54 protein-coding genes (1 of these 54 cut by a window edge) are annotated in these 56488 nt (G+C 73.1%); 13 read left to right on the top strand and 41 right to left on the bottom strand.

Annotated elements, in window-relative coordinates:
- Positions 1–6: the start of an N-acetyl-gamma-glutamyl-phosphate reductase gene (gene argC, locus BMY40_RS22250; RefSeq protein ID WP_093662424.1), read on the bottom strand. 1023 nt of this gene lie to the left of the window's left edge; only the first 6 of its 1029 coding nucleotides appear in the window; the start codon lies at positions 4–6; its stop codon lies off the left edge, out of view.
- A 233-nt stretch (positions 7–239) separates the two neighbouring features.
- On the bottom strand, positions 240–623 hold the full coding sequence (locus BMY40_RS22245) for a DUF5997 family protein (protein WP_093662422.1): 384 nt from the start codon (positions 621–623) through the stop codon (positions 240–242).
- Between the two features lie 72 nt (positions 624–695).
- Between BMY40_RS22245 and BMY40_RS22240 the strand changes: the two genes are divergently transcribed.
- Positions 696–1502, top strand: coding sequence for a LysR family transcriptional regulator substrate-binding protein (locus BMY40_RS22240; protein WP_093662420.1), 807 nt, complete (start codon positions 696–698; stop codon positions 1500–1502).
- A gap of 135 nt (positions 1503–1637) precedes the next feature.
- On the top strand, positions 1638–2387 hold the full coding sequence (locus BMY40_RS22235) for a MerR family transcriptional regulator (RefSeq protein WP_093662418.1): 750 nt from the start codon (positions 1638–1640) through the stop codon (positions 2385–2387).
- A 55-nt stretch (positions 2388–2442) separates the two neighbouring features.
- On the opposite strand, the gene BMY40_RS22230 is transcribed toward BMY40_RS22235, so the two are convergent.
- Both BMY40_RS22230 and BMY40_RS22225 read right to left on the bottom strand, forming a co-directional pair.
- Positions 2443–3015, bottom strand: a complete 573-nt coding sequence (locus BMY40_RS22230) for a histidine phosphatase family protein (RefSeq protein WP_093662416.1) — start codon at positions 3013–3015, stop codon at positions 2443–2445.
- 72 nt (positions 3016–3087) lie between these two features.
- Entirely contained in the window at positions 3088–3507 is a 420-nt protein-coding gene (locus tag BMY40_RS22225) for a GNAT family N-acetyltransferase (protein ID WP_245770247.1), read from the bottom strand.
- Between the two features lie 193 nt (positions 3508–3700).
- Here BMY40_RS22225 and BMY40_RS22220 point away from each other — a divergent pair, with 193 nt between their 5' ends.
- Positions 3701–3922 carry a DUF1918 domain-containing protein gene (locus BMY40_RS22220; RefSeq protein ID WP_093662414.1) on the top strand — a complete coding sequence of 74 codons (222 nt, stop codon included), beginning with the start codon at positions 3701–3703 and terminating at the stop codon, positions 3920–3922.
- A gap of 62 nt (positions 3923–3984) precedes the next feature.
- Here BMY40_RS22220 and BMY40_RS22215 read toward each other — a convergent pair whose 3' ends face one another.
- Positions 3985–5238, bottom strand: coding sequence for a glycoside hydrolase family 10-like protein (locus tag BMY40_RS22215; protein ID WP_093662413.1), 1254 nt, complete (start codon positions 5236–5238; stop codon positions 3985–3987).
- A gap of 230 nt (positions 5239–5468) precedes the next feature.
- Between BMY40_RS22215 and BMY40_RS22210 the strand changes: the two genes are divergently transcribed.
- Both BMY40_RS22210 and BMY40_RS22205 read left to right on the top strand, forming a co-directional pair.
- Positions 5469–8177: a cellulose binding domain-containing protein gene (locus tag BMY40_RS22210; RefSeq protein ID WP_425443154.1), complete on the top strand. Its 2709-nt coding sequence runs from the start codon at positions 5469–5471 to the stop codon at positions 8175–8177.
- A gap of 159 nt (positions 8178–8336) precedes the next feature.
- Entirely contained in the window at positions 8337–9194 is an 858-nt protein-coding gene (locus BMY40_RS22205; protein WP_093662411.1) for a 3-hydroxybutyryl-CoA dehydrogenase, read from the top strand.
- 161 nt (positions 9195–9355) lie between these two features.
- On the opposite strand, the gene pheT is transcribed toward BMY40_RS22205, so the two are convergent.
- From pheT to infC, 7 genes are all read right to left on the bottom strand, one after another.
- Positions 9356–11863: a phenylalanine--tRNA ligase subunit beta gene (gene pheT, locus BMY40_RS22200; RefSeq protein ID WP_093662409.1), complete on the bottom strand. Its 2508-nt coding sequence runs from the start codon at positions 11861–11863 to the stop codon at positions 9356–9358.
- Positions 11863–12990: a phenylalanine--tRNA ligase subunit alpha gene (gene pheS / locus BMY40_RS22195; RefSeq protein ID WP_093662407.1), complete on the bottom strand. Its 1128-nt coding sequence runs from the start codon at positions 12988–12990 to the stop codon at positions 11863–11865. The genes pheT and pheS overlap by 1 nt, the downstream gene beginning before the upstream one ends.
- Before the next feature lie 177 nt (positions 12991–13167).
- On the bottom strand, positions 13168–14328 hold the full coding sequence (locus tag BMY40_RS22190; RefSeq protein ID WP_093662405.1) for a sensor histidine kinase: 1161 nt from the start codon (positions 14326–14328) through the stop codon (positions 13168–13170).
- Positions 14329–14367: 39 nt separating this feature from the next.
- Positions 14368–15225, bottom strand: coding sequence for a TrmH family RNA methyltransferase (locus BMY40_RS22185; RefSeq protein WP_093662403.1), 858 nt, complete (start codon positions 15223–15225; stop codon positions 14368–14370).
- Positions 15226–15370: 145 nt separating this feature from the next.
- Positions 15371–15754: a 50S ribosomal protein L20 gene (gene rplT / locus BMY40_RS22180; protein ID WP_093662401.1), complete on the bottom strand. Its 384-nt coding sequence runs from the start codon at positions 15752–15754 to the stop codon at positions 15371–15373.
- Between the two features lie 137 nt (positions 15755–15891).
- The gene (rpmI, locus tag BMY40_RS22175) at positions 15892–16086 is read right to left on the bottom strand and encodes a 50S ribosomal protein L35 (RefSeq protein ID WP_093662399.1); all 195 of its coding nucleotides are present in this window, start codon (positions 16084–16086) and stop codon (positions 15892–15894) included.
- 137 nt (positions 16087–16223) lie between these two features.
- Positions 16224–16838: a translation initiation factor IF-3 gene (gene infC / locus BMY40_RS22170; protein ID WP_093662397.1), complete on the bottom strand. Its 615-nt coding sequence runs from the start codon at positions 16836–16838 to the stop codon at positions 16224–16226.
- 421 nt (positions 16839–17259) lie between these two features.
- Between infC and BMY40_RS22165 the strand changes: the two genes are divergently transcribed.
- Complete coding sequence (locus BMY40_RS22165; protein WP_177214096.1) at positions 17260–17655, top strand: DUF1844 domain-containing protein; 396 nt, start codon at positions 17260–17262, stop codon at positions 17653–17655.
- 45 nt (positions 17656–17700) lie between these two features.
- On the opposite strand, the gene BMY40_RS22160 is transcribed toward BMY40_RS22165, so the two are convergent.
- The 3 genes from BMY40_RS22160 to BMY40_RS22150 are packed head-to-tail and all read right to left on the bottom strand — an operon-like array spanning position 17701 to position 20565.
- The gene (locus tag BMY40_RS22160) at positions 17701–18486 is read right to left on the bottom strand and encodes an SseB family protein (protein ID WP_093662395.1); all 786 of its coding nucleotides are present in this window, start codon (positions 18484–18486) and stop codon (positions 17701–17703) included.
- 22 nt (positions 18487–18508) lie between these two features.
- Positions 18509–19771, bottom strand: a complete 1263-nt coding sequence (gene mycP / locus BMY40_RS22155; RefSeq protein ID WP_093662393.1) for a type VII secretion-associated serine protease mycosin — start codon at positions 19769–19771, stop codon at positions 18509–18511.
- A complete protein-coding gene (locus BMY40_RS22150; protein WP_093662391.1) occupies positions 19768–20565 on the bottom strand; it encodes a hypothetical protein in 798 nt (265 codons plus the stop codon). Before BMY40_RS22150 ends, mycP begins: the two co-directional genes overlap by 4 nt.
- 388 nt (positions 20566–20953) lie before the next feature.
- Here BMY40_RS22150 and BMY40_RS22145 point away from each other — a divergent pair, with 388 nt between their 5' ends.
- Positions 20954–22168, top strand: coding sequence for an amino acid deaminase/aldolase (locus tag BMY40_RS22145; protein WP_093662389.1), 1215 nt, complete (start codon positions 20954–20956; stop codon positions 22166–22168).
- Positions 22169–22237: 69 nt separating this feature from the next.
- Here BMY40_RS22145 and BMY40_RS22140 read toward each other — a convergent pair whose 3' ends face one another.
- From BMY40_RS22140 to BMY40_RS22130, 3 genes are all read right to left on the bottom strand, one after another.
- Complete coding sequence (locus tag BMY40_RS22140; RefSeq protein ID WP_245770254.1) at positions 22238–23206, bottom strand: DUF2510 domain-containing protein; 969 nt, start codon at positions 23204–23206, stop codon at positions 22238–22240.
- 151 nt (positions 23207–23357) lie between these two features.
- Positions 23358–24116, bottom strand: a complete 759-nt coding sequence (locus BMY40_RS22135; RefSeq protein ID WP_093662385.1) for a helical backbone metal receptor — start codon at positions 24114–24116, stop codon at positions 23358–23360.
- Positions 24113–24589 carry an OsmC family protein gene (locus BMY40_RS22130; protein WP_093662383.1) on the bottom strand — a complete coding sequence of 159 codons (477 nt, stop codon included), beginning with the start codon at positions 24587–24589 and terminating at the stop codon, positions 24113–24115. The genes BMY40_RS22135 and BMY40_RS22130 overlap by 4 nt, the downstream gene beginning before the upstream one ends.
- Before the next feature lie 110 nt (positions 24590–24699).
- Here BMY40_RS22130 and BMY40_RS22125 point away from each other — a divergent pair, with 110 nt between their 5' ends.
- A complete protein-coding gene (locus tag BMY40_RS22125) occupies positions 24700–25608 on the top strand; it encodes a 5'-3' exonuclease (RefSeq protein WP_093662381.1) in 909 nt (302 codons plus the stop codon).
- Positions 25609–25706: 98 nt separating this feature from the next.
- Entirely contained in the window at positions 25707–26570 is an 864-nt protein-coding gene (locus BMY40_RS22120) for a siderophore-interacting protein (protein WP_093662379.1), read from the top strand.
- 91 nt (positions 26571–26661) lie between these two features.
- Here the strand turns inward: BMY40_RS22120 and BMY40_RS22115 are convergent, their stop codons facing one another.
- From BMY40_RS22115 to BMY40_RS22065, 11 genes are all read right to left on the bottom strand, one after another.
- Complete coding sequence (locus BMY40_RS22115; RefSeq protein ID WP_093662377.1) at positions 26662–29469, bottom strand: DEAD/DEAH box helicase; 2808 nt, start codon at positions 29467–29469, stop codon at positions 26662–26664.
- 44 nt (positions 29470–29513) lie between these two features.
- Entirely contained in the window at positions 29514–30431 is a 918-nt protein-coding gene (locus tag BMY40_RS22110; protein WP_093662375.1) for a diacylglycerol kinase, read from the bottom strand.
- Between the two features lie 17 nt (positions 30432–30448).
- Positions 30449–31357, bottom strand: a complete 909-nt coding sequence (gene tatC / locus BMY40_RS22105) for a twin-arginine translocase subunit TatC (RefSeq protein ID WP_425443153.1) — start codon at positions 31355–31357, stop codon at positions 30449–30451.
- 136 nt (positions 31358–31493) lie between these two features.
- Entirely contained in the window at positions 31494–31775 is a 282-nt protein-coding gene (gene tatA / locus BMY40_RS22100) for a Sec-independent protein translocase subunit TatA (protein WP_093662371.1), read from the bottom strand.
- 269 nt (positions 31776–32044) lie between these two features.
- Positions 32045–32242: a hypothetical protein gene (locus tag BMY40_RS22095; RefSeq protein ID WP_093662369.1), complete on the bottom strand. Its 198-nt coding sequence runs from the start codon at positions 32240–32242 to the stop codon at positions 32045–32047.
- 73 nt (positions 32243–32315) lie between these two features.
- Complete coding sequence (locus BMY40_RS22090) at positions 32316–33278, bottom strand: helix-turn-helix transcriptional regulator (RefSeq protein ID WP_093662367.1); 963 nt, start codon at positions 33276–33278, stop codon at positions 32316–32318.
- A 100-nt stretch (positions 33279–33378) separates the two neighbouring features.
- Positions 33379–34362: a helix-turn-helix transcriptional regulator gene (locus BMY40_RS22085; protein ID WP_093662365.1), complete on the bottom strand. Its 984-nt coding sequence runs from the start codon at positions 34360–34362 to the stop codon at positions 33379–33381.
- Positions 34363–34476: 114 nt separating this feature from the next.
- On the bottom strand, positions 34477–34848 hold the full coding sequence (locus BMY40_RS22080; protein WP_093662363.1) for an FKBP-type peptidyl-prolyl cis-trans isomerase: 372 nt from the start codon (positions 34846–34848) through the stop codon (positions 34477–34479).
- Positions 34849–34927: 79 nt separating this feature from the next.
- On the bottom strand, positions 34928–35938 hold the full coding sequence (locus tag BMY40_RS22075; RefSeq protein ID WP_093662361.1) for an FKBP-type peptidyl-prolyl cis-trans isomerase: 1011 nt from the start codon (positions 35936–35938) through the stop codon (positions 34928–34930).
- A gap of 163 nt (positions 35939–36101) precedes the next feature.
- Positions 36102–37463, bottom strand: coding sequence for a Pup--protein ligase (gene pafA, locus BMY40_RS22070; RefSeq protein WP_093662359.1), 1362 nt, complete (start codon positions 37461–37463; stop codon positions 36102–36104).
- A 9-nt stretch (positions 37464–37472) separates the two neighbouring features.
- Positions 37473–38768 carry an MFS transporter gene (locus BMY40_RS22065; protein WP_093662357.1) on the bottom strand — a complete coding sequence of 432 codons (1296 nt, stop codon included), beginning with the start codon at positions 38766–38768 and terminating at the stop codon, positions 37473–37475.
- Positions 38769–38932: 164 nt separating this feature from the next.
- On the opposite strand from BMY40_RS22065, the gene BMY40_RS22060 reads away from it, so the two are divergent.
- Positions 38933–40051 carry a LacI family DNA-binding transcriptional regulator gene (locus BMY40_RS22060; RefSeq protein ID WP_245770246.1) on the top strand — a complete coding sequence of 373 codons (1119 nt, stop codon included), beginning with the start codon at positions 38933–38935 and terminating at the stop codon, positions 40049–40051.
- 53 nt (positions 40052–40104) lie between these two features.
- Here the strand turns inward: BMY40_RS22060 and prcA are convergent, their stop codons facing one another.
- The 5 genes from prcA to arc form a co-directional block, all read right to left on the bottom strand.
- Positions 40105–40875, bottom strand: a complete 771-nt coding sequence (gene prcA, locus BMY40_RS22055) for a proteasome subunit alpha (RefSeq protein ID WP_093662353.1) — start codon at positions 40873–40875, stop codon at positions 40105–40107.
- A 22-nt stretch (positions 40876–40897) separates the two neighbouring features.
- Complete coding sequence (prcB, locus tag BMY40_RS22050) at positions 40898–41743, bottom strand: proteasome subunit beta (RefSeq protein WP_093662351.1); 846 nt, start codon at positions 41741–41743, stop codon at positions 40898–40900.
- Between the two features lie 125 nt (positions 41744–41868).
- On the bottom strand, positions 41869–42087 hold the full coding sequence (locus tag BMY40_RS22045) for a ubiquitin-like protein Pup (RefSeq protein ID WP_093662349.1): 219 nt from the start codon (positions 42085–42087) through the stop codon (positions 41869–41871).
- Between the two features lie 184 nt (positions 42088–42271).
- Positions 42272–43783: a depupylase/deamidase Dop gene (dop, locus tag BMY40_RS22040; protein WP_093662347.1), complete on the bottom strand. Its 1512-nt coding sequence runs from the start codon at positions 43781–43783 to the stop codon at positions 42272–42274.
- A gap of 260 nt (positions 43784–44043) precedes the next feature.
- Positions 44044–45810: a proteasome ATPase gene (arc, locus tag BMY40_RS22035; RefSeq protein ID WP_093662587.1), complete on the bottom strand. Its 1767-nt coding sequence runs from the start codon at positions 45808–45810 to the stop codon at positions 44044–44046.
- 278 nt (positions 45811–46088) lie between these two features.
- Here arc and BMY40_RS22030 point away from each other — a divergent pair, with 278 nt between their 5' ends.
- The gene (locus tag BMY40_RS22030) at positions 46089–46400 is read left to right on the top strand and encodes a ferredoxin (RefSeq protein WP_093662345.1); all 312 of its coding nucleotides are present in this window, start codon (positions 46089–46091) and stop codon (positions 46398–46400) included.
- Between the two features lie 79 nt (positions 46401–46479).
- Here BMY40_RS22030 and BMY40_RS22025 read toward each other — a convergent pair whose 3' ends face one another.
- The 3 genes from BMY40_RS22025 to BMY40_RS22015 all read right to left on the bottom strand — a co-directional run bounded on the left by BMY40_RS22025 (position 46480) and on the right by BMY40_RS22015 (position 49603).
- The gene (locus BMY40_RS22025; protein ID WP_425443152.1) at positions 46480–47172 is read right to left on the bottom strand and encodes a hypothetical protein; all 693 of its coding nucleotides are present in this window, start codon (positions 47170–47172) and stop codon (positions 46480–46482) included.
- A gap of 209 nt (positions 47173–47381) precedes the next feature.
- A complete protein-coding gene (locus BMY40_RS22020) occupies positions 47382–48281 on the bottom strand; it encodes a tRNA (adenine-N1)-methyltransferase (RefSeq protein ID WP_093662343.1) in 900 nt (299 codons plus the stop codon).
- 92 nt (positions 48282–48373) lie between these two features.
- The gene (locus tag BMY40_RS22015; RefSeq protein WP_245770245.1) at positions 48374–49603 is read right to left on the bottom strand and encodes a site-2 protease family protein; all 1230 of its coding nucleotides are present in this window, start codon (positions 49601–49603) and stop codon (positions 48374–48376) included.
- 134 nt (positions 49604–49737) lie between these two features.
- Here BMY40_RS22015 and BMY40_RS22010 point away from each other — a divergent pair, with 134 nt between their 5' ends.
- Positions 49738–50712, top strand: a complete 975-nt coding sequence (locus tag BMY40_RS22010; RefSeq protein ID WP_245770244.1) for a RecB family exonuclease — start codon at positions 49738–49740, stop codon at positions 50710–50712.
- A 44-nt stretch (positions 50713–50756) separates the two neighbouring features.
- Entirely contained in the window at positions 50757–51428 is a 672-nt protein-coding gene (locus tag BMY40_RS22005; protein ID WP_093662337.1) for a response regulator, read from the top strand.
- Positions 51429–51531: 103 nt separating this feature from the next.
- Here the strand turns inward: BMY40_RS22005 and BMY40_RS22000 are convergent, their stop codons facing one another.
- The 4 genes from BMY40_RS22000 to BMY40_RS21985 form a co-directional block, all read right to left on the bottom strand.
- Positions 51532–53124: an ABC transporter substrate-binding protein gene (locus BMY40_RS22000; protein WP_093662335.1), complete on the bottom strand. Its 1593-nt coding sequence runs from the start codon at positions 53122–53124 to the stop codon at positions 51532–51534.
- 91 nt (positions 53125–53215) lie between these two features.
- Positions 53216–54814 (bottom strand): ABC transporter substrate-binding protein, encoded by a 1599-nt coding sequence (locus BMY40_RS21995; RefSeq protein WP_093662333.1) that lies wholly within the window; start codon positions 54812–54814, stop codon positions 53216–53218.
- A 387-nt stretch (positions 54815–55201) separates the two neighbouring features.
- Positions 55202–55876: an HAD family hydrolase gene (locus BMY40_RS21990; RefSeq protein WP_281250797.1), complete on the bottom strand. Its 675-nt coding sequence runs from the start codon at positions 55874–55876 to the stop codon at positions 55202–55204.
- A gap of 226 nt (positions 55877–56102) precedes the next feature.
- The coding region (locus BMY40_RS21985) for a vitamin B12 dependent-methionine synthase activation domain-containing protein (protein WP_281250796.1) at positions 56103–56488 on the bottom strand (386 nt) is incomplete at its 5' end.

The following is a 56488-nucleotide window of genomic DNA, read 5'->3' as shown; positions in this document are numbered from 1 at the left end:
TGCCATGGAATCCTCCTCATCGATGGCATGACTATACGCATGTCGGCAGTTTTATGCAATGGACTCGTTCGGCGGCGAGGACCGCGGGGAGCGGCCCCGGACGACGTACGGCCCGCCGACCGGTCGCAGGGACCGGTCGGCGGGCCGGGGAAGGACGCGGCCGGGGCCGCGGGTGCGGGTGCGGCGTCACACGGGCGCCGCGGGGGCGGGGGCCTGGATCGGGAGTGCGGCGGGCGGGGTCAGTCGCCCTGCTCCGCCTTCCGCTCCTTCAGGCGCGCCGCCTCCTTGCGGACCTCGGCCTGGGTGGCGCGCTCCTTCTGCAGCCACTCGGGGTTCTCCGCCTTCAGCGCCTCGATCTGCTCGGTGGTCAGGGGCTCGGTGATCCCGCCGCGCGCGAGCCCCGAGTTGGAGACGCCCAGCTTCGCCGCGACCACCGGACGGGGGTGCGGTCCGTTGCGCCGCAGCTCCCGCAGCCACTCGGGCGGGTCGGTCTGCAGCGCGTTCAGTTCCGCGCGCGAGACGACGCCCTCCCGGAACTCGGCGGGGGTGGCCTCGAGGTACACGCCCAGCTTCTTCGCCGCGGTGGCGGGCTTCATCGTCTGGGCGGTCTGCTGCGACTTCATGGGGTCCAGGGTATCGAGCGCCCACGGCTCCTCCCGCCACCCGGCTCCCCGGCCGCCCGGTAGCCTGGCTCGGTGAACGGCTCGGAAGCATCCCCCTCGTTCCGGCTCGCGTACGTCCCGGGAGTGACGCCCACCAAGTGGGTGCGGATCTGGAACGAGCGCCTGCCCGGCATCCCGCTCGACCTCGTCCAGGTGCCCGCCGCCGAGGCGTCCGGCGTGCTGCGCGACGGCGGCGCCGACGCCGGTTTCCTGCGGCTGCCCACCGACCGGACGGATCTCAGCGCGATCCCCCTCTACACCGAGACCACGGTGGTGGTGGTCCCCAAGGACCACCTCGTGACAGCGGCCGAGGAGGTGTCCGCCGAGGAACTGGCCGACGAGATCGTGCTGCACCCCCTCGACGACACCCTGGACTGGGAGCGCCCGCCGGGACGGCCCGCCTTCGAGCGCCCCGCCACGACGGCGGACGCGATCGAGCTGGTGGCGGCGGGGGTGGGGTTGCTCGTCGTACCGCAGTCGCTCGCCCGCCTGCACCACCGCAGGGACCTCACCTACCGGCCGGTCACGGGCACCCCCCAGTCGCGCGTCGCGCTGTCGTGGCGGGAGGACCGGACCACCGATCTGGTGGAGGACTTCATCGGGATCGTCCGGGGGCGGACCGTCAACAGCACCCGGGGCCGCCGCCCCGCCGCAGAGGAGCCCGTGCCGGGCAAGCAGGAGAAGCCGAAGCGCTCGGACGGGGGCGGCGCGCGGCGGAAGTCCGCGGCGGGCGGGCAGGCCGGCCGGACCGCCCGGCGCGGCTCCGGCGGCGCCAAGGGCTCCGGCGGTTCGAAGGGCTCCGGGGGCAGCAGGCGCGGCAGGCCCCGCCGCAGGTCGTAGCGTCTCCGCGGCGCCCGCACCGTCCCTCCGCGGCCACCGGAGAAGAGCCCGGGTACCGGGCTTGCGGTTGACGCTGCGTAAACCCCTAACGTCGTCTGCACCGACCGAACCACCGGGACTCGGAGGCCACAGGCGATGGAATGGTCCATTCAGGAGATCGCCCGCTCGGCCGGGACCACCAGCCGCACCCTGCGCCACTACGACGCCGTCGGGCTGCTGCGTCCCAGCCGGGTCGGGCACGGCGGAATCCGCTACTACGACGAGCACGCGCTGGTGCGGCTCCAGCGGATCCTGCTGCTGCGCGAACTCGGCCTGGGACTGGCCGCCATCTCCGAAGCGCTCGACGGGCAGCGGGACGCGGCCGCCGCGCTGCACACCCATCTGGAACTGCTCGAGCGGGAGCGGGAGCGCCTGGGCCGGCAGATCGAGTCGGTACGGAAGACGTTGACCAGGATGAAAGGAGGCGAGCCCCTGATGCCCGAGGAGGCTCTCGACGGTTTCGACCACACCAGGTACAAGGACGAGGTGATCGAACGCTGGGGCCGCGACGCCTTCGAGCGTGGCGACCGCTGGTGGCGCTCGCTGACGGAGGACGACAAGAAGTCCTTCCAGCAGCGCCAGATCGACATCACCACCGACTACGCCCGCGCCCACCGGGCCGGTCTCGCGCCGGACAGCGACGAGGTGCTCGCGATCACCCGGCGGCACTACGAGTGGGTCTGCGGCGGCTGGCAGGGCAGGCGCCCCAGCGCGGAGCAGTTCGCCGGGCTCGGGCAGATGTACGTCGACGACCCCCGCTTCACCGCCACCTACGACCAGTACGGCGAGGGCACGGCGGCCTTCGTCCGGGACGCCATGAGCGCCTACGCCGGGCGCGAGCTGTAGGCCCGGCCCCCGGGACCGGGGCCTCCGGGGCGTGCCCCGGAGGCCCCGGAGGCCGTCAGTGGTCCATGGCCAGCGTCCAGTCCCCCGCCCACCCGGCCAGGGTGATCGACGACAGCGGCCGGACGTCCACGCGCCAGTAGGTGTGCGGCGGCGCCTTCAGCGCGTACACCGCGGCCGCGCGCAGCACCGTCGGTTCGACGACCGCGGCGATCAGGGTGTCGCCCTCGCCGCCCGGCCGGGTGTCGAGCCAGTCTCCGACCCGCAGGATGAAGGAGAACAGCGACTCCCCGCCGTGCGGGGTGGCGTGGGGGTCGGCGAGCCAGGCGTCCACGGCCCGCGGCTCCCTCGCCGCGACCTCCTTGAAGGTGCGCCCGCGCCACCGGCCCATGTCGCACTCGCGCAGCGCGGGCTGGGCCAGTGGCCGCATCCCCAGCACGTCCCCGGTCTCGCGGCAGCGCATGGTCGGCGAGCAGTAGCGCAGTTCGGCGCCCGCCAGGTGCGCGTACGCCGGGATGGCCCGCTCGGCCTCCCGCCACCCGGCGGCGTCCAGGGGGCGGTCGTCCTCGAAGCGCACGTCCAGCAGGGATGAGCTGCGGGCGGCGGCGAGAAGCGTGATCCGCAGGTGCATTACCGGATGGTAGAACCGTGAACCGGATTGTTCGACGGTCGGGCACGGACTGTTTTCGGACGTATGCCCGGATCACCGGGGGACCAGCGCCATCAGCCGCCCGGGTTCCGCCGGCGGGCGGAAGCCGAACCCCTCGTAGAGGCCGTGCGCGTCCTCCGTGGCCAGCAGCACCCGCTTCGGCCCGTACGGCTCCAGCTCCGCGAGCGCGGCTCCCACCAGCGCCTTCCCCAGACCCCGGCCGCGGGCGGCGGGGGCGACGTAGACATCGCACAGCCAGGCGAAGGTGGCCCGGTCGGTGACCACCCGCGCATAGCCGAGCTGCTCGCCGGTGGCCCTGTCGTACGCCCCGAGGTTGAGCGAGCCCGCGATGGCCCGGTCCTGCTTCTCCCGGCTGCGGCCGAGCGCCCAGTAGGCGTCGGTGGACAGCCACTGGTGGACGCGGGCGGCGTCGAGGCGGGCGGGGTCGGCGGAGATCTCGTACGCGGTGCTCATGGCGGGAGAGCCTGGCAGCCGGCGCGCGGGCCGTCGACCGGTTTTGCCCCGCTCCGCCCTCCCGCCTCCCCGCCTCCCCTGCATTCTCTGTGTTCCCCGCGCTTCCGCGCTCGCGGGCGCCCGGCCCCCCTCCGCCCCTAGAATCGTGACCAAAAGGATTTTTCTTATCGATACGGACAGAAGGAGACCGCCGATGCAGGCGAACGTGGGCGACCTGCTGCTGGTCCACGGCAGGTTCGTGGGGCAGCACGAGAGGGTCGCGGAGATCATCGAGGTACTGGGGACGAACGGCGAGCCGCCGTACCGGGTCCGCTTCGAGGACGGACACGAGACCGTGATGTCGCCGGGGCCCGACTCCGTGGTGCGGCACCACGGCGAGCCCCTGCTGGAGCACGGCGAACCCCGGCGCCGCTGACGCCGGGGCCGCGTACCGGACCGAAGGAGACAGGCAGACGGGAGGCCGCCGCGGGAGACCGGCTAGCGGGGCGCCCGCACCGGACGGTCGTAGTGGTCCTCCACCACCCGGCTCATCGCCCCGATCGGGTCCGCGGCGACGTGCTTCGCCGAGAAGTAGGCGTTACCGCGGACCTCGGGGTGACGGCCGCAGAGCGTCAGATGGCGGGAGAGTTCGGCCGGGTCGTGCCAGGCCGGCCCCTGGGCCGGATCGCCCGCCTTGTAGAGCGCCTCGCCGATGTGGAGTTCGACGCCGGTGCCCCGCACCACATCGGCCCACCAGGGCACCAGCTTCGCGTAGTCGGCGGCCGCGAAGCCGATGTTCCAGTACACCTGGGGCACGATCTGGTCGACCCAGCGCTCGCGCACCCACTTGCGGGTGTCGGCGTACAGGTCGTCGTACGTCTGCACGCCCGCGCGGGTGTCGGAGCCCTCCGGGTCGGTGCCCGCGTTGCGCCACACGGCGAAGGGGCTGATGCCGAAGCGCACGTGCGGCTTGGTCCGCCTCAGGCGCAGCGCGGTCTCCCGTACCAGCCGGTCGATGTTGTCGCGCCGCCAGTCGGCCCGGTCGCCGAAGGCGCCGCCGTGGCGCTCGTACGCCTCGTCGTCGTCGAAGACCTGGCCCGCCACCGGGTACGGGTAGAAGTAGTCGTCCCAGTGCACGCCGTCGATGTCGTAGCGCTCCACCGCGTCGAACATCGCGTCCTGGACGAAGGCACGCACCTCGGGCAGCCCGGGGTTGTAGTAGAGCTTGCCGCCGTAGGGCACCACCCACTCCGGGTGGCGGCGCGCGGGGTGGGAGGCGGCCAGCCGCGCGGGGTCGGCGTGGTTGGCCACCCGGTAGGGGTTGAACCAGGCGTGCAGTTCCAGCCCGCGCCGGTGCGCCTCGCACACGGCGAAGCCCAGCGGATCCCAGCCGGGGTCCTCGCCCTGGGTGCCGGTGAGGTACTGCGCCCAGGGCTCGTACGGCGAGGGCCACAGGGCGTCCGCGGTGGGCCGCACCTGGAGGAACACCGTGTTGAGGCGGCGCTCGACCGCCGTGTCCAGATGGGCCAGCAGTTGTCTTCGCTGCTCGGCCGCGGCGAGCCCGGGCCTGGTCGGCCAGTCGATGTTGGCGACGGTCGCCACCCACACCCCGCGCAACTGCGGGCGCTGCCCGTACCGGGCGCCCCCCGACTCCCCGGCGGATGCCGTTGCCGCCCCCGGGCCGGTCAGCAGCGAGCCGGAGAGCACCCCGACCGCCGCCGCACCGAAGGTCCTCCGAGAGAAAAGCCCCATGCTGCCTCCTCCTGACGACGATTCACCCGATCATCCCGGCCGGGTAGCGGCATGGCAACTCCGCGTAACGGACTACCGGACGTCCGTCCGCGCCATATCGCCCTCTTGACACGCCCCCTTATGCGAACAGCGTTCGACAACTAGCATCCGCACATCTGGGAGCGCTCCCACTCACTGGTTCACCCCCCGCACCGCCCACGTGGGCGGATCTGCCCTGAGAGGACGTATCCGTGCCCGGAAGACGATCGGCCGGCGCCGCCCTGGCGGCGCTGGCCCTGGCCGGAGGATTGCTGACCGCCTCCGCCGACCCGGCCTCGGCCGGCCCCGAAGCCCGGGGACAGGGCGTCGAGGTCTCGGCCGACAGCTACACCTGGAAGAACGTCCGGATCGACGGTGGCGGCTTCGTGCCCGGCATCGTCTTCAACCCCTCGGAGAAGGACCTGGTCTACGCCCGCACCGACATCGGCGGCGCCTACCGCTGGGACGAGGCCGGGAAGCGGTGGACACCGCTGCTGGACTCCGTCGGCTGGGACAAGTGGGGCCACACGGGCGTCGCGTCCCTGGCCACCGACCCGGTCGACCCCGACAACGTGTACGTCGCCGTCGGCAACTACACCAACGACTGGGACCCGAACAACGGCGCCGTCATGCGCTCGTCGGACCGCGGGGCCACCTGGAGGACCGCCGAACTGCCCTTCAAGCTCGGCGGGAACATGCCGGGCCGGGGCATGGGCGAGCGGCTGGCCGTCGACCCCAACGACAACCGCGTCCTCTACCTGGGCGCCCCCAGCGGCCACGGCCTGTGGCGCAGCACCGACTCCGGCGCCACCTGGTCGGAGGTGGAGAGCTTCCCCAACCCCGGCACCTACGTGCCCGACCCGGAGAGCGACAACAGCTATCTGACGGACGAGGTCGGCGTCGTCTGGGTCACCTTCGACGAGCGCACCGGCAGCGCCGGAAACCGGACGCGGACGATCTACGTCGGCGTCGCCGACAAGGAGGAGTCGGTCTACCGCTCCACCGACGGCGGCACCACCTGGGAGGCCGTCCCCGGCCAGCCCACCGGCTACCTCCCCCACAAGGGCGTGCTGGACACCGACAGCGGCCACCTCTACATCGCGACCTCCGACACCGGCGGCCCGTACGACGGCGGGAAGGGCCAGGTGTGGCGGTACGACACCGGCAGCGGCGAGTGGACGGACGTCAGCCCGGTGCCCGAGGCCGACACCTACTTCGGCTACAGCGGGCTGACGGTCGACCGCCAGGCCCCGGGCACGCTCATGGTCACCGGCTACAGCTCCTGGTGGCCGGACACCCAGATCTTCCGCAGCACCGACAGCGGCGAGACCTGGACCCGGGCCTGGGAGTACGACGGCTACCCCAACCGCTCCGACCGCTTCACCATGGACGTCTCCTCCGTGCCCTGGCTGACCTTCGGCGGCAACCCCTCACCGCCGGAGACGGCGCCGAAGCTGGGCTGGATGACCGAGTCGCTGGAGATCGACCCGTTCGACTCCGACCGGATGATGTACGGCACCGGGGCCACGGTCTACGGCACCGAGGAGCTGACCGCCTGGGACCGGGACGAGACGTTCACCGTCAAGCCCATGGTCGAGGGGCTGGAGGAGACCGCGGTCAACGACCTGATCAGCCCGCCGTCCGGAGCCCCGCTGCTCAGCGGCCTCGGTGACATCGGCGGCTTCCGGCACACCGACCTGGAGCGGGTGCCGGAGCTGATGTACCAGTCGCCCTTCATGGGCAACGTCTCCAGCCTGGACTACGCCGAGAAGAACCCGAACACGGTGGTCCGGGTCGGCAGCAGCGACGACCAGGACACCGGGAGCGCCGGGAACATCGCCTTCTCCACCGACAACGGTGCCAACTGGTTCGCCGGCAGCAGCCGGCCGTCGGGGGTGACCGGCGGCGGTACGGTGGCCGCGGCGGCCGACGCGAGCGGTTTCGTCTGGAGCCCTCAGGGCGCCGGTGTGCACCACACCACCGGTTACGGCAGCTCCTGGTCGGCCTCGCGGGGCATCCCGGCCGGCGCGCGCGTCGAGGCGGACCGGGTGGACGCCGACACCTTCTACGGCTTCCTCGACGGCACCTTCTACGTCAGCGGCGACGGCGGCGCCACCTTCACGGCCTCCGGTGCCACCGGACTGCCCGCCGACGGCAACGTCCGCTTCAAGGCCGTGCCCGGGAAGGAGGGCCACATCTGGCTCGCGGGCGGCAGCGGCGACACCTACGGGCTGTGGCGCTCCACCGACGGCGGGGAGAGTTTCGCCCGGGTCGAGGGCGTCGAGGAGGCGGACACCATCGGCTTCGGCAAGGCCGCGCCGGGCGCGTCCCACCCGGCCCTGTACAGCAGCGCGAAGATCGGCGGGGTACGGGGGATCTACCGCTCCGACGACGCCGGGGCGAGCTGGGTGCGGATCAACGACGACGCCCACCAGTGGGGCTGGACCGGCGCGGACATCACCGGCGACCCGCGGGTGTACGGCCGGGTCTACGTCTCCACCAACGGCCGCGGCATCCTCTACGGCGACAGCCCCGGGACGACCGACCCGACGGACCCGGAAGACCCCGAGGACCCGGAAGACCCTGAGGATCCCGGCACCGCGCGGTGCGCCGTCGCCTACAAGGTCACCAACCAGTGGCAGGGCGGCTTCCAGGCCGACGTCACCGTGCGGAACACCGGCACGACGGCCCTCGACGGCTGGAAGGCGGTCTGGTCCTTCGCCGACGGCCAGCGGGTCGGCCAGATGTGGAACGCCTCCTTCACCCAGAGCGGCGCGACGGTGACGGCCTCCTCGGCCGGCTGGAACGCGCGGCTGGAGCCGGGCGCGTCGGCGTCCTTCGGCTTCACCGGCTCCTGGTCGGGCTCCAACGGCGTCCCCGCCGCCTTCGAGCTCAACGGAGCGGCCTGCGCCACGGGCTGACCGCACCGGAGCACCGTCCGGACGACCGGTCGGCCGGGGCCGCGGCGCCCCGGCCGACCGTTTCTCCGGCGCGACGCGGTAACGTCGGTCGGCGAGGCGCTGCGGCCGGAACCGTACGGGGGCGGCGTCACGGACCAGTGGATCAGCGAAAGGCACGATGTGACCGACATCGAACGCGTCGGAGTGGTGGGCTGCGGCCAGATGGGCTCGGGTATCGCCGAGGTCTGCGCACGGGCCGGCCTGGACGTCATGGTCGCCGAGACCACCGGCGAAGCCCTGGAGATAGGCCGTACCCGGCTGGTGACCTCCCTGGACAAGGCCGCCGCACGGGGCAAGATCAGCGAGGCGGAGCGCGACGCCACCCTGGAGCGCCTGTCCTTCACCACCGACCTCGGCGAGTTCGCCGACCGCGATCTGGTGATCGAGGCGGTCGTGGAGAACGAGCAGGTCAAAACCGAGATCTTCCAGATCCTCGACCAGGTGGTGACCAGCCCGGAGGCGATCCTGGCCTCCAACACCTCCTCCATCCCGCTGGTGAAGCTGGCCGTGGCGACCTCCCGCCCGGACCGGGTGATCGGCATCCACTTCTTCAACCCCGCGCCGGTGCAGCGGCTGGTGGAGCTGATCCCCGCGCTGACCACCTCCGACGACACCATCGCGCGGGCCGAGACCGCGGTCGTCAAGCTGCTGGGCAAGCACGCCATCCGCGCCCAGGACCGCTCGGGCTTCGTGGTCAACGCGCTGCTGATCCCGTACCTGCTCTCGGCGATCCGGATGTTCGAGACGGGCATCGCCAGCCGCGAGGACATCGACAACGGCATGGAGATGGGCTGCGCGCACCCCATGGGGCCGCTCAAGCTCGCCGACCTCATCGGCCTGGACACCGTCGCCTCGGTCGCGTACTCGATGTACGAGGAGTACAAGGAGCCGCTGTACGCCGCCCCGCCGCTGCTCCAGCGGATGGTCGACGCCGGCCGCCTGGGCCGCAAGACCGGCGCGGGCTTCTACACCTACTGACGCCCCGCGGCACGTCGGCCCGCCCGGTGCGACGGGCCGGCAGGCGCGGGGAACGCCGACGGCGGGGCACCCCGGGAAGGGTGCCCCGCCGTCGGCGTTCTCCGTCCCCGGCGTTCCCCGTCACCGGTACCGGGCGGGCCGGACGCGGCGGACGGGGGCCGCTACGCGCCGCGCAGCACCGCGCCGGTGCGCCCGACCGCCGCCGCCACGGCGGCCTCGCGGGCGGCCGTGGCCTCCTCGGCCGTCAGCGTGCGATCGGGTGCGCGGAAGCGCAGGGCGTAGGCCAGGGACTTCTTCCCCTCGCCGAGCTGCTCGCCGGTGAAGACGTCGAACAGCCGCAGCGACTCCAGCAGTTCGCCCGCACCCTCGCGCAGCGCCGACTCGACCTCGGCCGCCGGGACGGAGGCGTCCACCACCAGGGCGACATCCTGCGTGGCCACCGGGAAGGTGGACACGTGCGGGGCCTGCGGGGCGCCCGAGGAGGCGTGCTCCAGCAGGTCGAGGTCGATCTCCATGGCGCAGGTGCGGGCGGGCAGCTGCATCGCCTTGATCACGCGCGGGTGCAGCTCGCCGGCGTGCCCGACCAGGGTGCGCTCGCCGTCGACGCCCGCGTACAGCGCGGCGCAGCGCCCCGGGTGCCAGGGAGCGTGCCGGTCGGCCTCCAGGGCGAGTTCCACACCGGCCTCGCGGGCGACGGTGCGGGCCGCCTCGACGGCATCGGCCCAGGTCGCCGGGCGGCCCTTGCCCCACCAGCCGGCCTGCTCGCGTGCGCCGGCCAGCACGACCGCGGCCCGGCGCGGCTGCGCGGGCAGCGCGGCGGTGAGGGCGGCGAGCTCCTCGTCGGTCGGGCGGCGGTCGACCGGCAGCCGGACCGCGGCGGTCTCGCATCCGGTGGGCCGGAAGACCAGGCCGGTCTCGAAGAGCGCCAGATCGTGGGATCCGCGGCCGTCGTTGCGCCGCAGCGCGGCGAGCAGCCCCGGCAGCAGCGTGGTGCGCAGCGCCGGCTCCTCGTCGGAGAGCGGGTTGACCAGCCGTACCGTGCGGCGGCGGGGGTCGTCCGGCTCCAGGCCGAGCCGGTCGAAGGCGGCGTCCCCGACGAACGGATAGTTCGGCGCCTCGACGTACCCCGCTCCGGCCAGCGCCCGCCCGACCCTGCGGCGCAGCCGCTGCCGCTCGGTCAGACCGCGGCCCGAGGGCAGGCGCGGCAGGGTGGAGGGCAGGGCCTCGTAGCCCTCCAGCCGCATGACCTCCTCGGCCAGGTCGTTGGGGTCGGTGAGGTCGGGCCGCCACGACGGCACGGTCACGGTCAGCTCGTCGGTGCCGTAGACGTCGCAGCCCACGTCCTGCAGGCGCCGCGCCACGGTCTCGCGGCCGTAGGCCACGCCCGCGACCCGGTCCGGGTGGTCGGCGCGCATCCTGATGGTGTGCGGGCCGCTGGGCGAGACGATCTCGGTGACGCCCGCCTCGGCGGTGCCGCCCGCCAGCAGGACCAGCAGGTCCACGGTGCGCTGGGCGGCGGCGGAGGTGGCCTGCGGGTCCACCCCGCGCTCGAAGCGCCTGGACGCCTCGGAGGACAGCTTGTGGCGGCGGGCGGTGCGGGCGATGGAGACCGGGTCGAAGTGCGCGGCCTCGATCACGATCTCGCTGGTGCCCGTCGCCTCCCGGGCGTCGGCGATCTCGGTGTCGGCTCCGCCCATCACCCCGGCCAGGCCGATCGGCCCGCTGTCGTCGGTGATGACCAGGTCCTCTGGGTGCAGCTCGCGCTTGGTGCCGTCGAGGGTGGTGAGCTTCTCCCCCGGCCGGGCCCGGCGCACGCCGATCGCCCCGTTGACGCGGGAGCGGTCGTAGGCGTGCAGGGGCTGGCCGAGTTCGAGCATCACGTAGTTGGTGATGTCCACGGCCAGCGAGATCGGGCGCATGCCGGCCTTCTGCAGCCGCCGCTGGAGCCAGATCGGGGAGCGCGCGTCGGGCCGCACACCGGTGACCGTGCGGGCGGTGAAGCGGTCGCAGCCGCGCCGGTCCTCGATCTCGACCGGGTGGCCGTGCTCGTTGGGCACGGGCACGTCCAGCAGCGCCGGGTCGCGCAGCGGCAGGCCGTAGGCGGTGGCCGCCTCGCGGGCGACGCCGCGCATGGACAGGCAGTAGCCGCGGTCGGGCGTGACGGCGATGTCGAGGACCTCGTCGACCAGTTCCAGCAGCTCGATCGCGTCGGTGCCCACCTCGTGCTCGGGCGGGAGCACGATGATGCCGTCGTGGTCGTCGCTCATGCCCAGCTCGCTGGCCGAGCAGATCATGCCCTCCGACAGCCTGCCGTAGGTCTTGCGGGCGCCGATCCTGAAGTCGCCGGGCAGCACGCCGCCGGGCAGGATCACCACGACCTTGTCGCCGACGGCGAAGTTGGTGGCGCCGCAGACGATGTTCTGCGGCTCGCCGGTGCCGTTGGCGTCGCCGACGTCGACCTGGCAGTAGCGGATCGGCTTCTTGAAGCCGGTCAGCTCCTCGATCGCCAGTACCTGGCCGACGACCAGCGGCCCGGTGATCCCGGTGCCGAGCCGCTCGACGGTCTCGACCTCCAGCCCGGCCGCGATCAGCTTCGCCGCGACGTCGCGGCCGGTCTCACCGGCCGGCAGGTCGACGTACTCCCGCAGCCACGAAAGCGGGGCCCGCATCAGATCTCCATCCCGAACGGCCGGGTGAACCGGACGTCACCCTCGACCATGTCTCGCATGTCCTCGACGTTGTGGCGGAACATCAGCATCCTCTCGATGCCGAACCCGAAGGCGAAGCCGCTGTAGCGCTCCGGGTCCACACCGCAGGCGGTCAGCACCCGCGGGTTGACCATGCCGCAGCCGCCCAGCTCGATCCAGCCCTCGGACGAGCAGGTGCGGCAGGGGCGGTCGGGGTCGCCGACGGACTCGCCGCGGCAGGCGAAGCACACCATGTCCATCTCGGCGGACGGCTCGGTGAAGGGGAAGTACGACGGGCGCAGCCGGGTGCGCAGGTCCTCGCCGAACAGGGACCGGACCATGTGGTCCAGGGTGCCCTTGAGGTCGGCCATGGTCAGGCCCTCGTCCACGGCGAGCAGTTCCACCTGGTGGAAGACCGGGGTGTGGGTCGCGTCCAGCTCGTCGGTGCGGTAGACCCGGCCGGGGCAGATCACGTACACCGGCGGCTTCCGCTCCAGCAGGGAGCGGATCTGCACCGGCGAGGTGTGGGTGCGCAGCACGACGCCCGACTCCCCCTCTCCGGAGCCGTCGGGGCCCTGGACGAAGAAGGTGTCCTGCATGGTGCGGGCCGGGTGGTCCGGGGCGATGTTGAGGGCGTCGAAGTTGAACCACTCGGCCTCGGCCTCGGGCCCCTCGGCGACCTCGTAGCCCATCGCCACGAAGACGTCCTCGATCCGCTCGGACAGCGTGGTCAGCGGGTGGCGGGCGCCCGCGGGGACGCGGTCGAAGGGCAGCGTGACGTCCACCGCCTCCTCGACCAGCACGCGCTCGTCGCGCTCGGCCTCCAGCTCCTCCTGGCGCCGCTTGAGCGCCTGGCCCACCGCGCCGCGCGCCTGGCCGACGCGCCGGCCGGCCTCGGCCTTGGCGTGCGGCGGCAGGGCGCCGATCTCGCGGTTGGCCAGCGCCAGCGGCGAGCGGTCGCCGGCGTGGGCGGCCTTCACCTCGCGCAGCGCCTCCAGATCGCCGGCGGCGGCGATCGCGGCGAGGGCCGCGTCCCGTGCCCGGTCGATCTCTTCCGGTTTCAGTGCCTCGACCTCTACGGGGTCGTACGACTTGTTGGGTGCGGACATCTCTTCCCGTGCTTTTCGGTTGGCCCGTGGTTTCGGTTGGTTGCTTCGCCCCGCTTCGGCGCTTCGGCACCCCTGTGTCCCGGCGGATCCGGTTCCCGGGCCGCTCGAAGGTACCGGTTGTCGAGTCTACGGGGCGAGGAAGATCGCTACTGACCCGGAGGAGCCCGCGGGTGCCGCTCAGGCCATGAAGGCCGGGACGCCCGCGGGCAGGGTGAATCGGAACTCGGCGCCGCCCGCGGGCGAGCGGCCGACCGTGATCGCCCCGCCGTGGGCCTCGACGATGCCCTTGACGATGTACAGGCCCAGACCGGTGCCGCCGCGCTTGCTGCCGCGCCAGAAGCGGGTGAAGACGCGGCTCATCGACTCCTCGGGGATGCCGGGGCCCTCGTCGCTCACCGTGACCGCCGTTCCTTCGTCGCCCGTCTTCGTCCGTGCCGGTGCCACCTCTATGGTGACCGTCCCCTCGCCGTGGCGCACGGCGTTTTCCAGCAGGTTGCCGAGCACCTGGTCGATCTTGTCGGGGTCGGCCCACAGCGGCGGGAGCGGGGTGGCGATCCTGCGGGCGAAGCGCTCCTCGGGGCGGCCCGCGGCGATGTGGGCCCGTATGTGCCGGTCCACGGCGGCGGCCATGTCCACGGGCTGGCGGTGGATCTCCAGCCGCCCGGAGTCGATGCGCGAGATGTCCAGCAGCTCGGTGATGAGCCGGGTGACGCGGTCGGCGTCGGCGTCCACCGTCTCCAGCATCAGCCGCTTCTGGTCGTCGGTGAACCTCTCCCACTTGGCGAGCAGCGTCGCGGTGAAGCCCTTCACCGAGGTCAGCGGCGAGCGCAGTTCGTGGGCGACGGTGGCGATCAGCTCGGCGTGGCTGCGCTCGGTGCGCCGCCGGGCCTCGGTGCCGCGCAGGGAGACCACCAGGCGTTGCACGGGGCCGGTGGGGCGGGCGCGGACGTACCGGGCGGAGACCAGGACCTCCCGGCCTCCGGGGAGTAAGAGGTTGCGCTCGGGCTGGCCGGTGCGGATGGCCAGGCCCCCGTAGGGGTCGGTGACCTTCCACCAGCGGCGTCCCTCCAGGTCCTCCAGGGGCAGGACCTGCTCGACGGGGCGGCCCAGCGCGTCCTCGCGCGGCAGGGCGGTGATGCGGGCGGCCGCGGCGTTGAAGCAGACGACCCGGCCGCGGGCGTCGGCGACGACCAGTCCGTCGGGGAGGTCGTCGGGGAGCACCTCCGTGCCGTCGTCCCGCGGCGGCGCCTGCCGCGCGGGACGGGCGCGGGATGTGCGGGGCGCGCCGGGCGCGTCGGACGGCTCGCCGCCCTGTCCGCCGGACGTCCTCACGTCCACTCCCGTTCACCCCCTTCGGTCCCCGGGGCCGCCACCCTACTAGCTCGGGGTGACGCAGCGGCACCCTCCGGGTGCGCGCTGCGCACGGGCCGAGGCGTAGAGGCACACGGCCGCGGCGGTCGCGAGGTTCAGGCTCTCCGCGCGCCCGTGGATGGGTACGCGCACCACCTCGTCGGCCAGTGCGCGGGTCTCCTCGGGCAGCCCCCACGCCTCGTTGCCGAAGACCCAGGCGGTGGGGCCGCCCATGCGGCCCTCGTCCAGCTCGGTGTCCAGGTCGTGCTCGCCCGCGCCGTCGGCGGCCAGCACCCGTACGCCTGCCTCGCGCAGTCCGGCCACGGCCCGCTCGACGGGGACGCCGACGGCGACGGGCAGGTGGAAGAGGCTGCCCACGGAGGCCCGTACCGACTTGGGGTTGTACAGGTCCACCGAGGCGTCGGTGAGCACCACCGCGTCGGCTCCGGCCGCGTCCGCACAGCGCAGCACCGTCCCGGCGTTCCCGGGATCGCGCACGTTGGCGAGGACGGCGACCAGCTTCGGGCGGGCGGCCAGCACCCGGTCGAAGGGCAGGTCGAGGAAGCGGCAGATCCCGACCAGTCCCTGCGGGGTGACGGTCTGCGACAGCTCCGCGATCACCTCGTCGGTGGCGGTGCGGACGCGGGCCCCGGCGGCGCGGGCGGCGGCGACGATGTCGGCGTGCCGCTCGGCGGCCTCGGGGGTGGTGAACAGCTCGGTGAGCGTGGGCTCGCCGTCGCTGCGGTGGCCGACCGCCTCGCGTACGGCCTGGGGCCCTTCGGCGAGGAAGCGGCGCTCCTTGCCGCGGGTGTTGCGGCGGGCCAGCCGCCGGACGGCGATGACGCGCGGGGAGCGCGGGGAGGTCAGTTCCGGGGCGGCGGCCATGGCGCGGCGTTCTCGCTTCTCGGGGCTTCTCGGCGGGCGGGGAGACTGGACGGCCGGGCGGGCCGGGCGGGCCGGGCGGGCCGGGGCAAACGACCGGACCCGCGGGCTCGATGGCCCGCGGGTCCGGTGACGTCCCGTACCGTCGTCAGGCGGCCTTGGGGGCGTTGACGTCGCTCGGCAGCGCCTTCTGGGCCACCTCGACCAGCGCGGCGAACGCGTTCGGGTCGTTGACCGCGAGGTCCGCCAGGATCTTGCGGTCCACCTCGACCTCGGCGGCCTTCAGACCCTGGATGAAGCGGTTGTAGGTCATGCCGTTGGCGCGGGCGCCGGCGTTGATCCGCTGGATCCACAGCTGCCGGAAGTCGCCCTTGCGGCGCTTGCGGTCGTTGTAGTTGTAGACGAGGGAGTGGGTGACCTGCTCCTTCGCCTTGCGGTACAGGCGGGAGCGCTGACCGCGGTAACCGCTGGCCTGCTCGAGGATCGCCCGGCGCTTCTTGTGGGCGTTGACCGCCCGCTTGACGCGTGCCACGTGAATTACTCCTTGTCGCGGGGCCGGTGTGGTGGTCCGGCTGCCGTACTACGGCGCCGTCGGCCCGAAGGTTCGATGGGGTACCGGTGTCCGGTGTCCTGCGCCCGGCCGGTCACGGGGACCGGCGGGCGGCCGGCTCACTTGCCGAGAAGCTTCTTGATCTTCTTGGCGTCGGCCGGGGCCATCTCGGTCTTGCCGGCAAGGCGGCGCGTCAGCGTGGACGACTTGTGCTCGAGAAGGTGGCGGCGGCCGGCGCGCTGGCGCATCACCTTGCCGGAGCCGGTGATCTTGAAGCGCTTGCTCGCACCACTGTGCGTCTTGTTCTTCGGCATGTCGCCGTACTCTCCTCGTCGGTGGCGCCGCCCCGCCGGCCCGTGGGCCGGCGCACGGCGGCGTCAGCTGTTTCGGTTGCTGTCCGGGCCCGGGAGGGGGCCCGTGTGACCTGGCGGCCGGTTCCGCGGCCGCCGGATCATGCCTCGGCGCGCTCCTCGGCAGGGGCTGCGTTCCCCTGCTGCTGGCGCTCCGCCTTGCGGGCGGCCTGCGCCTCACGGGCCTCGGCCATCGCCTCGGTCTTCTTCTTGTGCGGACCGAGAACCATGATCATGTTCCGGCCGTCCTGCTTGGGGTTCGACTCGACGAAGCCCAGGTCCTGGACGTCCTCCGCGAGGCGCTGGAGCAGCCGGTAGCCCAGCTCGGGACGGGACTGCTCACGACCGCGGAACATGATCGTGATCTTGACCTTGTCCCCCTGCTTGAGGAACCGGACGACGTGACCCTTCTTGGTGTCGTAGTCGTGCGGATCGATCTTCGGCCGGAGCTTCATCTCCTTGATGACCGTGTGCGCCTGGTTCTTGCGCGCCTCACGGGCCTTCATGGCCGACTCGTACTTGAACTTTCCGTAGTCCATGAGCTTGCACACCGGCGGACGGGCGTTCGCCGCGACCTCGACCAGGTCGAGGTCGTACTCCTGGGCAAGCTCCAGGGCCTTGGCAAGCGGCACGATGCCGACCTGCTCGCCACTGGGACCGACGAGTCGCACCTCGGGGACGCGAATCCGGTCGTTGATGCGGGGCTCGGCGCTGATGGGGCCTCCTCGGTTGCGCCACGCGGATGCCTGGCGGACAGCCGCGCACGGTTGCGTTCGGTACGACCACCGAGCCGGAACGCGAAAACGCCCCGGACGGGACGCAGGCGGGGCTCCTCATTGACCGGGAGCACCGCCGCGATACACCGCGGGGCGCAGCCTGACCTGTGACCCGCCGGCCCGGAGGTCGGTCGGGTGGGAGCTTCGGAGCCTCCACTTGCGGGCCGGAACGCGCTCTGCGCGGATCGTCCGGGTGAACCGCCTGGGCGGCCACCCGGCGACCACATCGGTAACGTGGTCCGGCCGGTCGATATACCAGCATAGCAGGGTCGCGGAGAAGTTCCTCCCCGTCCCGTCGTACACGCGCGCGACGGGCGGGACCTAGGCTGGAGCGCACCCGACCAGCAGGAAGCGGAGAACGATGAGCGACGACAGCGGCACCCCCTCCCCCTCCCCCGGCGCCGCCGGAGAGGCCGGAGCGGCGGCCGACTTCGAGACGATGACCCGCGACATCGCGGACGTGCCCGCGGTCGAGGTGATCACCACGGTCGCGGTCCACCTGATGAGTTCGGCCGCGGTCAATCTCGGCCTGGCCGAGGGCGGCGAGGACCACAAGGACCTGGACGAGGCGCGCAAGCTGATCCAGGCACTGGCCGGGCTGGTGACCGCCGCCGCCACCGAGATCGGCTCCTACCACGCGGCTCCGCTGCGCGACGGGCTGAAGTCGCTCCAGCTCGCCTTCCGCGAGGCGTCCGCGGTGCCGGACGAGCCGGGCCAGGGCCCGGGCGAGAAGTTCACCGGCCCGGTCATCGGCTGAGGCACGCCGGTCCCGGGCCTCCGCCGCGGCCGTTCGGCCGCGGCCTCACTGCTCGGTCGGGGCCGCGCGGTTCGGTCCCGGCCTCGCGGCTCGGTCGCGGTCGTACAGCGGGCGCCCTGGCAGGGCCCCCTCCGGGGGCAGCAGGGCCAGGTCCAGACCGCGCACCAGACGCGCGCGGAGCGTCTCGTCCGCCGCGAGCGCGGCGGCCACCCGCCCGGCGGTCTCGCGCGGCGGCGCGGCCGGGTCCAGGCGCAGGGCCAGTACGCCGTCGGTGCCGCGTCCGGGGCCCAGCCGGGCGGCGCTCACCGCGGGCTCGGCGGCCAGCACCGTGCGCAGCGCCTCGGCGACGGCCGGGTCGTCCAGCGGGTCGGCGGTCCCGGTGCGGCCCTCGGCGAGGGCCAGCAGCGCGGCGCCGGTGAGCTGGTAGGTCACCGGCCCGGCGAGATCCAGCACGAGGGTGTCGGCGCCCTCCTGGGCGAGGGCCTGGAGGGCCTGGCGCAGGGGGACGGCGACCGGGCGGGCCTCCGGGCGCCAGCGGGCCAGGGTGTCGGTGGAGGTGAAGGCCGGCAGGGCCTTCCGCCCGCCCGGCGCGTTGAGCGTGGGCACCGCCATGTCACTGGTCTTCTCCCGGCGCAGGCCGTCCTCGCCGGTCTCCACCTCGCCGAGGACGGCGACCACCGGCACCAGCAGCCGGGCCCGCGCCAGGGCGGCCAGCACCTCCGGCTCGGCGGTGCGGTCCTGTGCCCAGGCGGCCAGCGCCCGGGCGAGTGCGGGGTCGGCCGAGCCGTCGTCGCCCGCGAAGCCGGGATCGGGGATGTTCTTGAGCGCCACGCCTCGAGGGTATCCGCCCGGGTCAGACGGCGTGCCCCCCGGCCCGCTCCCCGGTCCGTCCTCCGAACCGCTCCGCCGGGCGGTCGCCCCGGTACAGCAGTACGGCGCAGACCACCAGCAGCAGGCCGGCGACCGCGGCGGCGGGCGCCAGTCTGCCGCCGTACCCGCGCTCGGGGGCCGGTCCCACGCCGAAGTACTCCTTCGGATACGCCTCGGCCACCGGCTGCTGCCGCCGCGGTTCGACGTTCGCGCCCAGTTCGATGGCGGCGGCCGGGTCGACGATGCCGCTGCCCAGGTCGTCGCTGCGCCCGCCGGGCGGGGTGTTCCGGGCGGTCTGCGCGATCAGCTCCTTGACCTGCGCCGGGCTGAGGTCGGGGTGGGCGGCCCGCACCAGGGCCACGCAGCCGGAGACGAAGGCGGCGGCGGCGCTGGTCCCCCAGCCCTCGTAGTACTCGCGGTCGGGGTAGGTGATGATCACGTCGTCGCCGGGGGCGCTGACGGTGGCGTACCAGCGGCGCGTGGAGAAGGGGGCGCGCCGGCCGTTGCGGTCCACGGCGGTCACGGCGATCACGCCGGGGTAGGCGGCCGGATAGGAGGCCCGGTCGCCGTCCTCCCCGCCGTTGCCCGCGGAGGCGACCACCACCGAGCCCTTGGCCAGCGCGTAGCGGACGGCGGCGTCCTCGGCCGGGTCGGGGTGGGCGGAGGCGCTGTCGTCGCCGAGCGAGAGGTTGATGACGTCGGCGCCCTGGTCGGCGGCCCAGCGGATGCCCTCGGCCAGCGCATCGCCGCGCTCCTCCCGGGCCTTCTTGCGCTGCGGGTCGCCGTCCTCCAGCAGGACGCGCACGGGCAGGATCCGTGCCTCGGGTGCGATTCCGAGGACGCCCTCGGAGTCGCCGGGGCCGTGGCCGCGCCCGGCGATGATCCCGGCCATCGCGGTGCCGTGCCGGGCCCAGTGCTCGTCGCCCCGGCGGGCCCCGAAGCCGATGAGGTCCCTGCCCTTCAGTACCCGGCCGCGCAGGTCGGGGTGGCCGGCGTCGACTCCGGTGTCGAGCACGGCGACGGTGACGCCCTGGCCCCTGGTGGTGTTCCAGGCGTCGCGCGCGCCCACCGCGTCCAGTCCCCACTGACGGTCGCGCACCTCGTCGGCGTGCGCGGCGGGCGCGGTCAGCAGCAGGGAGGCGCAGAGCACCGCGAACGCCGACAGCGCGGAGAGCAGCGCGGTGGCGGGACGGGTGCGGCGGGCTCGCGGGGGGTTCGCGGGGGTGGGGAGGCCGGTCGTGTTCATCGGTCCTGTCCGGTTCCCTGGGCGACGATGCGGCGCAGGCCGCGCTCGATGCGGTCGGCGATGCCGCGGGCGTCGTGGCCGAGGCCCGCCTGGGCGGGTGCGGTGGTCTGGTCCTCCAGGACGGCCTCGGAGGCCGGCTGCGGGTCGCCGACGGTGCGGCCGTCGGCGAAGCCGGAGACGGTGTAGACCACCACGGGGGCGTCGGTGAGCGGCCGGATCGTCCAGCTCGCGCGCTGGGCGTCGCCGAAGCGGGCCGCGGCGGTGCCGCGCGCCGCGTACGGACGGGGCATCAGATCGGCGCGCAGTTCGAGGTCGTCCTCGTCGAACCGCTCGCGCAGGGCGCGCATGCCCTTCTCATCCGCCTCGGTGAACAGCAGCCCGACCGTGGTGACGCCGCTGCCGGTCTCGTCCGTGTACGTGGCGCGCAGCAGCCGTTCGCAGCCGGCCGGCGAGAGGGCCCGGGCCAGCAGGGGGTCGAAGGCGTCGCGGCAGTCGGCGTCGGGGGCGACCGCCACCCGGGTCCAGCGCCGGTCGGCGCGTCCCGGCCCGGCCCCCTTGCCGCGCAGGGTGCGGGGGAAGAGCGTGTCGACGGGTATCTCGTGCCACAGCGAGCGCGCCTCGGCGTAGTCGGCCGCGGGGCGCTCACCGGAGTCGCCGGTGAGCCAGGCCCCGGCGGCGGCTCCGCCCAGCAACCCGAAGCCCAGGACGAGGCAGACGGCCGCGGCGGCGGTGCGGACCGGACCGCGTACGCGCCGTTCCGGGCCCGCGGCGGCGACCGGCTCGCCCGGATACACCAGGGGTACCGCGAACCTCGGTGGCGGCGGTCCCGTCGCTATCGGTGGCGCGGCGGCCGCGGTCCGGGGGGCCCTCGGCGGCACGGCGGGCCGCGGTGGTACGACGGGTGGGAGCGGAGCCCGGACCGGGTCGGCCTCAGTGCTCACCGGCACCCCCTCGTGTTCTGTGCCGCCCCGTCGAGTCCCTTTCGGGGCAGGCCGGTTGGTATCGGGACATCACACCGCTGACCAGCGGCCGGCGGTGGTGTGCGCGTCACTCTACGGGGATCCGGCACGGTGGCGGCAACCCGCGTCCCGGCCTCCGCGCGGGGCCCGGAACCGGTGCGGAGGGCCGGGCCGCCGCCACCGGGTCTGTCCCGGGCCCGGTGGGCTCTGGCAAGCTGCCAGGGTGTTCGACACGACCGCTGATCCCGCAGCCGACCGGGCCCGCTACGACCGGGCCACCGCCCATCTCGACGCGCCGCTCGCCGTCGTCGATCTGGCGGCGTTCGACGCCAACGCCGCCGATCTGGTACGCCGCGCCGGCGGCAAGCCCGTCCGCGTGGCCAGCAAGTCCGTACGCTGCCGTGCCCTGCTGGAACGCGCGCTGGCGCGGGAGGGGTTCGCCGGGGTCATGGGCTTCACGCTCGCCGAGTCGCTGTGGCTGGCCCGCTGCGGGTTCGACGACGTCCTGCTCGCCTATCCGTCGGCGGACCGGGCCGGTTACGCCGAGCTGGCCTCCGACCCGAAGCTGGCCGCGGCCGTGACGGTGATGGTCGACGACCCCGCGCAGCTCGCCCTGATCGACGCCGCCCGCGGCGGCGGGCGCGAGGAGATCCGGGTCTGCCTGGAGCTGGACACCTCGCTGTGGCTGCTGGGCGGCCGGGTACGGATCGGCGCGCGGCGCTCGCCGCTGCACTCCCCCGCCCAACTGGCGGATCTGGCCCGGTCGGTGGCGCGCCGGCCCGGCTTCCGGCTGGTGGGGCTGATGGCGTACGAGGGGCACATCGCGGGCGTGGGCGACGCCCCTCCCGGGCGTCCGCTGCACGCGCGGGCGGTACGGCTGATGCAGTCGGCCGCGCGGCGCGAGCTGGCCCAGCGGCGCGCGGCGGCGGTACGCGCGGTGCGGGCGGTGGCGCCGGGCCTGGAGTTCGTCAACGGCGGCGGAACCGGGAGCGTGCAGCACACCGCCGCCGAGGAGGCGGTCACCGAGATCGCCGCGGGCTCGGGGCTGCTGATGCCCCGGCTGTTCGACAACTACACCTCGTTCTCCGGCCGCCCCGCGGCGCTGTTCGCGCAGCCGGTGGTGCGGCGGCCCGGGGTGGGCGTGGTGACGGTGCTCGGCGGCGGCTACCCGGCCTCCGGCGCGGCGGGCCGGGACCGGCTGCCGGTGCCGTATCTGCCTGCCGGGCTGCGCTACGACCCGGCGGAGGGGCCGGGCGAGGTGCAGACGCCGCTTCTCGGGCCGCCCGCCGACGACCTGCTGATCGGCGACAAGGTGTGGTTCCGGCACGCCAAGGCCGGGGAGCTGTGCGAGCGCTTCGCGGCGCTGCACCTGGTCGAGGGCGACCGGGTGGCGGCGACGGTGCCGACGTACCGCGGCGAGGGCCGCACCTTCCTCTGAACCGCCCGGACTTGCGGTCCCCGGCCCTCCCGCCCCGGCGCACCCGTCGTGCCGGGGCGGGGGCCGGGCTCAGACCTCCATGCCGGGGCCGCCGGCGGCGCGGACGCCCGCCACGATCCGGTCCATCTCGCCGGGGTCCGGGGCCTCGGCGTGGATGTCGAAGCCCAGGCGCATCACCAGCATCCGGCCGCTGCCGTCGGGGGCGGGGAAGACGACGGACTCCACGTACGCGTCGGGCTCGAGCTCGTTGGCGATCCGCCAGCGCACCCGGTGGCCCTTCTGCCCCGCGACGGTGACCGCGCCGGAGGAGACCACCTCGTGCTCCTCGATCCCGCCGTAGCCCTTGGTGTCGTAGGACTCCTCGGCGTTGCGGGCGACGTCCGCCTCGGCCATCGCCTGCGGGCCCGCTCCGCTGGGGTCGTCGGCGGCCCGCAGGGAGACCCCGGCGCGGACGCAGGTGAGGGAGGTGTCCCCGGGGCAGGGGTAGGAGCCGGAGGACAGCCAGATCCCGCTGTCGGTCCCCGCCTCGTTCCAGCCCTCGGGGACGGGGACGCTGACGCCGTTGACGCGGTCGACCGCGGTGCCGGGGGTGCCGTCGTCCTCCCCTCCCCGGTCCCCGTCCGGCTCCTCCTCTTCCGGCCCGCCCTCCGGCTGCCCGCCGGGCGTCTCGTCCGCGCCGGCGGTGGCGTCGGGCCGCGCCCGGTGGTCGCCGGAACCGCCGGAGCCGCCGGAGCCGCCGGAGCCGCCGAGCAGGAGCAGCCCTCCCGCCAGGAGCGCGCTCACCACGAGCGCGACGGCTATGACGGCGGCCACCAGCGGGCCGCGCGAGGGCCTCGCCCCCGGATCCCGCGGGAGGGGGGCCGTCCGGCCGTACGGGGTGTACGTGTCCCCGGCGCCGTACGGGGTGTACGCGTCGTGGGTGCCGGCGCCGGCGGTCCGGGTGTGTTCGGTCCAGGCCGATCCGTCCCACCAGCGTTCCGGTGCCGGGCCCGGACCCGTGTGCCCGGGGTCCGCGTACCAGCCGGGCGGTGTCGTCATGCTCACGGCGTGCACAGTAGCGGCAACCGGCGCCCGGGAGGACCGGCGCGCCCCCATCGGCCGCGGCGGGGTGGCGTGCGTCCCGACATGCCGCCGTCTGCCGGGAGTTCGGCGGCGCCGGCGGACCGGGGGCCGCGGCGGCGCGCGCCGGTCAGGGCGGCGGAGCGGCCGGCGGAGCGGCCGACGCCTCGGCCAGCGCCGCGCCGAGCACGGCCGGCGCCTCGGCCAGCGAGGGTCCGTACCAGGTCAGGTGCCGCCCGCTGACGAGGGCCGCGGGCAGACCGGGGAACGCCTCGGGGCCGTCACCTGCGGTGAAGCGGTACGGCTCGTCGGGCAGCACCACGAGGCCGGCCCGGCCCGGCTCGTTCAACTCCCCGATCCCGACACGCGGATAGCGTTCGGTGTGGCCGGCGTAGGCGTTGCGCACACCGAGGCGGGCCAGGAGGTCGCCCGCGAAGGTGTCCCGGCCCAGCACCATCCACGGCCGCCGCCAGACGGGCACCACGGCGGTGGCGTCGACGGCGGGCCGCACCGCGCTCCAGACCTCCTCGGCCTCGTCCAGCCAGGCGGGCCGGGGCAGCCCGCATCCGGCGGTGAGCACCCGCTCCAGCTCGGCGAACGCCTGCGGAAGCGTGCGGACCTCGGTGACCAGCACCTCGATGCCCGCGCCGCGCAGGGCGGCGAGGTCGGCGGGGCGGTTCTCCTCCTCGTTCGCGACGACCAGGTCGGGGCGGAGGGCCGCGATCCGTTCCAGGTCGGGGTTCTTGGTGCCCCGCACCCGCACCACGTCCAGACCGGGCGGATGGCTGCACCAGTCGGTGGCCCCGACCAGCAGTTCCGGCCCGGTGGCGGCGACGGCCTCGGTCAGGGACGGCACCAGCGAGACGACCCGGCGGACGGTGCCGGTCACGGCCGTACCGCCACCGTCGGCTCGTGCCGCACGGGGAAGGCGACGGAGCGGGCGATGAAGCACACCGCCCCGACCTCGCCGTGCAGGGCCAGGGCCTTCTCCCGCATCGGCTCCTCGGCCACGTACACCTCCGGCCGCAGCACCACCTCGGTGAACCGCCCGCCGCCCCCGGCGCCGTCCATGGTCATGGTGCCCACCGGGCGGTCGGTGTAGCCGGTGACCACCACGCCCGCGGTCGCGCACAGGTGCAGGTACCACAGCAGATGGCACTGGGAGAGGGAGGAGACCAGCAGTTCCTCGGGGTTCCAGCGGGCCGGGTCGCCGCGGAAGGCGGGGTCGGCGGAGCCGGGCAGGGGCGGTCTGCCGCCGGCCAGGACCTCGTGGTCCCGGCTGTACGCCCGGTAGTCCCGCGTCCCGGCTCCGAGGTTTCCGGTCCACTGCAGGGTGAGCTCGTAGCGGTGGGTGGCTGCCATGCGGGCCAGCCTAGGCCCGGCTCCCCCGCCGCGGGGCCCAGCCGTTCCCGCCGCGGGGCCCGGCTGTCCGACCGGTGCGGCATGATCGGTGCGTGACCACGCGACGCACGATGCTCCTCGACACCGCTTCCCTGTACTTCCGTGCCTACTTCGGGGTCCCCGAGTCGGTCAGGGCGCCCGACGGCACGCCGGTCAACGCGGTGCGCGGGCTGCTGGACTTCATCGCCCGCCTGGTGCGCGACCACCGCCCCGACGACCTGGTCGCCTGCATGGACAACGACTGGCGGCCGCGGTGGCGGGTCGAGCTGATCCCGTCCTACAAGGCGCACCGGGTGGTGGAGGAGTCCGAGCGGGGTCCGGACGCCGAAGAGGTGCCCGACACCCTCTCCCCGCAGATCCCGGTGATCGAGGAGGTGCTGGACGCGGTCGGCATCGCCCGGGTCGGCGCGGACGGCTACGAGGCGGACGACGTCATCGGCACCCTCGTCCGCCGGTCCGGCGGCCCGGTGGACGTCGTCACCGGCGACCGCGACCTGTTCCAGCTCGTCGACGACGCGCGCGGGGTGCGGGTGCTCTACCCCGTCAAGGGCATGGGCGACCCCATGGTCGTCGACGAGGCGGCCCTGCGGGAGAAGTACGGCGTGGCCAGCGGGGCGGCGTACGCGGACCTGGCCCTGCTGCGCGGCGACCCGAGCGACGGGCTTCCGGGCGTGGCCGGTGTCGGCGAGAAGACCGCGGCCCGGCTGCTGGAGTCGTACGGCGACCTGGACGGCATCCTGGCCGCCGTCGGCGACCCTGCCTCCGCTCTGACGCCGACGCAGCGGCGGAGGCTGGAGGCGGCGCGGGAGTACCTGGCCGTGGCGCCGAAGGTGGTGCGGGTGGCCGGGGACGTGGCGCTGCCGGAGTTCGACCCGGCGCTTCCGGCCGAGCCGTTGCACGCCCAGGAGCTGGAGGAGCTGGCCGGGCGGTGGGGGCTGGGCGGATCGCTGCGGCGGCTGCTGGACGCCCTGGCGGGATGAGCCGCCCGGTCCGTCCGGGCGACCGGGCCGCCCGGACGGACTGGACCGGACCGGCATCCCGTAAGGTTAGGTATACCTAACTTCACGAGGAGAGTGCCGTGGCAGACCGTCCGACCCGCCGCACACCCCGTCTGAACCGGGCCCGGGTGGTGCGCACCCGCCGTCTGTCCCCGGGCATGGTCCGCGTGGTGCTCGGCGGTGGATCCCTGGCCGGCTTCCCGGTCGGCGCGTTCACCGACCACTACGTCAAGCTGCTGTTCCCCGCCGAGGGCGTGCGCTGTCCCGAGCCGTTCGACCTGGCCGACATCCGCGCCCGTCTGCCGCGCGACCAGTGGCCCGTCACCCGCACGTACACCGTGCGCGCCTGGGACGCGGAGGCGTGCGAACTGACCGTGGACTTCGTCGTCCACGGCGACGAGGGACTGGCCGGGCCCTGGGCGATGCGCGCCGAGCCGGGCGAGGAGGTCCTCTTCCTCGGCCCCGGCGGCGGCTACCGCCCCTCCCCCGAGGCCGCATGGCACCTGCTGGTGGCCGACGAGAGCGCGCTGCCCGCCGTCGCCGCCTCGCTGGAGGCGGTCCCGGCCGGGGCGCCGGCGAAGGCATTCGTCGAGGTCGCGGGCCCGCGGGAGGAGCAGGAGCTCGCCCTGCCCCCGAACACCGAGCTGCGCTGGCTGCACCGCGGCGCCGGGCGGGTCGGCGCCCTTCTGGTCGAGGCGGTGCGCGCACTGGACTTCCCGCCCGGCGACGTACAGGCGTTCGTCCACGGTGAGGCGGGCTGGGTACGGGAGGTGCGCCGCCATCTGCGCGCCGAGCGGGGTGTGCCGCGCGAACGGCTGTCGGTCTCCGGCTACTGGCGCCTGGGTCACGACGAGGACGGCTGGCAGGCGTCGAAGCGGGAGTGGAACGCACAGGTGGAGGCGGAGCAGGAGGGTGCTCCGAAGGCTGACGCGACCGGAGGCTGACACGGGGCGAGCGGACGCTCCGGCCCGGCACGCGGCGGTGCCGCCCGCCGGGCCGGAGCGTGCTCCCGCTGCAGCTACCCGCGCCGGCGCGTCAGCCGACGGAGGTGTACGCCACCACGCCGCGCAGCACCTTCTCGGACGCCTTGCGGGCGTTGCGCGCCACCGTGCCGCCCTCGGGCGCCGCCGCGGCGATCTGGCCGAGCACGTCGACCAGTTGCTTGCACCAGCGCACGAAGTCGCCGGCGGGCATCTCGGCCTCCCGCAGCACCGAGTCCAGGCTGTCGCCCTCCGCCCAGCGGTAGGCGGCCCAGGCGAAGCCGAGGTCGGGCTCGCGCTGGCCCACGCCCTCGGACTGGTTGATCCGGTGCTCCTCCTCCAGGGCGTCCAGCCGGCCCCAGATGCGGACCATCTCGCCCAGCGCCTCCTTGGCCTTCCCTCCGGGCAGCACCGGCTGCAGTGCGTCGTCGGAGGAGCGCGCCTCGTACACCAGGGCCGAGGCGCAGGCGGCCAGTTCGGTCGGGGACAGGCCCTCCCAGACGCCCTCGCGCAGGCACTCGCTCGCCAGCAGGTCCAGCTCTCCGTAGAGCCGGGCCAGCCGCCTGCCGTCGTCGGTCACCTCGTCGCCGCGCAGATAGCCCAGGTCGGACAGGAGCGCGTAGACGCGGTCGAAGGTGCGGGCGATGGTGTTGGTGCGGCCCTCGATGCGGCGTTCCAGTTGCCGGGTGTCGCGCTTGAGGCGGTGGTAGCGCTCCGCCCAGCGGGCGTGCGCCTCGCGCTCGTCGCAGCCGTGGCAGGGGTGGGCGCGGATGGCCTTGCGCAGCCGTGCGATCTCGGTGTCGTCCGCGGCCTCCGAGCGCTGCCTGCGGCGGGTGTGCCCCGGCTCGTGGTGGCCGGCCTTGGTGCGCAGCGCGGAGGCCAGGTCCCGGCGGGACTGCGGGCTGCGCGGGTTGAACGACTTGGGGATCCGCATCCGCTCCAGCGGCTCGACGGGCACGGGGAAGTCCATCGAGGCCAGCCGCTTGACCTGCCTGGCGGCGGTCAGCACCAGCGGGCGGGGGCCGTCGTGGTGGTCCCAGCCGCGGTGGCCGTGGCTGCGCCCGGCCGGGACGCCCGGGTCCAGTACGAGCGCCAGACCGGCGAACTTGCCGGTGGGCACGTGGATCACGTCGCCCGGCCGCAGCTTCTCCAGCGAGTCGGCCGCGGCCGCGCGCCGCTGGAGAGCGCCCTGGCGGGCCAGTTCGGTCTCACGGTCCTTCAGCTCGCGCCGCAGCCGCGCGTACTCCTCGAAGTCCCCCAGGTGGCAGGTCATCGCCTCGCGGTAGCCCTCCAGGCCCTCCTCGTTGCGCTGGACCCTCCGGGAGATGCCGACGACCGCGCGGTCGGCCTGGAACTGCGCGAAGGACGTCTCCAGCAGTTCGCGCGAGCGGTGCCGTCCGAACTGCGAGACCAGGTTGACCGCCATGTTGTACGACGGGCGGAAGGAGGAGCGCAGCGGGTAGGTGCGGGTGCCGGCGAGCCCGGCCAGGGCGCCCGGGTCCATGCCGCGCTGCCACAGCACCACCGCGTGGCCCTCGATGTCGATGCCGCGCCGTCCGGCGCGTCCGGTGAGCTGGGTGTACTCGCCGGGGGTGATGTCGACGTGCTGCTCGCCGTTCCACTTGACCAGCTTCTCCAGCACCACCGACCGGGCGGGCATGTTGATGCCCAGGGCGAGGGTCTCGGTGGCGAAGACGGCCTTGACCAGGCCGCGGACGAACAGCTCCTCCACGACCTCCTTGAAGGTCGGCAGCATGCCCGCGTGGTGCGCGGCGATGCCCCGCTCCAGGCCCTCCAGCCACTCGAAGTAGCCCAGTACGTGCAGGTCCTCGTCGGGGATGGAGGCGGTGCGCTCCTCCACCAGCTCGCGCACCCGCGCCCGTTCCCCGGCGTCGTTCAGCCGCAGCCCGGCGTACAGGCACTGCTGTACGGCCGCCTCGCAGCCGGCGCGGCTGAAGATGAAGGTGATCGCCGGGAGCAGTCCCTGGGAGTCGAGCTGGTCGATCACCTCGGGCCGGCTGGGCGTCCAGATCCGGCTGCGCTGGCGCCGCTCGCGCTCCCGGTCGGCCTCGCGCACCGGCTTGCCCCGGCGCCGGTCGCGGAAGGCGGGCAGGCGGCTGTTCTCCAGCTGGGCCATACGGAGCAGGTCCGGGTTGACCTCGCGCCGGCCGTTCTTCTCCTCGAACAGGTCGTACATCCGCCGCCCGGCCAGCACGTGCTGCCACAGCGGCACGGGCCGGTGCTCGGAGACGATCACCTCGGTGTCGCCGCGGACGGTGTCCAGCCAGTCCCCGAACTCCTCGGCGTTGGAGACGGTCGCCGACAGGGACACCAGCGTCACCGACTCGGGGAGGTGGATGATGACCTCCTCCCAGACCGCGCCGCGGAACCGGTCGGAGAGGTAGTGCACCTCGTCCATCACCACGTAGCCCAGGCCCGCGAGCGCCTGCGAGCCGGCGTAGAGCATGTTCCGCAGGACCTCGGTGGTCATCACGATCACCGGTGCGTCGGAGTTGATGCTGTTGTCGCCCGTCAGCAGGCCGACCCTCTGCGCGCCGTGGCGCTTGACCAGGTCGTTGTACTTCTGGTTGGACAGCGCCTTGATGGGCGTGGTGTAGAAGCACTTGCGGCCCCGGGCGAGGGCCAGGTGGACGGCGAACTCGCCCACGATCGTCTTGCCGGATCCGGTGGGCGCGGCGACCAGCACGCCCTTGCCGGCCTCCAGTGCCCTGCACGCCTCGATCTGGAACGGGTCCAGTTCGAAGTCGTACATCTGGCGGAAGGGAGCCAGAGCGGTGGCCTGCTCGGCGGCGCGGACCCGGGCGGCGGCATAGCGCTCTGCTGGGGACATGTCCTCGGTCATCGTACTTACGAGCCTACCGGCCGTCGCCGACAGAACACCGGTCTTTACGGCCCGGCGGGCTCCGGCGCCAGCACCCGTACCGCCCCCGGAACCGCCTCGACCGCGAGCGGCAGCGGTCCCAGCGGCTCGCCGTCGGCGTAGCCGGTCACCGCCTCCCCGGGCGTGGCGGCCTCCAGGGTCACCTTCGCCGCCCGGTGCACGGTGACGGCGGGGTGGGAGAGGTGGGTGCCGCGGTAGACGCGCGGGAAGACCCGCAGCAGGGTGGCGCGGGTGCACTCCCCCACCACCGTGACGTCCAGCAGGCCGTCGTCGAGGCGGGCGTCCGCGCAGATCCGCATGCCTCCTCCGTAGGAGGGACCGTTGCCGACGGCGACCAGCGTCGCGTCGACCTCCAGTGGCGGGCCGTCGTCGAGCGTGACGCGGTACGGGACCGTCCGCAGCCCGGCCAGTTCGGCGAGCATCGCCACGTCGTAGCGCAGGCGCCCGGTGGGCCGGCGCATGCGGTTGGCGCGGTCGTTGACGCGGGAGTCGAAACCGGAGGCCAGCACGCTGCCGTACCAGCGTCCGCCGACCCGGCCGAGGTCGATGCGCCGGCTCCGCCCCTCCTTGAGCGTCCGCGCGATCACCCGTCCCGCCCCGGCCGGGTCGCGGACGGGCAGGCCCAGGGCGCGGGCGATGTCGTTGCCGGTGCCGACCGCGACGACGCCCAGCGGTGTGTCGGTGCCCGCCACCGCCTGGAGGGCGAGGGAGGCCATGCCGTCCCCGCCGACGGCGACCAGCGCGCCGGTGCCGCCGCGCACGGCCTGCCGCGCCCGGGTGAGCGCGTCGTCGGCGTCCGCGCCGACGACCGTGCGCACCGAGAAGCCCGCCTCACGCAGGGCGCGTGCGGCGGGCTGGGCGGCTCCCGCACCGCGGCCGTGGCCGGCGGTGGGGTTGACGAACAGGGTGATCTCGCTGGTCACGCGCGGACCATACCGGCTCAGGTGGCGTCGTCGTAACCGTTGCGCCTGGCCGGGCCGTCCTCGGTGGTGCTCTCGGGCAGTGCGGAGGGGGCGTCGACGGGCTCGATCGCGCCGACCTTCTCCGGGGTGTGGTCGAGCGGGGACGCCTCGTCGTCGCTCAGCCCGGCGTAGGGGTCCTTGCGGCTGCGGCGGCGGTCGTTGAACAGGGAGATCCCGACGGCGAGGAAGTACAGCAGCACGATCGGCGCGGCCAGTGCGCCCATGGTCAGCGGGTCGCCGCTGGGGGTGGCGACGGCGGCGAAGAGGGTGATGGAGACGACCATGGCCCGCCACCAGCCCAGCAGCCTGCGGCCGGTGAGGACGCCGCCGAAGTTCAGCATCACCAGCACCAGGGGCAGCTCGAAGGCGAGTCCGAAGACGATCACCATCCGCGTGATGATGTCGAGGAGCTCGTCCAGCGGGACGAGGTTGCCGGTTCCCTCGGGGGTGAACTCGATCAGGGTGGCGGCCATCGTCGGCAGGACGATGTAGGCGAGGTAGGCGCCGCCGAGGAAGAGCGGCACGCCGGCCGCGACGAAGGAGCGGGCGTACTTCTTCTCGTGGCTGTGCAGGCCGGGGGCGAGGAAGGCCCACAGCTGGTAGAGCCAGACCGGGCAGGCCAGCACCATGCCGGTGGTGAGCCCCACCTTGAGCATGAGGGTGAAGGGCGCGATCACACCGCTGATGGTGATCTCGGCACAGGCCTCGCCCTTCTCGGCGGCCCGGCCGAAGCCCGCGGTGCAGCCGACGGCGTCGCGGAGCGGCTCGGTGAGGAAGTCGGCGATCTGCTTGTAGTACACCAGCCCGACGACGGTGACGGCCAGGATGGCCAGCACCGACTTCATCAGGCGGTTGCGCAGCTCCCGCAGGTGCTCCGCGAGTGGCATGCGCCCCTCGGGATCCCTCTGCGGCTTCCCCTGTCTGCGGGCGGACTTGAGCAACCCACGTCCTCGGTGTCAGTGGCGGTGTGCCGGGTGTCTGGGCTCGGGCGGCACCGGGCCCGTCACCGGGCCTGGGTCCGGATCAGTTCTTGGTGGTCTGCTGGCCGGGCTCGTTCACCGGGCGGGAGCTGGTGACGTCGCCGGGCGCGGCCTGGATGGTCTTGGGCGCGGCCTGCTGGGCGGAGGTGTCCTGCTGGGCGGCCTCGTTCTCGCTCTCCTTCTTCATGGCCTTGGCCTCGCTCTTGAGGATGCGGGCCGACTTGCCGAGCGAACGGGCCATGTCGGGGAGCTTCTTGGCGCCGAACAGCAGCAGGACGACGAGGAGGATCAGTACGATCTCCATGGGCCTCAGGTTGCCGATCATGTGCCACTACCTTCTCGCCGGGGCGGCGGTCTCCGTGCCTGCCCTACTGATTCGGACGGGCTTCCTCGTACTGGTGCGCTGGCAGCGATCGTAACCCCGGGGGGTGAACGCGGGGCAATGCCTCCGCGTCATCCCGGTGCCGGTCACGGGCGCAGCGCGTACGCCGTCTTGAAGGGTACCGCCCCGGGCTCCGGACATGGAGGGGGCGACGCCCGGCGGCCGCCTCGGGGCACCCCGCCCGTACCCCCCTGCACCCGCCTGTGCCCGGTTCATCGCTCGACGCGCGCCCGTGCGGCCAGGGGGGTCGCGGCCCGCTCCAGATCCTCCGCGGCCCTGGCCACGCGCTCGCAGCCGTCGCCGACCGCGCGGGCGAAGCGCCGCGCCTCCAGTCCCACCCGGACGGCGAGGACGCCGAGCACGGCGATTCCGCAGAAGGCGAGCGTGAGGAAGAACATGGGCCAGAGCATGGGGCGAGCGTAGTGGACGGCCGCGACCGGAGCGGGGAGGCCCCGGCCGGGCGGGCCAGGGCCGGGCCGGTGCTCAGTCGCCGTACGCCGCCAGCGCCGCCCGCGCCGCGTCCCGGGCGCTGTCGGCCAGTTCCCGCGGGGAGACGATCCGGCCGTCGCGGCCCAGCCGCAGGGCCAGGCGGCGCAGGGAGGCCGGGTCGGGGGCGCGCAGGGTGATGCGCAGACCGCCCTCGGGCAGTTCCTCGGCGCTGTCGTGCGGGTAGTACTCGGCGACCCAGCGCCCGCCCGGCCCCACCTCGATCACCACCTGCGGATCCTCGGCGGAGGGCTGGACCAGCCCTTCGGACAGGTCGCGCAGCTCCACCGGCGGAGGGTCGGAGGGCTCGTCCAGCAGCCTGATCTCGGCCACCCGGTCCAGCCGGAAGGTGCGGTGCGCCTCGGACAGGCGGCACCAGGCCTCGACGTAGGTGTGGCCGACGGCGAACAGCCGGATCGGGTCGATCTCGCGCTCGGTCAGGGTGTCGCGCGTCGGCGAGTAGTAGCGGATCCACAGCCTGCGGCGCTCGGCGATGGCCCGGTCGACGTCCGCGAAGACCCCGCCCTCGGACTCGAAGGTGACCGACAGCCGGGAGCTGGCCCCGGCGCTCTCGCCCGCCGCCGCCTCGATCTTGGCGGTGGCGCGCTGGAGTGCCTCGCGGTCGCTCTCGCGCAGTCCCGGCAGGGTGGCGACGGCCCGCGCGGCCACCAGCAGGGCGGTGGCCTCGTCGGCGGCCAGCCGCAGCGGCTCGCCGGTGCTGGAGCCCACCGCGTCGGCGTTGTGCCACCAGATGCGCTCGCCGTCGGTGTCGATGTCCAGCAGGTCCCCGCCGCGGAAGCTGGTGCCGCACATCGGCAGGACGTGGAGGTCGGAGATCAGCTCGTCGGTGGTGATGCCGAAGGCGCGGGCGACGTCCTCGACGCGGGCGCCGGGCCGCTCGCGCAGATACGTCACCAGGGACAGCATCCGGCGGGTCTGGTCGATGGCGTTGGTGGCCATGTCGGTGGTGCCTCTTCCCTCGCGTTCCCTCAAGCCCTTGCCGGCCCCGTGCGGACCTGTGCGGTCCTGCTTGGGGCCCGTCGGCCCCTGGCGGGGCCCGTCATCCCTTGGCGACGGCGCGCAGCCGGTCCACCACGTCGGCCCGCAGCTCGGCGGGTTCCAGCACGACCACGTCCGGCCCGAACTCCACCAGCCAGGCGTCCAGCCCGTGGCCGTAGGGGATCTCCAGTTCGTCCCAGCCGTCCCCGGCGTCGCGCACCTCCGAGGCCCTGGCCCGCAGCGGGTAGCCGGCCCCCTGCCGCAGCCGGATGCGGGCGGTGGCGGTGGCGATCTCCCCGGCCCAGCGCTCGACGGTCTCGCGGACGGTGACGTGGTCGGGCACCTCGGCGGTGTAGGCCCCGGCGCGGGAGCGCACCGGCCCGGTGATGCGCGAGAGCCGGAAGACCCGCTCGGCGCCCCGGTCGCGGTCGTGGCCCGCCAGGTACCAGTGGCCGCGCCAGCACTCCAGCGTCCACGGCTCCACGTGCCGGGTCTCGGGGCGGGCGGCGTTGGACTTGCGGTAGGCGAAGGTGACCGGGCGCCGGTCGCGGCAGGCGAGCATCAGCGGTTCGAAGGCGGCCTCGCGCACGGGGATGCGCGGCTCCAGGGCGCTGTGGCCGCCGTACGGGTCGTCCGCGCCGGTGTCGGCCAGCGGCATCCCGGCGGCGCGCAGCTTCTGCAGGGCGCCGCTGGCGGCCCCGGCCAGCCGGGCCTGCTGCCAGACCTTGGCGGCCAGGGTGAGGGCGGCGGCCTCCTCGGCGTCCAGGGCGACGGGCGGGAGGCGGTTGCTGTCGCGGCGGGCCTGGTAGGCGATCTCGCCCTCCAGGTTCTCCACCGTCTCGATCACCAGGCCGAGCTCGCGCAGATCGTCCTTGTCACGCTCGAACATCCGGTTGAAGGCGTCCTCGCCGCCCCTGCCCGAACCCCCGCCGACCTCCAGGTACGCCTCGATCGACGCCCGCAGCTCGCGCTTGGTCAGCGGGCGCCGCGTCCCCAGCAGGCACAGCGCCAGATTCATCAGCCGCTCGGCCTTGGCAATGGCCATCGACGCCCTCTCTCGTACTTGTCCCGACCGTCGACCGTACCGCTCCGGACGGGCCCGGTACAAAGCCCGGGCCCCCGCCGTGCGGCGGGGGCCCGGGCCGGTGTTCCGACGGTCTCAGACGGAGACCAGGTCGCAGACGAAGATGAGCGTCTCGCCCGGCTTGATCCGGCCGCCGGCGCCCCGGTCGCCGTACGCCATGTGGGGCGGGATGATCAGCTGGCGGCGCCCGCCGACCTTCATGCCCTGCACGCCCTGGTCCCAGCCGGAGATGACCTGGCCGACGCCGAGCTGGAAGCGCAGCGGGGTGCCGCGGTTCCAGCTCGCGTCGAACTCCTCACCGGTGGAGAAGGCGACGCCCACGTAGTGCACGGAGACGGTGTCGCCGGCCTTGGCGACCGGTCCGTCGCCCTCCCAGATGTCCTTGATCTCCAGGTCGGCCGGGGGCTCGCCGCCCGGGAAGTCGATCTCGGGCTTGTCGATGCTCACGAAATTGCTCCTACGAACTTTTCCATCGGTCAACCGGGCCAGTCTCGCAGACCCGGCGGGCCGCCGCCGTCGGAGATCGTCAGACCTTGCCGACGATGTCCACGACGAACACCAGCGTGTTCTCGGCCAGCTCCGACTGCGGGTTGCTCCCGTAGGCGAGGTCCGGCGGGATGACCAGGAGGACGCGGTCCCCGACGTTCTTGCCGACCAGGGCGTCGTCCCAGCCCTTGACGACCTTGCCGGTGCCGATCTGGAAGGCGGTGGCGCCGCCGTGGTCCCAGGAGGAGTCGAACTTCTTCCCGTCCTCCCACTTGACCCCGGTGTACTGGGCGATCAGGCCGTCGCCGGCCTCCACCTCGGGCCCGTCGCCCTCGATCAGCACCTGCTGCTTCAGCTTCCCGGGAGCCTTCTCGCCCTTGGGGACGGTGATGGTGGCGGCCTTCTGCTCGTTGGCCTTCACCTCGGGCATGCCCTCGCCGGTGGCCGCCTGCTCGCCCTCGGCCTCGGCCTTGGCGTCGGTCTTGGCGGAGGCGACGGCGTCGATCACCCAGACCATGCTGTCGCCCCCGTCGATCCCCAGCTGCGGGTTGATCGAGTCGCCCATGATCGCCTCGGCGGTGCCCTCGATCAGGACGCGGCTGCCGGCCCGCTCGCCGATCAGGGACCGGGTGACCGGCTCGGGAAGCCCCTGCGCCTCACCGAGACGGAGGACCTCCTGGCGGCGGGCGTCGCCCGCGGAGGCGCCCTCGGGCTGCTGCTTCCAGGTGTTGATCAGCTCCTGGCCGTTGCTGGTCATCAGGATGTCGATGCGGACGAAGTCGCCCTCGGCGAGCTTGTCGCCCTTGCCCTCGGTGACCGTCCGCGTGGCGGCCTCGTCGGGGGCCTCGGCGTCCTCGGCGACGGTGACCTTGGGCTCCTCGCCGACCTTGCCGGAGACCTTCGTGGCGGCCTCGGAGGAGCCGTCGGACCCGTCGGAGCCGCACGCCGCGGTGAAGAGCATGGCGGGCACGACCAGGGCCGCGGCGACGCGGCGGCCGACCTTCGCCAGGGGGCGGGGGTGTGGGGGGCGTCCCCCTCGAGATTGCAGCATCAGTCCAACTCGTGGTGTAGGAGGTGTCCGGGCGTTCCGGGCGTGTCCGGTCACTCTACGGGCCGCCCGGCCCACCTCCCACAACTCGCGGAAGGACCGATTTCGTTCCCGGCCCCGGGACCGTGCCGGTGTGCCACGGCCCCGGGCGCGCCTGCCGCCGGGCTCACATACCGGCGATGAGCTTCTCCACGCGCTCGTCCACCGAACGGAACGGGTCCTTGCACAGCACCGTGCGCTGGGCCTGGTCGTTCAGCTTCAGGTGCACCCAGTCCACCGTGAAGTCGCGGCGCTGCTCCTGGGCCCGGCGGATGAAGTCGCCGCGCAGCCGGGCGCGGGTGGTCTGCGGCGGCACGGACTTGCCCTCGAAGATCTTGACGTCGTTGCAGATCCGGGCCGCCTGCCCCTTCCGCTCCAGCAGGTAGTACAGCCCGCGGCGGCGGTGGATGTCGTGGTAGGCGAGGTCTATCTGGGCGATCCGGGGGTGGGACATGGTGATGTTGTTCTTGGCCCGGTAGCGCTCGATGAGCTGGTACTTCATCACCCAGTCGATCTCGGTGTTGACCTTGTCGAGCTCCTGGGTGCGGACCGCCTCCAGGGTGCGGCCCCACAGCTCCAGCACCTGGTCCACCACGCCCGTGCGGATGCCCCGGCGCTCGCAGAAGTCGGCGGCCTTCTCGTAGTACTCCTGCTGCACCTCCAGCGCGGAGGCCTCGCGCCCGTTGGCCAGCCGGACCTTGCGCCGGCCGGTGATGTCGTGGCTGACCTCGCGGATCGCCCGGATCGGGTTCTCCAGGGTGAGGTCGCGCATGACCGTGCCGGCCTCGATCATGCGCAGCACCAGATCGGTGGCGCCGACCTTGAGCAGCATGGTCGTCTCGGACATGTTGGAGTCGCCGACGATGACGTGGAGGCGGCGGTAGCGCTCGGCGTCGGCGTGCGGCTCGTCGCGGGTGTTGATGATCGGCCGGGACCGGGTGGTGGCCGAGCTGACGCCCTCCCAGATGTGCTCGGCGCGCTGGCTGACGCAGTAGACCGCGCCGCGCGGGGTCTGGAGCACCTTGCCGGCGCCGCAGACGAGCTGCCGGGTCACCAGGAACGGGATGAGGACGTCCGCCAGGCGCGAGAACTCCCCGTGCCGGGCCACGAGGTAGTTCTCGTGGCAGCCGTACGAGTTGCCCGCCGAGTCGGTGTTGTTCTTGAACAGGTAGACGTCGCCCGCGATGCCCTCCTCGTGGAGGCGTCGCTCGGCGTCGACGAGGAGTCCTTCGAGGATGCGCTCGCCGGCCTTGTCGTGGGTGACCAGCTCGGTCACGTCGTCGCACTCCGGAGTGGCGTACTCCGGATGCGATCCCACGTCGAGGTAGAGGCGGGCGCCGTTGCGGAGGAAGACGTTGCTGCTGCGGCCCCATGACACGACACGGCGGAAGAGGTACCGCGCCACTTCGTCAGGAGACAGGCGCCGCTGTCCCCGAAACGTACACGTGACGCCGTACTCGTTCTCCAGCCCGAAGATTCGGCGGTCCATGAATGAACTTTACGCCTGATGCCCGGTTTTGAAACCGGCTCCGGCGCCCCCGTTCCGATCACTTTCCATCCGGGCGACGGCATCGGGGGACGGGGGGTGGGAAGGGGTGCGGACCGGGGCCGGGAACCGGGCGGGAGCCGCCAGGACCCGCCCGGTGGCCAGCAGGACCAGCAGCGCGGCCAGGCCGCCCGCACCGGCGACGAGGAAGCCCGCCGGAGCCCCGCCCCACTCGATGACCGGGCCCACCACGGCCGTCCCCGCCGCGGCTCCGACGCCGAAGGACGTCACCAGCCAGGAGAACGCCTCCGTGACCGTGCCCGGCGGCGCGTGCCGGTCCACCACCACGAAGGCGCAGGCCAGCGCGGGGGCCAGGAAGAGCCCCGCGACCCCGGCCAGGAAGGTCATCGCCACGGGGCCCGGCGCCAGCGCCAGCGGCAGGTAGCCGGCCGCCAGGGCGGCCACCAGGGCCCGCAGCCGGGTCTCGGGCTCCCCCGCCCAGGTCCGGGCTCCGTAGGCCAGGCCGCCGACCAGCGCGCCGGCGCCCAGCGCCGAGAGCAGATAGCTGGAGATCAGTTCGTCGCCGTGGCCGTCGGCGTAGGCGACCGCGGCCACGGCGATCGTCCCCAGGGCGAGGCCGACGAAGAAGAACGAGCCCAGCAGGGCGAGCAGGCCGCCGGAGCGCAGGGCGCCCAGCCAGTGCGCCTCGCGCGGCTCGGAGCGCCAGCGGCGGGAGGGCGGCGAGACGACCACGGACAGGGCGCCGAGCACCCCCAGGGCGTTGATCACCAGCAGGGCCGCGGCCTCGCTCCAGAGGGCCACCAGCACCGTGACGGCCAGCGGTCCCAGGGTGAACATGACCTCCTGGGCCACCGCGTCCAGCGCGTAGGCGGCGTGCACCCGGTCGGGGTGCTTCAGGACGGACGGCCACAGGGCGCGCAGGCCGCCCTCCAGAGGCGGGGTGAACAGGCCGGCGACGGCCACCGCCGCGTAGGCGACGGGCAGCGGCTCGATGCCGGTGAGGGCGAGGGCGGCCATGCCCAGACCGGAGAGCAGCGCGGCGGGCAGCATCACCCTCGGCTGGCCCCACAGGTCCACCGCACGGCCCAGCAGCGGCTGGCCGACGGCGTTGGACAGCCCGTAGACGGCCGACAGCGCGCCCGCCAGGGTGTAGCTGCCGCCTTCCGCGCGGGTGAACAGCACGATCGCCAGGGCGGCGGTGGCGTTCGGCAGCCGGCCGACCAGGGTGCCCGCGAGCAGCCGCACGGCGTGCCTGGCGCGCAGCAGTTCGGCGTAGCCCGTCGCCATGGATCGTCTCCTCTTCCCCGGACTCCTCCGGCGGCCTGAGAGTGTTACGTATAACCTGCTCCGTCATACGTACCATGAGTCAGCCCCCCGGTCCATGCCGGCCCCGGGCGCCGCCCTGCCCGCCCGTACCGCCCGTACCGTCCGTCCGCTCCGGGAGCCAGCCAGTGCCCATCGACCGCCCCCGGCCCACGAGCCGGGACGTGGCGCGTGCCGCCGGGGTCTCGCAGGCGGCCGTCTCCCTGGTGCTGGGCGGCAAGTGGCGCGGCCGGGTCTCGCCGGGCAAGGCCGAGGCGGTGCGGGAGGCGGCACGGGAGCTGGGCTACCGGCCGAACCTGGCCGCGCGCAGCCTGCGGCTGGGACGCACCCGGACCGCGCTGCTGGTCGTCCCGGCGCTCACCAACGAGTTCTTCGCCCGGGTCCACGCGGGCGCCGCGCGGGTGGCCGCCGAGCACGGCTTCGGGGTGGTGCTCTACCCCTCGCCGGAGGGCGTCGGCCCGGCCCGGGACCCCTTCGACTCCGCCGGGGCCGCCCTCGACGGCGTGATCGCCTCCTCGATGGCCTCCGAGGCGCTGGCGGCCCTGCGCTCCGGCGGCGAGCTGCCCCTGGTGATGCTCGACAGCGGGCCGGAGAACACCCAGGCGGCGGCCACCGTCAACCTCGACATCGCCGACGGCATGCGGCAGGCGGTGGCGCATCTGACGGGACTGGGCCACCGCCGGGTGGCCCACATCGCCGCGGCGGTGGACTCCTGGACCTTCCGGGTGCGGGCCGCGGCACTGGCCGAGGCTCTGGCCGGGGCCGGCTGCCCGCCGCCGCCGACCTGGGCGGCCGGCCTGGACGTGGCCGCCGGGACGCGTGCCGCCGCACAGGCACTGGCGGCGGTCCCCCGGCCGACCGCGCTGGTGTGCGACGACGACGTGCTCGCCGCGGGTGCGTGCAAGGCCGTGCGGCGGCTGGGGCTGCGGGTGCCGGAGGACGTCTCGGTGACCGGCTTCGACGATCTGGCGCTCGCCCGGGCGGTCGAGCCGGAGCTGACGACGGTACGGCTGCCCGCCGAGGACGCGGGGGCGGCCGGAATGCGGGCTCTGCTGGCCGTGCTGGACGGCCGGGAGGAAGGCGCCGTGCTGGACGGCCGGGAGGAAGGTGCCGTGCTGGACGGCCGGACGCGGGAGGCCGGCGGCTCCGGAGCCGCCGCCAGGGTGACCACCCTGCCGGTGCGGCTGACCGTGCGGGGCTCCACCGCCCCGCCCCCGGACGCGCCCGTGGGCCCCGGCGGGCACTGAGCGCGGCCGGGGCCCACGGGACGGTCGACGGGGGCGAGCGGGGGTGTGGGGGGCTACTCCTCGGAGGCGGAGGACTCCCCCGAGGAGTCTCCGTCGGACGTCTCCCCCGCGGACGCGGAGGTACCGCCCTCCTCCAGCAGCCGGGAGAGCTGCCGGCCGAGCACCCGCTTGAACTTGCGCTGCTGGGGCCTGGTGCGGTCCAGGACGGCGACCTCGAGCTGGTCGGCGGTGAGGCTGCGCTCGCCGCCGTTGCTGTCCCGGCTCAGGGAGCCCACCGCCAGTTTGAGGGCCTCGGCCAGGGCCATCCCGTCCCGGTGGCGCTGTTCGAGGTAGCTGCCGATCTGGTCGGAGTTGCCGCCGACCGCCACCGAGCCGTGCTCGTCGACGATCGAGCCGTCGTGCGGCAGCCGGTAGATCTGGTCGTCCTCGGGGCCCTCCCCGACCTCGGCGACGATCAGCTCCACCTCGTACGGCTTCTCCGCCGCGCTGGAGAAGATGGTGCCCAGGGTCTGGGCGTAGACGTTGGCCAGGCCCCGCGCGGTGACGTCCGTGCGGGCGTAGGTGTAGCCGCGCAGGTCGGCGTAGCGGACACCGCCGATGCGCAGGTTCTCGAACTCGTTGTACTTGCCCACCGCCGCGAAGGCGATCCGGTCGTAGATCTCGCTGACCTTGTGCAGTGCCCGAGAGGGGTTCTCGGCGACGAACACGATGCCGTCGGCGTACTGCAACACGACCACGCTGCGACCGCGCGCGATGCCCTTGCGGGCGTACTCGGCGCGGTCGGCCATGGCCTGCTGGGGTGAGACATAGAACGGCGTCGACACCGGCTATCGGTCCCTTCCTGATCTAGAGCACAGGGGCCTGGGGCCCGTTGGGCGACTGGAGCCGGCCGTCGTGCACCGAGCGGGCGATCTCGGCGACCTCCTCCTCGGTGAGCCTGCGGAAGCCGTCCTCGGTGATCACCGTGACGACGGGGTAGATCCGGCGCACCAGGTCGGGGCCGCCGGTGGCGGAGTCGTCGTCGGCGGCGTCGTAGAGGGCCTGGACGACGACCGTGGCCGCCTGCTGCTCGCTGAGGTCGTCGCGGTGCAGCTTCTTGAGCGAACCGCGTGCGAAGACCGAGCCGGAGCCGACCGCCGCGAAGCCCTGCTCCTCGGAGCGCCCGCCGGTCACGTCGTAGGAGAAGATGCGGCCCCTGTCCCGGCCCACGTCGTAACCGGCGAACAGCGGGATCACCGCCAGCCCCTGCATGGCCATGCCGAGATTGCCGCGGATCATCGTGGACAGGCGGTTGGCCTTGCCCTCCAGGGACAGCTGGGCGCCCTCGACCTTCTCGAAGTGCTCCAGCTCCAGCTGGAAGAGCCTGACCATCTCCACGGCGAGTCCGGCGGTCCCGGCGATGCCGACGGCGCTGTACTCGTCGGCCGGGAAGACCTTCTCGATGTCGCGCTGGGCGATCATGTTGCCCATCGTCGCGCGCCGGTCGCCGGCCAGCACCACGCCGCCGGGGAAGGTGACCGCGACGATCGTCGTGCCGTGCGGCGCCTCGACGGCGCCCTTCACGGGCGGGAGCGGGCGGTTGCCGGGGAGCTGCTCGGGCGCGTGCTCGGACAGGAAGTCCATGAACGAGGACGAGCCCGGCGTCAGGAAGGCAGCAGGCAGACGCCCTGTGCTACGGGTGTTGGCTTCCACACGTTTCCTTCCACCAGATCGTGAGACCGGATCTTGAGAATCCTGCACGGACCTTACCCGTGGCGGCGGATGTCATCCGTCCCGCACCCCCGCCGTCGCGGGGGTGCGGGACGGACGGGCACGCCCTACTCCCCGCCCTTCTGCACGAAGGAGCGCACGAAGTCCTCGGCGTTCTCCTCCAGCACGTCGTCGATCTCGTCCAGCACGGAGTCCACCTCGTCCGACAGCGCCTCCTGGCGCTCCTTGAGGTCCTCCGAGACCTGCGCGTCCTGCGCCTGCTCGTCGACCTCCTCGGTGGAGCGTGCCGCCTTCTGCTGACCGCCGCCGGTGTCCTTGGTCGCCATATACCTCACCCCGCTCGGTTGGACGGTACAAGATCAGACCCTACAAGCCGGGCCTGACATCGGCTCTTCTCATGCCGGTGGCGCTTCCCTGCCGTACCACTGCCGCGCCGCCGCCACATACGTTCGGAAGCCATCTCCATGATTCCCTCATCCGGAGACGTTCAGCCGTCCCTTCTCCCCCGGTTCACTTCCCTGACAGCGCCCTGACCAGCTCCTCCGCCGTGCGGCAGCGGTCGAGCAGCTCGCTGACGTGGGCGCGCGTGCCGCGCAGCGGCTCCAGGGTGGGTACCCGCTGGAGGGAGTCCCGACCCGGCAGATCGAAGATCACCGAGTCCCAGGAGGCCGCGGCCACCGCGTCGGCGTACCGCTCCAGGCACTGGCCGCGGAAGTAGGCGCGGGTGTCCTCCGGGGGCTGGGAGCGGGCCCGCTCCACCTCCGCCTCGTCCAGCAGCCGCTTCATCCGGCCGCGGGCCGCCAGGCGGTTGTACAGGCCCTTGTCGGGGCGCACGTCGGCGTACTGCAGGTCCACCAGGTGCAGCCGGGCCGCGTCCCAGTCCAGGCCGTCGCGGCGCCGGTAGCCCTCCATCAGCTCCCGCTTGGCGACCCAGTCCAGCTCACTCGCCAGGCTCATCGGGTCGCTCTCCAGGCGTCCCAGGACGTCCTCCCAGCGGGCCAGCACGTCCCTCGTCTGCTCGTCCGCGTCCTGACCCCAGCGCTCCTCCACGTACTTGCGGGCCAGCTCGTAGTACTCCATCTGGAGCTGTACGGCGGTCAGTGTCCGTCCGCTGCGCAGCGTGATCGGGCGGCGCAGCGTCGGATCGTGGCTGACCTGGTGGAGGGTGCGCACGGGCTGGTCGACGGCCAGGTCGACGGCGATGAAGCCGTCCTCGATCATGGACAGCACCAGGGAGGTGGTGCCGAGCTTGAGGTAGGTGGAGATCTCCGACAGGTTGGCGTCGCCGACGATCACGTGCAGCCGGCGGTACTTCTCGGCGTCGGCGTGCGGCTCGTCGCGGGTGTTGATGATCGGCCGCTTGAGGGTGGTCTCCAGGCCGACCTCCACCTCGAAGTAGTCGGCCCGCTGGCTGATCTGGAAGCCGTGCTCGGAGCCGTCCTGGCCGATCCCGACGCGTCCGGCGCCGGTGACGACCTGGCGGGAGACGAAGAAGGGCGTCAGATGGCGCACGATGTCCGAGAAGGGGGTCTCCCGCTTCATCAGGTAGTTCTCGTGGCAGCCGTAGGAGGCGCCCTTGTTGTCGGTGTTGTTCTTGTAGAGGTGGATCGGCTGGGCGCCGGGCACCTCGGCGGCGCGCCGGGCGGCCTCGGCCATGATCCGCTCGCCGGCCTTGTCCCAGAGCACGGCGTCCCTGGGGTTGGTGACCTCCGGGGCGCTGTACTCGGGGTGCGCGTGGTCCACGTACAGCCGCGCGCCGTTGGTGAGGATCACGTTGGCCAGGCCGATGTCCTCGTCCGTGAGCTGGCTGGAGTCGGCGGCCTCGCGCGCGAGGTCGAAGCCCCGGGCGTCCCGCAGCGGGTTCTCCTCCTCGAAGTCCCAGCGGGCGCGGCGCGCCCGGTGCATCGCCGCCGCGTAGGCGTTGACGACCTGGGACGAGGTGAGCATGGCATTGGCGTTCGGGTGACCGGGGACGGAGATCCCGTACTCCGTCTCGATGCCCATCACTCGCCGTACGGTCATGCGGCCCTCCTTGCCCGGCGGCGGCCCGCCTTTGGGCCACCGCTCAAGTCCCGCTGCGCATCCGGCCCCTGCGCGGCCCCTGGCCTCGCACTCCGCATGGCGGCGGTACGGACGAGCCTAGGGCCGTCGGGCCGTGGTTGGGAGATCACTGCGGACTTCCCGTGTTTCCTCGGTGGAGATCGGTCCGAAAAGATCCGGCTGCGGACGCCCGCCCCGCCTCTCGACGGGGGACACGGGCATCCGCAGCCGGACGGTGTCTTCTACAGGTACTGACCGGTGTTGGCCACCGTGTCGATGGAGCGTCCGGTGTCCGCGCCCTGCTTTCCGGTGACGAGGGTGCGGATGAAGACGATCCGCTCGCCCTTCTTGCCGGAGATACGGGCCCAGTCGTCGGGGTTGGTGGTGTTGGGCAGGTCCTCGTTCTCCTTGAACTCGTCCACGCACGCGGCGAGCAGGTGGGAGACCCGCAGACCCTTCTGGTTGTGGTCGAGGAAGGCCTTGATCGCCATCTTCTTGGCCCGGTCGACGATGTTCTGGATCATCGCGCCGGAGTTGAAGTCCTTGAAGTACAGGACCTCCTTGTCACCGTTGGCGTAGGTGACCTCCAGGAATCGGTTCTCCTCGGACTCGGCGTACATCTGCTCGACGACCGACTGGATCATCCCGGCGACGGTGGCCTCGGGGTCGTTGTTGTGCTCCGCGAGGTCGTCCGAGTGCAGCGGGAGGTTCGGGGTCAGGTACTTCGAGAAGATGTCCTTGGCGGCCTCGGCGTCCGGACGCTCGATCTTGATCTTCACATCGAGGCGGCCCGGGCGCAGGATCGCCGGGTCGATCATGTCCTCGCGGTTGGAGGCGCCGATGACGATGACGTTCTCGAGCCCCTCCACACCGTCGATCTCCGACAGCAGCTGCGGGACGATGGTGTTCTCCACGTCCGAGCTGACACCGGAGCCGCGGGTGCGGAACAGGGAGTCCATCTCGTCGAAGAAGACGATGACGGGCGTGCCCTCGCTCGCCTTCTCCCTCGCCCGCTGGAAGACCAGCCGGATGTGCCGCTCGGTCTCGCCGACGTACTTGTTCAGCAGCTCGGGGCCCTTGATGTTGAGGAAGTAGCTCTTCCCCTGGGGCTGCCCGGTCACCTCGGCGACCTTCTTGGCAAGGGAGTTGGCCACGGCCTTGGCGATGAGGGTCTTGCCGCAGCCGGGCGGGCCGTAGAGCAGAACGCCCTTGGGCGGGCGGAGTTCGTGCTCCTTGAACAGGTCCGGGTACAGGTAGGGGAGCTCCACCGCGTCGCGGATCAGCTCGATCTGGCCGCCCAGGCCACCGATCTTGTTGTAGTCGATGTCCGGGACCTCTTCGAGGACGAGCTCCTCGACCTCGCTCTTGGGCACGACCTCGTAGACGTACCCCGAGCGCGGCTCCAGCAGCAGCGCGTCACCGGCCCGGAGCGTGGCGTTCATAAGGGGCTCGGCGAGCCTGACCACGCGCTCCTCGTCGGTGTGCCCGATCACCAGGGCGCGTTCGCCGTCCTCCAGGACCTCCTTGAGGGTGACGATGTCCCCGGCGCGTTCGAACTCCATGGCCTCGACCACGTTGAGCGCCTCGTTGAGCATGACCTCCTGGCCACGCCGGAGCTCACCGAGGTCGACGCTGGGGCTGACGTTCACCCGGAGCTTGCGCCCGCCGGTGAAGATGTCGGCCGTACCGTCCTCGTTCGCCTGCAGAAAAACCCCGAAGCCGGCCGGCGGCTGGGCCAGCCGGTCGACCTCCTCCTTGAGGGCCACGATCTGGTCGCGGGCCTCACGGAGGGTGTTGGCGAGCCGCTCGTTCTGTGCGGACACACCGGCCAGATTCGTCTGCAGCTCGACGATCCGCTCCTCGAGAATCCGAGTGTGGCGCGGAGAGTCGGCGAGCTTGCGGCGCAGGACGGCGATCTCCTGCTCGAGATGGGCAACCTGGCCTGCCGGGTCGTCGGAACCCCGTTCGGGCCGGATGCCGCGGTTGATGTCGTCGTCGTGGGCTGCCACGGTCCTCACCTCCTCCAAGGGGAGCTGGACGCTTCCTGACCCTACCTGGACCCGTGGGGGTTGAAACCCCTAGATCACAAACACGGTCGGGGTGTGTCTGATCTTCACCCTTGCGCACTCCCTTACCCCGGGTGAATACCCACCCAACCTCGCCGGAAAGCGGCCGGTTGTATCGTCTGAAGCGTCAACCCCCGTCACGGGTGGCTCTATTCCGCCAAGATCACACCGACAATCCGTCACACGGTCCGGTCACGAGCGCAGGAACGGCAGGCAGCGACATGGGCTCGCACAACGAGCAGACCGCAGAACTGGAAGTCTGGATCGACCAGGAACTCTGCACCGGCGACGGCATCTGCGCGCAGTACGCGCCCGAGGTCTTCGAGCTGGACATCGACGGGCTCGCCTACGTGAAGGGCCCCGCCCCCGCGGGCGAGGAGGCGGAGCTGCGCACGGAGCCGGGCGCCACCGCCCCCGTCCCGCTCCCGCTGCTCGGCGACGTGGTGGACTCGGCCAAGGAGTGCCCGGGCGAGTGCATCCACGTGCGCCGGGTGACCGACGGTGTCGAGGTGTACGGCCCCGACGCCGGGTAGCGCCGGACGGAGGCGGACAGAGCCGGGCAGCGCCGGAGGCACGGCGGCGCTCCGGCCTCCGGCGGCGTTGTGTGACCGCTCAGACACTCCGGGCGGTCGGCGCCGCCTCCAGCACGAACTTCCCGCCCCGCCACTCCCATTCGACGTCCCGCGCCCTGTCGGGGCAGCAGCGGGGCACGTCCGGCGAGGAGTAGCCCAGCAGCCTGGCGAATACCGTGCGGTCGCGAACGGCCAGATCCTGCACCGTCATCCCCTCCTCGGGGTCCACCAGGGTCTCGGCGACCCGGGGCCGGCCTCCCTCGCGCGCGGGGTGGGCCAGGACGTACACGCCGCTGGGCGGGGTGCCGATCCCCGCGGCGCAGCGGACCACCGCGACGGTCTCGGCCCGGCCGTCGCCGTCGAAGTCCACCGCCGCCCTGTCGACCACCTCGGCCTCCACCGGGCCGCAGTCCAGCGGGTAGCGGGCCGTGTCCGCGTCCGGACCGGGAGTCACCGCGGCGGTCTCCCGCGGCTGGGTGGCGTCGGCTCCGGCGGGCTCCAGCAGCGCGGAGGCGCCCAGCAGCGCGCCCAGCGCCGCGGCGGTGGCGAGCCAGTGCGGCGCGCGGGCGCGGGTGTGGGCGGGTGCGGCGGGGGAAGGCGCGGGTGAGGACGGCGCACGGCCCGCCGCCGCGGAGGACCCGGCCGGGCCGGGCTGGGGCGGGACGTACGACGGGGAGGCGGCGGGAAGGGGCGGAGCGGACGGAGCGGGCGCAGAGTCTGCCGGAAGCTGCACGCTGGACGACTCCTGTGAGGTGCGGGCGGCCGGGGGTGCCCAGCATCGTGCCATACGTCACACCGCGGTGGAACGGCCGGGTACGCCTCTCCGCCGCCCCGTCTCCCGCCCGGCCCTCGCCCTGCCCGCCGCATGCCGCAGCCGCCCGGCTCCCGTGGGAGCCGGGCGGCTGCGGCACTGTGCGGGTCGTGGGCGGCGGATAGGCGGCTTCAGCCGCGGCCGGAGCCGCTGCCCGGACCGCTGTAGTCCTCCCCGTACGCGCCCTTGGCCGGACGGCGGCGGCGCATCGGGGGCTCCACCCCGTCGGCGAGCCGGCGGGCGGTGAGCAGGAAGCCGGTGTGCCCGATCATGCGGTGGTCGGGGCGGACGGCCAGGCCCTCGACGTGCCAGGTGCGCACCATGGTCTCCCAGGCCGCCGGCTCGTTGAAGGTGCCGTGCTCGCGGATGGACTCCACGGTGCGGGCGAGCTGGGTGGTGGTGGCGACGTAGGCGCACAGGATGCCGCCGGGGACGAGGGCCTTGGAGACGGCCTCCAGGCACTCCCAGGGGGCGAGCATGTCCAGGATGACGCGGTCGACCTCGGTGTCGGACAGGTTGTCCTGGAGGTCCCCGACGGTCAGCCGCCAGGCCGGGTGCGGACCGCCGAAGTACCGCTCGACGTTCGCCTGCGCGATCTCGGCGAAGTCGGCGCGGCGCTCGTAGGAGTGCAGCATGCCCTGGTCGCCCACCGCCCGCAGCAGGAAGGTGCTCAGCGAGCCGGAGCCGACGCCCGCCTCGACGACGCGCGCGCCGGGGAAGATGTCGGCCATCGCGAGGATCTGCCCCGCGTCCTTGGGGTAGACGACGGCCGCGCCGCGCGGCATGGACAGGACGTAGTCGGGGAGCAGGGGACGCAGCGCGAGGTAGGCGACGTTTCCCGTGGTACGGACGACCGTGCCCTCGGGAGCACCGATCAGCTCGTCGTGGGGGAAGGCTCCCTTGTGGGTGTGGAAGCTCTTCCCCGCCTCGAGCGTGAAGGTGTAGTGGCGTCCCTTGGGGTCGGTGAGCTGGACCTGGTCCCCGACCTGGAAGGGCCCGCGACGGCGGGCGGCACCGGTCGGTTCGGACATGGGGGCAAGGGTAGTCCAGGCACGCCCCCCGGCCGTAATCGAGCCCCCCCGGGCGCCCCGGAGGGGACGGCGGGACGTGCGGGCCCCGCGGTTCAGGAGGCGGGCTTGGCCATGGCCGCCACGAAGGCCCGCTCGACGTCGCCGGCCGACAGCACCCCGTAGACCTGGCCGCTCTCCTCCACCACCAGGTACTCGCTGGCGGGGGTGGCGCGCAGGTGCTCCAGCAGCTCCTCGCCGGCCAGCTCGGCCCACACCCGCATGCCCTCGGTGATGTCCTGGGCCAGGGTGCTCACCGCCACCCAGGGGCGACGGTGCTCGGGCACCCCGGCGATCGCCGCCTCGCGGACGACGGCGACCGCCTCCCCCTGCCCGTCCACGACCACCAGGGCCCTGGCCCCGGCCTCGTTGGCGCGGCGCAGGCCCTCCGACAGGGGGGTGTCGGCGGAGACGGGGACGGCGCGGCGGGTCAGGGCGCGGGCGCTCAGTTCGGGCAGGCGCTCGCGCAGCCTGGCCATGCGCAGGCTGTTTCCGGCGCCGGTCCAGATGATCGCGGCGAGGATCGCGGCGAGCAGGGCGTCGGTGATGGAGTCCACCCCGCCGAAGCCCTCCTCGGCGCCGTAGCCCCCCGCGTAGCTGAGCAGCGGCATTCCGACCAGGACGGCGATGGCGAGCGCGCGGCCGGTCCAGGCGGCGGCGACGGTGCCGGTCATCGGCTTGCCGCTGATCTTCCACACCACCGCGCGCAGCATCCGGCCGCCGTCCAGGGGCAGGCCCGGCAGCAGGTTGAAGATCGCGACGATGAGGTTGGAGACCATCAGCCCGGCCAGCAGCACCGCGGGCACGGTGCCGGGCTCGACCGCGAACAGCCCCAGGTAGAACACGCCCGACAGCACCAGGGAGAGCAGCGGGCCGACGAAGGCCAGGACGAACTCCCGGCCCGGGGTCTCGCTCTCCTTCTCGATCTCCGACACCCCGCCGAAGAACTGGAGCTGGATGCGGCGCACCGGGAGCTTGAAGCGCAGGGCGGCGACGGTGTGGGCCAGCTCGTGGACCAGCACCGAGGCGTAGAAGGCGACCGCGAAGAACAGGGACACCAGGTAGCGGGCGCCGCCCAGCTCCGGGAGCACACGCTCCAGCTGACCGCCGAAGACCCACGTGATCAGCGCGGCGACGACGAACCAGCTCGGCGCCACGTACACGGGCACGCCGAAGGGGCGGCCCATGAGAATGCCGCCACCGCTCTCCCGCGGGCGCTTCCGCCTGCCGTCCGCCGATCCGCCGGAGCCGGGCTCCGGCCGCCCGCTGTTGTCCGTGTCCGCCACGGGTTCCCCTCGTAGAAGGTGCCCTCGCACCCGGTGGTCCGCCCCCGCGGCCGTGAGGTGCGAGGGGGGTGCGAAGGGGTACGCCATCGATGGTAAGCGGCGGTGTGTCGGTGGCGGGCCGTAGGGTCGTGTCCATGGTCTCCCATCCGGCACCCGGCAAGGCGCCCGCACCCGCCTCGCCGCCCAACTCCCTGTCCCCGTCGCGGGCCGCCGACTTCATGCAGTGCCCGCTGCTGTACCGCTTCCGGGTGATCGACAGGCTGCCCGAGAAACCGACGCCCGCTGCCACCCGGGGCACGGTGGTGCACGCGGTGCTGGAGCGGCTCTTCGACGCTCCCGCCGCCGAGCGCAGCGTACGGCGGGCGCGCTCGCTGGTGGTGCGGGAGTGGGAGCGGCTGCTGGCGAAGCGGCCGGAACTCGCGGAGCTGTTCACGGAGGACGGCCGGGAGGCCGGGGGCGAGGGCGCGGCCGACGGCACCGAGCTGGCACGGTGGCTGGCCCGGGCGGAGGAGCTGGTCGAGCGGTGGTTCTCCCTGGAGGACCCCACCAGGCTGGAGCCGGCCGAGCGCGAGCTGTTCGTGGAGGCCCGCCTGGAGTCCGGGCTGCGGCTGCGCGGCATCATCGACCGGGTCGACGTGGCGCCCACCGGCGAGGTCCGCATCGTCGACTACAAGACCGGCAAGGCGCCCCGGCCGGAGTACACCGCCGAGGCGCTGTTCCAGATGAAGTTCTACGCCCTGGTGCTGTGGCGGCTGCGCGGCACGATCCCGCGCCGGCTGCAGCTGGTCTACCTGGGCAGCGCCGACGTGCTCACCTACGACCCGGACGAGAACGACCTGCGCGGCGTGGAGCGCAAGCTGCTGGCCCTGTGGGAGGCGATCCGGCAGGCGACCGAGACCGGTGACTGGCGGCCCAGGCCGGGCCCGCTGTGCGGCTGGTGCGCCCACCAGGCGCTGTGCCCGGAGTTCGGGGGCACTCCCCCGCCGTATCCGCTGATGATCCAGCCGCGGCTGCCATTGGAGCCGGACGCCGGCACGGGCGGCGGCACGGGCAGTGGCACGGACCGCTCCCCGGGCACCCTCCCGGAGGCGGAGGGCGCGGCCGGCTAGGCAAGAATGGGCCTGCCAAGCCCCCGGCCCCGATAGGAGTTCCCGTGGCAATCCGCGTCCTGCTGGTCGACGACCAGCCGCTGCTGCGCACCGGCTTCCGGATGATCCTGGAGGCCGAGGGGGACATCGCCGTGGTGGGCGAGGCCGGGGACGGCCTGCAGGCACTGGACCAGGTGCGGGCGCTCCAGCCGGACGTGGTGCTGATGGACATCCGGATGCCGCGGATGGACGGCGTGGAGGCCACCCGCCAGATCACCGGTCCGGAGCGGGACGGCCCCGCCAAGGTCCTGGTGCTCACCACGTTCGACCTGGACGAGTACGTGGTGGAGGCGCTGCGCGCGGGCGCGTCCGGCTTCCTGCTCAAGGACGCGCCGGCCGCCGAGTTGGTGCAGGCGATCCGGGTGGTGGCGGCCGGCGAGGCCATGCTCGCCCCCAGCATCACCCGGCGCCTGCTGGACAAGTACGCCGGGAAGCTGCCCTCGGGCGAGGAGGAGGTGCCCGACGCGCTGGGCACGCTCACCGACCGCGAGGTCGAGGTGCTCAAGCTGGTGGCGCGCGGCCTGTCGAACGCCGAGATCGCCGCGGACCTCTTCGTCAGCGAGACGACGGTGAAGACCCATGTCGGCCATGTGCTGACCAAGCTGGGCCTGCGCGACCGGGTGCAGGCGGCGGTGTACGCCTACGAGAGCGGGCTGGTCCGCCCCGGCGACCGGTAGGACGCCGCCGGGAACGGGGCCGGGCCCGGTGGCCGGTGACGCAGGTGCGCCGCCCGCCGCGGGGAAGCGGCGGGCGGCGCACCTGGAGCGGCCCGGGGCAGGATCAGCCTCCGGCGCCCTTGCCGATCTCCCAGAAGCGGAAGACGGTGGAGGCGTCCAGCGTCCACTCCAGCCCGGAGATGTCCTCGTGCGCCACGGCGTACTGCTTGCCCTGCCAGAGGGGCAGGATCGGCAGGTCCCGGGCGACGATGTCCTGGATCTCGCCGAAGTCCTCGACGGTGGCGGCGCGGTCGCTCGCCGCCGCCGTGCGCGGCAGCAGCTTGGAGGTGATCCGCCCGGCGTCGTAGCCGTTGCCCAGCACGTTGTCCTCGCCGAAGAAGGGCGCGGTGAAGTTGTCGGCGTCCGGGTAGTCGGGCACCCAGCCCTTGACGTACACCCCGTACTCGCCCGCCTCGATGCCCTTCTCGTACTCCTCCAGCTCCACGCTCTCGACCTTGGCGTCGAACAGGCCGCTGGCGTTGAGCTGCTGGGCGATCTCCTCGAACTCCCGGACGGTGGCGGGGCCGTAGCGCACCGGGGTGGCCCACAGGGTGAGCTTCACCTTCTCCGTGATGCCCTCGGCGCGCAGGGCCGCCCTGGCCTTGGCCGGCTGCGGACGGCTGCCGTAGGCGTCGAAGAAGGCGGTGTTGTGGCCGGTGATCCCGGCGGGCACGATCGAGTACAGCGGCTCGGCGGTACGCCGGTAGACGTCGCGGATCAGCGTGGAGCGGTCCAGCAGGTATGCGATGGCCTTGCGCACCCCCGGCTTGCCGGTGACCGGGTGCTCCATGTTGAAGACCAGGTGGTGCACCTCGGCGCTGGTGCCCTCGACGACCTCCACCCCGTTCTCGGCGCTCGCCGCCGCGTCGAGGTCGGCGATGTCGTCCATGGCCAGGCCCCGGTAGGCCAGGTCCACCTCGCCGCTGCTCAGTGCCTCCTTCAGAGCCGCCTGGTCGCCGTGGAAGAGCTTGATCGTCATCCCGGAGTTCTTCACCTCGGCGGGCCCGGTGTAGTCCGGGTTGACGGAGAAGACCGCTTCCTCGTCCCCGTAGGAGTCCAGCCGGTAGACGCCCGAGCCGACGGCCTTGCCGTCGGTGCGCAGCTCGTCGGCCGGGTAGGCGCGGTGGTCGACGATCGAGCCGGCGCCGGAGGCGATCTTCTGCGGGAAGGTGGCGTCGGGCGAGCCGAGGCGGAAGACGACCGTCTGGGCGTCCGGGGTCTCGATCTCCTCGATGTTCGACAGCATCACGGCCGGGCCGTCGGGGTCGTCGATGCGCAGGGTCCGCTCGAAGGAGAACTTCACGTCCTTGGAGGTGAGCGGGTTGCCGTTGGTGAACTTCAGCCCGTCCTTGAGGACGCACCGGAAGACCCGGCTGCCGGCGTCGGTGAACTCGCAGCTCCGCGCGGCCTCCGGCTGGGGCTCCGTCCCGCTCTTGGGGAAGCTGAGCAGCGACTGGAAGACGTTGTTGAAGACCAGCCAGGATCCCGGGTCGTAGCCGGAGGCGGGGTCGACGGCCATGACCTCGTCGGTCATCCCCATCACGATCCGCTCGCCCTGGCCGGCGCTCGTCCCCTGCTCGTCACCGCAGCCGGTGAGCAGTGCGGCGACCAGGGCCGTACCTGCCGGAAGCGCCCAGAAACGGGCCCTTTTCCTCACGTTCGCATCCTCATCAGTGGTGTGTGCCGTTCTCCGAACCCCCGTTCGCGCAGCCCCGCGCCGCCCCGGAGCGGGGCGGCGCGGGAACCGCTCAGTCCTGAACGCCTCTTCCCAGCTCCCACAGCTGGAGCACGGAGGAGGAGTTGAGCGCCCACTCCACTCCGGTGACGCCGTCGCGGGCGGCGACGTACTGCTTGCCCTGCCACAGCGGGAGCACGGGCACCTCCTTGGCGACGATGTCCTGGACCCGGACGAAGTCGTCGACCGCCTGGTCGCGCTGCTCCTTGACCCGCGTGCGCGGGATGAGCTGCTCACGGATCTCGTTGTTCTCGTACGGGGAGCCCAGGAAGTTGTCCTCGGCGAAGAAGGGGGCGACGAAGTTGTCCGGGTCCGGGAAGTCCGGGAACCAGCCCATGCCGTAGACGGCGTACTTCTGCTCGGCCGAGGCGGGCCGGTAGGTCTTCCACGGCACGCCCTTGACCGTCGCCCTGAACAGCCCGGAGTCGTTGAGCTGCTCGGCCAGCACCTTGAACTCCTCGGCCGTGGCGGGGCCGTAGTGGTCGGTGGTGTACGTGAGTTCCAGCTCGACCGGTGTGTCGACGCCGGCGCGTTCGAGGGTGGCGCGGGCCGCCTTGGCGTCGGGCTCGCCGTAGGTGTTGAAGAAGGAGTTGTGGTGCCCGGTCAGCCCGCTGGGGACGATGGAGTACAGGGGCTCGGCGGTCCGTTCGTACACGTCGCGCACCAGCTCGCCGCGGTCCACGGTCTGGGCGACGGCCTGGCGCACGGCCTTGCGGCCGGCGACCGGGTCGTCGGTGGCGAAGACCAGGTAGCGGATCTCCTGGCCGGACATCTCGACGACGTCGATCCCGTCGCCCTTGTCGCTCCCCAGCCGGTCGATCTGCTCGGGCGACAGGCTGCGGTTCATCACATCGATGTCACCGTCGCGCAGCGCCTTCTCCATGGCCTGGGAGTCGTCGAAGAAGCGCAGCTCGACGCGGCCGTTGCGCAGCTCCAGGTCGCCCTTGTAGGCCTCGTTGCGGGCGAGGACCGCCCGGCCGCCCTCGGCGTCGAAGGACTCCAGGACGTAGGGGCCGGAGCCGGTGATCCCGTACCCCTCGTAGAGCTCGTCGGCCGGGTAGACCTCGCTGTCCAGGATCGCCGCCGCGGGGGTGGCGAGCTTGTGGGGGAAGGTGGCGTCGGGCTTTCTGAGGTGGAAGACCACCTCGTTTTCGGAGGGGGCCTCGACCCGGTCGAGGTTGCTCAGCAGCGAGGCGGGACCGCCGGGGTCGTCGATGCCGAGCATCCGGTTGACGGAGAACACCACGTCCTCGGCGGTCAGCTCGTGGCCGTTGGAGAACGTGAGCCCCTCGCGGAGGGTGCAGCGGTACTGCGTGCTGCGCTGGTCGGCGAAGCCGCACTCCTCCGCGGCCTCCGCCTCCGGCTGGCCACCCGCGCGGGGCAGGCGCAGCAGCGTCTGGAAGGTGTTGCGGAAGACGTTCCAGGTGCTGACGTCGTAGACCGCCGCGGGGTCGAGCGGGGCGGGCGCCTTCTCCGTGGCCTCGATCCGGTCGGTGGTACCGACAACGATCGTCCCGCCGTTTCCGCCGTCGGCGCTGTCGTTGCCGCATGCAACGAGCAGGGGGGCCAGCAGGCCCGCGACGGCGGGCAGCAGCAGCGTCTTGCGGTTCATCGGTGACGGTCTCCTCGTCCAGCCAGGCTGTTGCCGAATTCTCCGGCCGGGAGACAGACATTAGTAGCCGTGGGGTCCGTCACTTCTCCGAGCCACCGGCGCGGAATTATCACGCTCCGATAACCCCACCGCACAATCCGATAACCGGACGGCGGGGCGATCGGCGCGAGCGGGCACCAAACGGGACACATGGACGCACGGAAAAAGGGCCAACCGCCCCCGCGGCCACCCCGGACCCCGCCCCGCACCCCGGGATCACGTGATGAACGTCACGCATTCAACCACCAGGCGAAAAGCAGGAATTCGGCCACCGCATTCGTCACGGATAATGAGCGGACCACTGCTCACTGTTTCCGATGCATTCATCATGCAGCGAACGGCGCACGCTCAGTGCGCGGAGGCGATCAGAGAGCGCAGAAAAGGCAGATCCACTTCCTCCAGGGACGGCACGACCGTACGCCGGTGCGCGGGCTCGATCCGCGTCACCGAAGGCACCGCCACCACATGGCAGCCCGCGGCCTCCGCCGAGGTCACACCGGTCACGGTGTCCTCCACCACCACGCAGCGCCCCGGGTGCGCCCCCAGCCGCGAGGCGGCCAGCAGATACGGGTCCGGGTGCGGCTTGGTCCGCTCCACCTCGTCACCCGCCAGGGTCAGCGCGAAGTGCTCCGGCCCCAGGGAGACGAGCATCCTGTCGATCACCCGCCGGTGCGAGGCCGACACTAGGGCGGCCGGCACGTCGTGCGCGGCCAGCTCCGTCAGCAGCCGCCGGGCACCGGGCATCAGGGACACACCGCGCTCGACCCGCTCGATGAACTTGGAGTTGAGCAGCACCGTCAGGTCTCCCAGGGAGATGTCCGCCCCGGTGGCCTGAATCAGATACGTCGCGCTCCGGGACATCGGCCCGCCGACCACCACCTCACGGTGCTCGTCGGCCAGCGCGTACCCCAGCTCGGCGAACACCTCGACCTCGGTCTCCCACCAGAAGCCCTCGGTGTCCACCAGCGTGCCGTCCATGTCCAGCAGGACGGCCTGGAGACCGGCCGCGGCGGCCCCGGACACGGCGGACGCGGCAGCGGCGTCCGGTCTCCCCCCTCCGCCGGGAACGTGCGCGGGCGCGGAGACGGGGGCCGGGGCACTGCCGCCGAAGGCGGGCGGAACTCCGACGCGGGAGAGGGGACGAGTCATCCGTGTGCCTCCTACAGGGACGCGAAGGCCGGTCGCCCGCACCTGACGGGTGCGGGCGACCGGCCTGTACCGGACAGATCAGTTTACGTCGGTCTGCGAACTATCGCGCGTTGAAGTATTTGGCCTCGGGGTGGTGGAGGACGATGGCGTCGGTGGACTGCTCGGGATGGAGCTGGAACTCCTCGGACAGCGTCACCCCGATCCGCTCCGGCCGCAGCAACTCGACGATCTTGGCCCGGTCCTCCAGATCCGGGCAGGCCCCATACCCCAGCGAGAACCGCGCCCCGCGGTACTTCAGCGCGAACATGTCCTCGATCGCCTCGGGATCGTCGCCGGCAAAACCCAGCTCGGCACGGACGCGGGCGTGCCAGTACTCGGCCAGCGCCTCGGCCAGCTGCACCGACAGGCCGTGCAGCTCCAGATAGTCCCGGTAGGCGTCCGCGGCGAACAACTCGGCGGTGGCCTGCCCGATCCTTGATCCGACGG

Origin of the sequence: Streptomyces radiopugnans (assembly GCF_900110735.1) — a bacterium.
Taxonomy (GTDB): Bacteria; Actinomycetota; Actinomycetes; order Streptomycetales; family Streptomycetaceae; genus Streptomyces; species Streptomyces radiopugnans.
The sequence above is the reverse complement of the archived record's forward strand: the minus strand, read 5'-3'. Positions and strand labels throughout refer to the sequence as shown.

Bases quoted from the DNA above. Each gene is read 5' to 3' on its own strand.
- BMY40_RS22215 (WP_093662413.1), bottom strand. From the start codon at position 5,238: ATGGGGCTTTTCTCTCGGAGGACCTTCGGTGCGGCGGCGGTCGGGGTG.
- BMY40_RS22165 (WP_177214096.1), top strand. From the start codon at position 17,260: ATGAGCGACGACAGCGGCACCCCCTCCCCCTCCCCCGGCGCCGCCGGA.
- dop (WP_093662347.1), bottom strand. From the start codon at position 43,783: ATGACCGTACGGCGAGTGATGGGCATCGAGACGGAGTACGGGATCTCC.
- tatA (WP_093662371.1), bottom strand. From the start codon at position 31,775: ATGATCGGCAACCTGAGGCCCATGGAGATCGTACTGATCCTCCTCGTC.
- BMY40_RS22225 (WP_245770247.1), bottom strand. From the start codon at position 3,507: ATGAGCACCGCGTACGAGATCTCCGCCGACCCCGCCCGCCTCGACGCC.
- tatC (WP_425443153.1), bottom strand. From the start codon at position 31,357: ATGCCACTCGCGGAGCACCTGCGGGAGCTGCGCAACCGCCTGATGAAG.
- BMY40_RS22045 (WP_093662349.1), bottom strand. From the start codon at position 42,087: ATGGCGACCAAGGACACCGGCGGCGGTCAGCAGAAGGCGGCACGCTCC.
- BMY40_RS22020 (WP_093662343.1), bottom strand. From the start codon at position 48,281: ATGTCCGAACCGACCGGTGCCGCCCGCCGTCGCGGGCCCTTCCAGGTC.
- BMY40_RS22085 (WP_093662365.1), bottom strand. From the start codon at position 34,362: ATGGCCATTGCCAAGGCCGAGCGGCTGATGAATCTGGCGCTGTGCCTG.
- BMY40_RS22090 (WP_093662367.1), bottom strand. From the start codon at position 33,278: ATGGCCACCAACGCCATCGACCAGACCCGCCGGATGCTGTCCCTGGTG.
- BMY40_RS22220 (WP_093662414.1), top strand. From the start codon at position 3,701: ATGCAGGCGAACGTGGGCGACCTGCTGCTGGTCCACGGCAGGTTCGTG.
- BMY40_RS21995 (WP_093662333.1), bottom strand. From the start codon at position 54,814: ATGAACCGCAAGACGCTGCTGCTGCCCGCCGTCGCGGGCCTGCTGGCC.
- BMY40_RS22230 (WP_093662416.1), bottom strand. From the start codon at position 3,015: ATGCACCTGCGGATCACGCTTCTCGCCGCCGCCCGCAGCTCATCCCTG.
- BMY40_RS22125 (WP_093662381.1), top strand. From the start codon at position 24,700: ATGCTCCTCGACACCGCTTCCCTGTACTTCCGTGCCTACTTCGGGGTC.
- BMY40_RS22030 (WP_093662345.1), top strand. From the start codon at position 46,089: ATGGGCTCGCACAACGAGCAGACCGCAGAACTGGAAGTCTGGATCGAC.
- BMY40_RS22075 (WP_093662361.1), bottom strand. From the start codon at position 35,938: ATGCTGCAATCTCGAGGGGGACGCCCCCCACACCCCCGCCCCCTGGCG.
- pafA (WP_093662359.1), bottom strand. From the start codon at position 37,463: ATGGACCGCCGAATCTTCGGGCTGGAGAACGAGTACGGCGTCACGTGT.
- BMY40_RS22185 (WP_093662403.1), bottom strand. From the start codon at position 15,225: ATGGCCGCCGCCCCGGAACTGACCTCCCCGCGCTCCCCGCGCGTCATC.
- mycP (WP_093662393.1), bottom strand. From the start codon at position 19,771: ATGAACACGACCGGCCTCCCCACCCCCGCGAACCCCCCGCGAGCCCGC.
- pheT (WP_093662409.1), bottom strand. From the start codon at position 11,863: ATGCGGGCCCCGCTTTCGTGGCTGCGGGAGTACGTCGACCTGCCGGCC.
- BMY40_RS22115 (WP_093662377.1), bottom strand. From the start codon at position 29,469: ATGACCGAGGACATGTCCCCAGCAGAGCGCTATGCCGCCGCCCGGGTC.
- BMY40_RS22010 (WP_245770244.1), top strand. From the start codon at position 49,738: ATGGTCTCCCATCCGGCACCCGGCAAGGCGCCCGCACCCGCCTCGCCG.
- BMY40_RS22095 (WP_093662369.1), bottom strand. From the start codon at position 32,242: ATGCTCTGGCCCATGTTCTTCCTCACGCTCGCCTTCTGCGGAATCGCC.
- BMY40_RS22065 (WP_093662357.1), bottom strand. From the start codon at position 38,768: ATGGCGACGGGCTACGCCGAACTGCTGCGCGCCAGGCACGCCGTGCGG.
- rpmI (WP_093662399.1), bottom strand. From the start codon at position 16,086: ATGCCGAAGAACAAGACGCACAGTGGTGCGAGCAAGCGCTTCAAGATC.
- BMY40_RS22130 (WP_093662383.1), bottom strand. From the start codon at position 24,589: ATGGCAGCCACCCACCGCTACGAGCTCACCCTGCAGTGGACCGGAAAC.
- BMY40_RS22140 (WP_245770254.1), bottom strand. From the start codon at position 23,206: ATGACGACACCGCCCGGCTGGTACGCGGACCCCGGGCACACGGGTCCG.
- BMY40_RS22245 (WP_093662422.1), bottom strand. From the start codon at position 623: ATGAAGTCGCAGCAGACCGCCCAGACGATGAAGCCCGCCACCGCGGCG.
- pheS (WP_093662407.1), bottom strand. From the start codon at position 12,990: ATGTCCGCACCCAACAAGTCGTACGACCCCGTAGAGGTCGAGGCACTG.
- BMY40_RS22235 (WP_093662418.1), top strand. From the start codon at position 1,638: ATGGAATGGTCCATTCAGGAGATCGCCCGCTCGGCCGGGACCACCAGC.